The organism is Streptomyces sp. NPDC023838, assembly GCF_040639555.1.
In the GTDB taxonomy this organism is placed as follows: domain Bacteria; phylum Actinomycetota; class Actinomycetes; order Streptomycetales; family Streptomycetaceae; genus Streptomyces.
In genome coordinates this window covers 1-50,567 of the sequence record NZ_JBFAAD010000044.1, presented here as the reverse complement: position 1 = coordinate 50,567, position 50,567 = coordinate 1, and the positions used below count along the sequence as shown (strand labels likewise).

The 50,567-nt window shown below is 71.9% G+C and carries 41 protein-coding genes and 1 pseudogene; 32 read left to right on the top strand and 10 right to left on the bottom strand.

The window, feature by feature from the left end:
- From AB0G17_RS33495 to AB0G17_RS33480, 4 genes and pseudogenes are all read left to right on the top strand, one after another.
- Positions 1-156, top strand: a pseudogene (locus tag AB0G17_RS33495) (4-hydroxy-3-methylbut-2-en-1-yl diphosphate synthase); the annotation flags it as partial.
- 610 nt (positions 157-766) lie between these two features.
- A complete protein-coding gene (locus AB0G17_RS33490) occupies positions 767-1,609 on the top strand; it encodes a GNAT family N-acetyltransferase (RefSeq protein WP_361390792.1) in 843 nt (280 codons plus the stop codon).
- Between the two features lie 65 nt (positions 1,610-1,674).
- Entirely contained in the window at positions 1,675-2,241 is a 567-nt protein-coding gene (locus tag AB0G17_RS33485) for a GNAT family N-acetyltransferase (protein ID WP_361390788.1), read from the top strand.
- Positions 2,242-2,313: 72 nt separating this feature from the next.
- A complete protein-coding gene (locus tag AB0G17_RS33480) occupies positions 2,314-4,014 on the top strand; it encodes a proline--tRNA ligase (protein WP_361390786.1) in 1,701 nt (566 codons plus the stop codon).
- 829 nt (positions 4,015-4,843) lie between these two features.
- Here the strand turns inward: AB0G17_RS33480 and AB0G17_RS33475 are convergent.
- From AB0G17_RS33475 to AB0G17_RS33465, 3 genes are read right to left on the bottom strand one after another with little or no spacing between them, the layout of a single operon-like run.
- The gene (locus AB0G17_RS33475) at positions 4,844-5,746 is read right to left on the bottom strand and encodes an aminoglycoside phosphotransferase family protein (protein ID WP_361390784.1); all 903 of its coding nucleotides are present in this window, start codon (positions 5,744-5,746) and stop codon (positions 4,844-4,846) included.
- 23 nt (positions 5,747-5,769) lie between these two features.
- The gene (locus AB0G17_RS33470) at positions 5,770-6,198 is read right to left on the bottom strand and encodes a ferritin-like domain-containing protein (RefSeq protein WP_361390782.1); all 429 of its coding nucleotides are present in this window, start codon (positions 6,196-6,198) and stop codon (positions 5,770-5,772) included.
- Positions 6,198-6,710 (bottom strand): hypothetical protein, encoded by a 513-nt coding sequence (locus AB0G17_RS33465; RefSeq protein ID WP_361390780.1) that lies wholly within the window; start codon positions 6,708-6,710, stop codon positions 6,198-6,200. Before AB0G17_RS33465 ends, AB0G17_RS33470 begins: the two co-directional genes overlap by 1 nt.
- A gap of 209 nt (positions 6,711-6,919) precedes the next feature.
- Between AB0G17_RS33465 and rimP the strand changes: the two genes are divergently transcribed.
- From rimP to AB0G17_RS33400, 13 genes are all read left to right on the top strand, one after another.
- Positions 6,920-7,417 carry a ribosome maturation factor RimP gene (rimP, locus tag AB0G17_RS33460; RefSeq protein WP_361390778.1) on the top strand — a complete coding sequence of 166 codons (498 nt, stop codon included), beginning with the start codon at positions 6,920-6,922 and terminating at the stop codon, positions 7,415-7,417.
- A 2-nt stretch (positions 7,418-7,419) separates the two neighbouring features.
- A complete protein-coding gene (nusA, locus tag AB0G17_RS33455) occupies positions 7,420-8,412 on the top strand; it encodes a transcription termination factor NusA (RefSeq protein ID WP_361390776.1) in 993 nt (330 codons plus the stop codon).
- A 131-nt stretch (positions 8,413-8,543) separates the two neighbouring features.
- A complete protein-coding gene (locus AB0G17_RS33450) occupies positions 8,544-8,822 on the top strand; it encodes a YlxR family protein (protein ID WP_344079018.1) in 279 nt (92 codons plus the stop codon).
- Positions 8,823-8,970: 148 nt separating this feature from the next.
- On the top strand, positions 8,971-12,078 hold the full coding sequence (gene infB, locus AB0G17_RS33445) for a translation initiation factor IF-2 (protein WP_361390774.1): 3,108 nt from the start codon (positions 8,971-8,973) through the stop codon (positions 12,076-12,078).
- 138 nt (positions 12,079-12,216) lie between these two features.
- Positions 12,217-12,510 (top strand): DUF503 domain-containing protein, encoded by a 294-nt coding sequence (locus AB0G17_RS33440; protein ID WP_067164897.1) that lies wholly within the window; start codon positions 12,217-12,219, stop codon positions 12,508-12,510.
- Between the two features lie 38 nt (positions 12,511-12,548).
- Positions 12,549-13,007 (top strand): 30S ribosome-binding factor RbfA, encoded by a 459-nt coding sequence (gene rbfA, locus AB0G17_RS33435; protein WP_361390772.1) that lies wholly within the window; start codon positions 12,549-12,551, stop codon positions 13,005-13,007.
- Entirely contained in the window at positions 13,004-13,909 is a 906-nt protein-coding gene (gene truB / locus AB0G17_RS33430) for a tRNA pseudouridine(55) synthase TruB (RefSeq protein ID WP_361390770.1), read from the top strand. Before rbfA ends, truB begins: the two co-directional genes overlap by 4 nt.
- Before the next feature lie 184 nt (positions 13,910-14,093).
- Complete coding sequence (locus AB0G17_RS33425; protein ID WP_361390768.1) at positions 14,094-17,858, top strand: trypsin-like peptidase domain-containing protein; 3,765 nt, start codon at positions 14,094-14,096, stop codon at positions 17,856-17,858.
- A 63-nt stretch (positions 17,859-17,921) separates the two neighbouring features.
- Positions 17,922-18,896, top strand: coding sequence for a bifunctional riboflavin kinase/FAD synthetase (locus tag AB0G17_RS33420; RefSeq protein WP_361390766.1), 975 nt, complete (start codon positions 17,922-17,924; stop codon positions 18,894-18,896).
- Positions 18,897-19,024: 128 nt separating this feature from the next.
- Positions 19,025-19,420, top strand: a complete 396-nt coding sequence (locus tag AB0G17_RS33415; protein ID WP_361390764.1) for an SAV_915 family protein — start codon at positions 19,025-19,027, stop codon at positions 19,418-19,420.
- The gene (locus AB0G17_RS33410) at positions 19,417-19,707 is read left to right on the top strand and encodes a DUF6317 family protein (protein ID WP_361390762.1); all 291 of its coding nucleotides are present in this window, start codon (positions 19,417-19,419) and stop codon (positions 19,705-19,707) included. The genes AB0G17_RS33415 and AB0G17_RS33410 overlap by 4 nt, the downstream gene beginning before the upstream one ends.
- 10 nt (positions 19,708-19,717) lie before the next feature.
- On the top strand, positions 19,718-21,025 hold the full coding sequence (locus AB0G17_RS33405) for a WXG100 family type VII secretion target (protein ID WP_361390760.1): 1,308 nt from the start codon (positions 19,718-19,720) through the stop codon (positions 21,023-21,025).
- Between the two features lie 4 nt (positions 21,026-21,029).
- Positions 21,030-21,500, top strand: coding sequence for a hypothetical protein (locus AB0G17_RS33400; protein WP_361390758.1), 471 nt, complete (start codon positions 21,030-21,032; stop codon positions 21,498-21,500).
- Between the two features lie 135 nt (positions 21,501-21,635).
- Here AB0G17_RS33400 and AB0G17_RS33395 read toward each other — a convergent pair whose 3' ends face one another.
- The 3 genes from AB0G17_RS33395 to eccE form a co-directional block, all read right to left on the bottom strand.
- Positions 21,636-24,797, bottom strand: coding sequence for an SCO5717 family growth-regulating ATPase (locus AB0G17_RS33395; protein ID WP_361390756.1), 3,162 nt, complete (start codon positions 24,795-24,797; stop codon positions 21,636-21,638).
- A gap of 376 nt (positions 24,798-25,173) precedes the next feature.
- Positions 25,174-25,866 carry a hypothetical protein gene (locus tag AB0G17_RS33390; RefSeq protein WP_361390790.1) on the bottom strand — a complete coding sequence of 231 codons (693 nt, stop codon included), beginning with the start codon at positions 25,864-25,866 and terminating at the stop codon, positions 25,174-25,176.
- Positions 25,867-25,934: 68 nt separating this feature from the next.
- Positions 25,935-27,215, bottom strand: coding sequence for a type VII secretion protein EccE (gene eccE, locus AB0G17_RS33385; RefSeq protein WP_361390754.1), 1,281 nt, complete (start codon positions 27,213-27,215; stop codon positions 25,935-25,937).
- A 207-nt stretch (positions 27,216-27,422) separates the two neighbouring features.
- Between eccE and eccB the strand changes: the two genes are divergently transcribed.
- The 7 genes from eccB to AB0G17_RS33350 all read left to right on the top strand — a co-directional run bounded on the left by eccB (position 27,423) and on the right by AB0G17_RS33350 (position 34,445).
- Positions 27,423-28,976, top strand: coding sequence for a type VII secretion protein EccB (gene eccB, locus AB0G17_RS33380; protein ID WP_361390753.1), 1,554 nt, complete (start codon positions 27,423-27,425; stop codon positions 28,974-28,976).
- A 22-nt stretch (positions 28,977-28,998) separates the two neighbouring features.
- Positions 28,999-30,348: a type VII secretion-associated serine protease mycosin gene (gene mycP, locus AB0G17_RS33375; protein WP_361390751.1), complete on the top strand. Its 1,350-nt coding sequence runs from the start codon at positions 28,999-29,001 to the stop codon at positions 30,346-30,348.
- Positions 30,349-30,500: 152 nt separating this feature from the next.
- Positions 30,501-31,013: a hypothetical protein gene (locus AB0G17_RS33370; RefSeq protein ID WP_361390749.1), complete on the top strand. Its 513-nt coding sequence runs from the start codon at positions 30,501-30,503 to the stop codon at positions 31,011-31,013.
- Between the two features lie 13 nt (positions 31,014-31,026).
- On the top strand, positions 31,027-32,397 hold the full coding sequence (locus AB0G17_RS33365) for a hypothetical protein (RefSeq protein ID WP_361390747.1): 1,371 nt from the start codon (positions 31,027-31,029) through the stop codon (positions 32,395-32,397).
- A gap of 39 nt (positions 32,398-32,436) precedes the next feature.
- Positions 32,437-33,657, top strand: a complete 1,221-nt coding sequence (locus tag AB0G17_RS33360; protein ID WP_361390745.1) for a S8 family serine peptidase — start codon at positions 32,437-32,439, stop codon at positions 33,655-33,657.
- Between the two features lie 33 nt (positions 33,658-33,690).
- Positions 33,691-34,056 carry a WXG100 family type VII secretion target gene (locus tag AB0G17_RS33355; RefSeq protein ID WP_358834520.1) on the top strand — a complete coding sequence of 122 codons (366 nt, stop codon included), beginning with the start codon at positions 33,691-33,693 and terminating at the stop codon, positions 34,054-34,056.
- An 80-nt stretch (positions 34,057-34,136) separates the two neighbouring features.
- Positions 34,137-34,445, top strand: a complete 309-nt coding sequence (locus AB0G17_RS33350) for a WXG100 family type VII secretion target (RefSeq protein WP_361390743.1) — start codon at positions 34,137-34,139, stop codon at positions 34,443-34,445.
- A 95-nt stretch (positions 34,446-34,540) separates the two neighbouring features.
- Here the strand turns inward: AB0G17_RS33350 and AB0G17_RS33345 are convergent, their stop codons facing one another.
- Both AB0G17_RS33345 and eccCa read right to left on the bottom strand, forming a co-directional pair.
- Complete coding sequence (locus AB0G17_RS33345; RefSeq protein ID WP_283141194.1) at positions 34,541-34,774, bottom strand: DUF397 domain-containing protein; 234 nt, start codon at positions 34,772-34,774, stop codon at positions 34,541-34,543.
- A 92-nt stretch (positions 34,775-34,866) separates the two neighbouring features.
- Complete coding sequence (eccCa, locus tag AB0G17_RS33340; RefSeq protein WP_361390741.1) at positions 34,867-38,814, bottom strand: type VII secretion protein EccCa; 3,948 nt, start codon at positions 38,812-38,814, stop codon at positions 34,867-34,869.
- Positions 38,815-38,986: 172 nt separating this feature from the next.
- Here eccCa and eccD point away from each other — a divergent pair, with 172 nt between their 5' ends.
- From eccD to AB0G17_RS33310, 6 genes are all read left to right on the top strand, one after another.
- On the top strand, positions 38,987-40,456 hold the full coding sequence (gene eccD / locus AB0G17_RS33335) for a type VII secretion integral membrane protein EccD (RefSeq protein WP_361390739.1): 1,470 nt from the start codon (positions 38,987-38,989) through the stop codon (positions 40,454-40,456).
- A gap of 213 nt (positions 40,457-40,669) precedes the next feature.
- The gene (gene rpsO / locus AB0G17_RS33330; protein ID WP_344078972.1) at positions 40,670-40,960 is read left to right on the top strand and encodes a 30S ribosomal protein S15; all 291 of its coding nucleotides are present in this window, start codon (positions 40,670-40,672) and stop codon (positions 40,958-40,960) included.
- Between the two features lie 282 nt (positions 40,961-41,242).
- Positions 41,243-43,459 carry a polyribonucleotide nucleotidyltransferase gene (locus tag AB0G17_RS33325; RefSeq protein WP_361390737.1) on the top strand — a complete coding sequence of 739 codons (2,217 nt, stop codon included), beginning with the start codon at positions 41,243-41,245 and terminating at the stop codon, positions 43,457-43,459.
- Positions 43,456-44,835 (top strand): pitrilysin family protein, encoded by a 1,380-nt coding sequence (locus AB0G17_RS33320; protein WP_361390735.1) that lies wholly within the window; start codon positions 43,456-43,458, stop codon positions 44,833-44,835. The genes AB0G17_RS33325 and AB0G17_RS33320 overlap by 4 nt, the downstream gene beginning before the upstream one ends.
- A 64-nt stretch (positions 44,836-44,899) precedes the next feature.
- Complete coding sequence (gene dapB / locus AB0G17_RS33315) at positions 44,900-45,652, top strand: 4-hydroxy-tetrahydrodipicolinate reductase (RefSeq protein WP_361390733.1); 753 nt, start codon at positions 44,900-44,902, stop codon at positions 45,650-45,652.
- A gap of 15 nt (positions 45,653-45,667) precedes the next feature.
- Positions 45,668-46,111 carry a hypothetical protein gene (locus tag AB0G17_RS33310; protein ID WP_361390731.1) on the top strand — a complete coding sequence of 148 codons (444 nt, stop codon included), beginning with the start codon at positions 45,668-45,670 and terminating at the stop codon, positions 46,109-46,111.
- Positions 46,112-46,139: 28 nt separating this feature from the next.
- Here the strand turns inward: AB0G17_RS33310 and AB0G17_RS33305 are convergent, their stop codons facing one another.
- Both AB0G17_RS33305 and AB0G17_RS33300 read right to left on the bottom strand, forming a co-directional pair.
- Positions 46,140-46,691 (bottom strand): hypothetical protein, encoded by a 552-nt coding sequence (locus AB0G17_RS33305; protein ID WP_361390729.1) that lies wholly within the window; start codon positions 46,689-46,691, stop codon positions 46,140-46,142.
- Positions 46,692-46,846: 155 nt separating this feature from the next.
- Positions 46,847-47,086: a hypothetical protein gene (locus AB0G17_RS33300; RefSeq protein ID WP_361390727.1), complete on the bottom strand. Its 240-nt coding sequence runs from the start codon at positions 47,084-47,086 to the stop codon at positions 46,847-46,849.
- Between the two features lie 430 nt (positions 47,087-47,516).
- Between AB0G17_RS33300 and dapA the strand changes: the two genes are divergently transcribed.
- Both dapA and AB0G17_RS33290 read left to right on the top strand, forming a co-directional pair.
- Positions 47,517-48,416 (top strand): 4-hydroxy-tetrahydrodipicolinate synthase, encoded by a 900-nt coding sequence (gene dapA / locus AB0G17_RS33295; protein ID WP_361390725.1) that lies wholly within the window; start codon positions 47,517-47,519, stop codon positions 48,414-48,416.
- Positions 48,417-48,550: 134 nt separating this feature from the next.
- Positions 48,551-50,236 (top strand): ribonuclease J, encoded by a 1,686-nt coding sequence (locus tag AB0G17_RS33290; RefSeq protein ID WP_361390723.1) that lies wholly within the window; start codon positions 48,551-48,553, stop codon positions 50,234-50,236.
- Positions 50,237-50,567 lie beyond the last annotated feature (331 nt).

Genomic DNA, 50,567 nt, shown 5'->3' with positions numbered 1-50,567 from the left:
GGCAAGGGGCAGATCTTCGTGAAGGGTGAGGTCATCAAGACCGTCCCGGAGTCGAAGATCGTCGAGACGCTGATCGAGGAAGCGATGAAGATCGCTGAGCAGATGGAGAAGGACGGCGTGATGTCCGGCGAGCCGCGGGTGTCTGTGGCGGGGTGAGCCCCCCACCCCGCCCCTTCCCTAAACCCTCCGGGGGTGGGGGGTGGGCTGAGGCGGCCCCCCCGGGGGGCTACGCCCCCGAACCCCGCTCGCGGGACCTGTGGCCCCTGCGCCCCGCTTCGGGGCTCCGCCCCGGACCCCGCTCCTCAAACGCCGGAGGGGCTGGTTTTGGCCGGGCCCCGTTGTGCCTCAAGGGGCGCGGGGCTGTGACATGTGCGGCTCCGCCGCGTGGGCGCGACCAGCCCCCTTGGCCCGCAGAGGGACACCGGGCCGAGAAGGGGCGCGGGGCTGTGACATGTGCGGCTCCGCCGCGTGGGCGCGACCAGCCGCCACCGGCCCGCGCCCGAGCGCGGACTCCAAGGCGCCGCCCCAGCCGCCCGCAGGGCTTTCGGGAAGGGGCGGGGTGGGGGCCTCCAGGCGGCCGGCCCCCACCGGCCCGCAGACGAACCCCAGGCCAAAAAGGGGGCGCGGGGAACTGCGCGACCGGCCACAGGCGGCCCGCAGGCGAGACACCGCACCCCCCCCCGGCGAAGCCGGGCAGGGCGGCGGCCGGGCGCCCCCGCCGGGTACAGTGCGGAGATCAGCAGACCGTATGGTGAGGCCCCACGTGTTGACGCAGACCACCACCCGGGTCCTCGAACCCGGTGACCTCGGCGCGGCGCTCGCCGTCCTGGAGAGCGAGCCGGTCGCCAACGCCTTCGTGGCCTCGCGCGTGCAGGTCGCCGGGCTCGACCCGTGGCGCCTCGGCGGCGAGATGTGGGGCTGGTACGCCGACGGCAAGCTGCGCTCGCTCTGCTACTCCGGCGCCAACCTCGTCCCGATCTGCGCCACCCCCGAAGCCGTCCGCGCCTTCGCGGACCGCGCCCGCCGCACCGGCCGCCGCTGCTCCTCCATCGTCGGCCCGGCCGAGCCGACCGCCCTGCTCTGGAGGCTCCTGGAGCCGCACTGGGGGCCCGCCCGAGACGTCCGCCCGCAGCAGCCGCTGATGGTCACCGAGCGGATGCCCGACGACGTGGTCCCCGACCCGTACGTCCGCCGGATCCGCAAGGACGAGATGGACGTGATCATGCCCGCGTGCGTGGCCATGTTCACCGAGGAGGTCGGCGTCTCCCCGATGGCGGGCGACGGCGGGCTGCTCTACCAGGCACGCGTCGCCGAACTCGTCGGCTCCGGGCGCTCGTTCGCCCGCGTCGAGGACGGCAAGGTCGTCTTCAAGGCCGAGATCGGCGCGGCCACCACGCGCGCGTGCCAGATCCAGGGCGTCTGGGTCGCTCCCGAGCACCGGGGCCGGGGCCTCTCCGTCGGCGGCATGGCCGCCGTCCTGCGCTACGCGCTCGCCGACGTGGCCCCGGTCGTCAGCCTCTACGTGAACGACTTCAACACGGCGGCACGCGCCTGCTACCGCCGGGTCGGCTTCCGTGAGACGGGGGCGTTCATGAGCGTCCTCTTCTGACTCCGCCGACTCTGCGGACTCTCGCGGCTCTTCCGAGCATTCCGTCTGACAGTAGGGTGCGGACCATGGCACCTTCCTTTGGAGCCGGTCCCCGGGTCCCCGAGGTCACGGTCGGACCGCTCGACCTCGCCGCTCGCGTGGACGAGGCCCTCGCCGTGCAGGCGGTCGCCTTCGGGCTCAGCCCCGAGGAGGTCGGCGTGCGCCGCCACATCGTGCTGCGCCACCTCGCCAGCCCCGGCGCGCGCGCCCTGGGCGCCACCACCCCCGACGGACGACTCGTCGGCTTCGTGTACGGGATGCCCAACGACCGTACGCACTGGTGGTCCACGGTCGTCGAGCCGTATCTGCGCCACAACGGCACCGACGCCTGGCTCGACGACTCCTTCGTGATCACCGAGCTCCATGTCCACCCCTCCCACCAGGGCCGGGGCACCGGCCGGGAGCTCATCACCCGGATCACCGACAGCGCGGCCGAGCCGAGGTCGATCCTCTCCGCGATCGACACGGAGAGCCCGGCGCGGGCGCTGTACCGGGCGCTGGGATATCTGGACCTCGCGGGCCAGGTCCACTTCCCCAGTGCGGCGCGGCCCTACGCCGTCATGGGCGCGCACCTGCCTCTGCGGCGGCCGTAAACCGATTTCCACGCGCGCGTGGCGCGCGGATAACCTCCTGAGACCACCCGTGTACGTACAGGAGAGATCCCCATGGCAGCCGCCCAGGTCCAGCGCATGTCCCGTCTGATGGTCAAGACACTGCGCGACGACCCGGCGGACGCGGAGACGCTCAGCCACAAGCTGCTGGTCCGGGCCGGATACGTACGGCGCAACGCGGCTGGTATCTGGACCTGGCTGCCGCTCGGCAAGAAGGTCCTGGACAACATCTCCAACATCGTCCGCGAGGAGATGGACGCCATCGGCGCCCAAGAGGTGCTGCTGCCCGCGCTGCTGCCCAAGGAGGCGTACGAGGCGAGCGGGCGTTGGGAGGAGTACGGCGACCTGCTGTTCCGGCTCAAGGACCGCAAGGGCGCGGACTATCTGCTCGGGCCCACCCACGAGGAGATCTTCACCCAGACCGTCAAGGACCAGTGCACGTCCTACAAGGACCTGCCGGTGATGCTCTACCAGATCCAGACCAAGTACCGGGACGAGGCGCGGCCCCGGTCGGGCGTGCTGCGCGGGCGCGAGTTCCAGATGAAGGACTCGTACTCGTTCGACACGACGGACGAGGGCCTGGCCGAGTCGTACGCGCTGCACCGCGAGGCGTACCGGAAGATCTTCGCCCGGCTCGGGCTCGACTACCGGATCGTCTCGGCGGTCTCGGGGGCGATGGGCGGCTCGGCGTCGGAGGAGTTCCTGGCCCCGGCCGCCGCCGGCGAGGACACCTTCGTGGACTGCCCGGCGTGCGAGTACGCGGCGAACACGGAGGCGGTGACCTTCGTCGCGGCGGCCGTGGACGCGTCCGGGGTCGGGCCGGTGGAGGAGCTGGACACGCCGGACACCCCCACGATCGAGAGCCTGGCGGCCCATCTGGGCGTCCCGGCCTCCGCCACCCTCAAGAACCTCCTGGTCAAGGTGGACGGCGAGATCGTGGCGGTCGGCGTACCCGGCGACCGCGAGGTGGACCTGGGCAAGCTGGGCGAGCACCTGGCGCCCGCGGTGGTGGAGCTGGTGACGGCGGAGGACTTCGCGGACCGGCCCGATCTCGTACGCGGCTACGTCGGCCCGCAGGGCCTGGACAAGGTCCGCTACATCGCCGACCCCCGGGTGGCGCCGGGCACGGCGTGGGTGACGGGGGCGAACCGGGCGGACACGCACGCCCGTAACGTCGTGTGCGGGCGGGACTTCTCGGTCGACGACTACCTCGACGTGGTCGTCGTCGAGGAGGGCGACCCGTGCCCCGCGTGCGGCGCGGGCCTCCGTCTCGACCGGGCGATCGAGATCGGGCACATCTTCCAGCTGGGGCGGAAGTACGCGGACACGTTCCAGCTCGATGTGCTGGGGCAGCAGGGCAAGCCGGTGCGGGTGACCATGGGGTCGTACGGGATCGGGATCTCGCGGGCCGTGGCGGCGCTGGCCGAGCAGACGGCCGACGCGCACGGGCTGTGCTGGCCCGCCGAGGTCGCGCCGGCGGACGTGCACGTCGTGGCGGCGGGCAAGGCGCTCCAGACGGAGGTGGCGCTGGACGCGGCGTCGCAGCTGGCCGCTGCGGGGTTGCGGGTGCTGGTGGACGACCGGGCGGGGGTGTCGCCCGGGGTCAAGTTCACGGACGCGGAGCTGCTGGGGGTGCCTCGGATCCTCGTGGCGGGGCGGCGGGCCGGGGAGGGTGTGCTGGAGCTCAAGGACCGGCGGACGGGGGAGCGGGAGGAGCTTTCTGTGGCGGAGGCGGTGGCGCGGCTGCGGGGGTAGCCGTGGGGTGGGCCGAGGCGACCTCCCCGGGGGGTACGCCCCCGGCCCCCCGTTTGCGGGCCTACGCCCCGGGACCCGCTTTCGGGGCTGCCCCCCCGGCCCCCGGTTTTCGGGACTTCGCCCCGGCCCCCGGTTTTCGGGGCTACACCCCGGCCCCCGGTTTTCGGGGCTACACCCCGGCCCCGGTTTTCGGGGCTACACCCCGGCCCCCGGTTTTCGGGGCTACACCCCGGCCCCGGTTTTCGGGGCTACCCCCCGGCCCCCGGTTTTCGGGGCTTCGCCCCAGGACCCTGTCTGTCTGCGGGCCGGCGGGGGCTGGTCGCGCAGTTCCCCGCGCCCCTCAAGTGCCGCTGCGCGGCATCCCCGGAATCGCCCCGACGGCCGGTCTTTTGGGGGTGCGGGGAACTGCGCTCCCAGCTCAAGCGGACCGCACCCGACGGACGGCCCGGTTTCTGAGGGGCGCGGGGAACTGCGCGACCAGCCCGAGTGGACCCGCACTCGACCACCGGCCGGATCTCTTAGGGGCGCGGGGAACTGCGCGCTCAGCCCAACCGGACCCGCACCCGACGGACGGCCCTGACATGTGCGGCTCCGCCGCGTGGGCGCGACAAGCCCCCACCGGCACGCAGGCGAACCCCGGGCCAAAGAGGGGCGCGGGGCTGTGACATGTGCGGCTCCGTCGCGTGGGCGCGGCCAGCCCCCGCCGGCCCGCAGGCGAACCCCGGGCCCAAAAGGGGCGCGGGGCTGTGACATGTGCGGCTCCGTCGCGTGGGCACGACAAGCCCCCGCCGGCCCGCAGGCGAACCCCGGGCCAAAGAGGGGCGCGTCGCTACAGCCAGCCCGCGAACTCCAGCAGGAGTTCCGACTCCTGGGCGCGGCCCGCGGCCCGCGCGCGCAGGCCGGACTCCACCGCTCGGAACAGGGTCCAGCCATGAAGCCGCGCCGGGTCGACATCCAGCGCGTCCGCCAGTTTGTTCACCCTGCGCCGCGCCACGGACGCGCCGCTGGGGGTCGCGATCAGGTCCTCGACGCGGTCGCGGACCAAGCGGGCCAAGTCGTAGGCGCGTTCGCCCACCAGCGGCTCCGGACCCACCGTCAGCCACGGCGAACGCTCGGCCGAAAGCACCTTGCTCTGGCGGAAGTTGCCGTGGAGGAGGAGCTCTTCCGGTGACGACGTGGTCAGGGTGGTGCGGGCGCTCAGCGCCGCCTCCGCCAGCGGGGCCAGCTCCTCCGGCAACTCGCCACGCATCACCGCCGCCTGACGGTCCGTCCGGTCCGCCACCGTCTCGAAGCCGTGGGCGGCCGGCGGCTCCACCCACAGGCGGCGCAGCGTTCCCGCCGCCTCCAGGAGCGCCTTCGCCTCGGGGAGCGAACGCAACGACACCTCGGGGTGCAGGCGTTCCAGCAGGAGGGAGGGGGAGTCCGGGACGTCCGCGTCCAGGAGTTGCGCCGCACCCCAGCCCTTCCAGTGCCGCAGCGCCGCCCGCTCCAGCTCCGGCCGCGCCTCGGCGGGGGCCAGCTTCAGGGCCGCCGGGGTGCCGTCCTGCCGCCGTACGAGGAGGACCAGGCTGCTGCGGCCCCCCGGTGCCTGCACCCGGTCCACCGTGAGCCCGCGCTCCGCGACCGCCGCGTCCACCAGTGCGGGCAACTGCCCCAGCCAGCGCGCCGCGACGTCGTCCCCGTACGTCTCGCCGAGCGCGCGTACCAGCCGCTCAGGCGGTTCGAAAGCCATGCGTGCGTCGTCCCCTTGGTCAGCTAGCCGGTCGGGCCCGGACGTTCGGCGAGCCCCGGAAAGGCTACGCTCCCGCCCCGCCACCTCCCCGCCCGCACCGCCGCCTCCCGCAGCGCGGCCGCCGCCTCGCGGCGCAACGGGCCCTCGGCCGCCCGTACGAGATCGGAGTAGACGCCCGCCACCCGGTCCTCCAGCTCGGCCGCCAGCCGCACCGCGGCCGCCGCGTCCGGCACCGGGAACGGCAGCGCGTACGCGGCCGCCGACGCGACCGGCGCGGCGCCCAGGTCCCGCACGGTCCGGGCGAGCGCGTCGCGGCGGGCGCGGTGGGCGGCGTACGCCTCCCGCGCCTCGGCTCCGCGCGGCTCGGCGACCCGGCCGCCGAGCACCCCGTACCCGTACACCGCCGCGTGTTCCGCCGCGAGCGCGGCCTGGGCCGCTTCCAGAGCCGACATCAGCCGAGGCCCTCCCGTCGCGTCAGGAGATACGCGTGGACCGCGCCCGCCGCAGCGACCGAGGCCAGCAGCCGGGCGAGCTCCGGGGGCGCCTCGGTGAGCGCCGCCGCGTGGGTGTCCGAGACCTGGCGGGCTGTCGTGGCCAGTTGGCGCAGCGCCTCGGCGGGGTCGTCGGGGACGGGTGCCGGAGGTGGCGAGGCGAGGTGCGCGGGGGCCGCCGCCAGCGCCGACGCGTGCTGCGCCGCCTCCTCGCGCAGGGGCGCGAGCCGCTCCCGTACCGCCGGATGGCGTACCGCCACCGCCTCGTACCGGTCGCGCAGCGCGGCGCTCGCCGCCGAGGTGCGCAGGCGCAGGGCGGCCTCCGCCCGTGCCGCGCGGGCCCGCTCCGTCTCGCTCCGGCCGGTCTGCGGCGACGGGCCGTCCGAGCAGGCGGCCAGGAGCCCGGCCGCGGCGGCCGCACCGGTCGCCGCGAGGGCGGCTCTGCGCGAGGTGGGCGTCCTGGTCGCGGGCACGTCTGTCTCCCCTGTGGGCTCCGGGCCCGGGGGCCGCCAAGTGATCACCGCAGGCGAGCGTACCCGCGCCCCGCCCAGGGTGGACGGCAACACCCCCCGGGACCGGATACCCTTTGACCTGACGGCGCAGACGTATGCCGTAAGTACGGCGCAGACGTATGCCGTAAGCGACGACCCACAACAGCACACGCGGCCGAGGAGTCACCCGGATGAGCACGACCCAGAGCGAGAGGCTGCGCGGACTGCTGGAACCGCTCGTCAGCGCCAAGGAACTCGATCTCGAGGAGATCGAGGTGTCCCGGGCCGGCCGTCGCCGCATGCTGCGGATCGTCGTCGACTCCGACGAGGGCGTGGAGCTGGACACCTGTGCCGAGTTGAGCCGCGCCGTCTCCGACGCGCTCGACGAGAGCGACGTCATGGGTGACGAGGAGTACGTCCTCGAGGTCACCTCCCCCGGTGCCGAGCGCCCGCTCTCCGAGCTGCGCCACTACGTGCGTGCCACCGGGCGGCTCGCCCGACTGACGCTGCGCGAGGACGGGGAGCTGGTCGCGCGGATCCTCGCGGCCGACGAGGAGGGTGTCGACCTCGAAGTGCCGGGCGTGAAGGGCCGCAAGGCCACCGCCCGCCGGGTCGCGTTCGCCGACATCGTCAAGGCGCGCGTCGAAATCGAGTTCAACCGCAAGGACAAGAAGGAAGAGGAGGCGTAGCCATGGACATCGACATGAGTGCCCTGCGGGGTTTGGTACGGGAGAAGGAGATCTCCTTCGACCTGCTGGTCGAGGCCATCGAGTCGGCCCTCCTCATCGCCTACCACCGCACCGAGGGAAGCTTCCGCCGCGCGCGCGTGCAGCTCGACCGCGAGAACGGTCATGTGACCGTGTGGGCGAAGGAAGACCCGGCCGACCTGGAAGAGGGCCAGGAGGCCAAGGAGTTCGACGACACCCCGACCGGCTTCGGCCGGATCGCCGCCACCACCGCCAAGCAGGTCATCCTGCAGCGGCTGCGCGACGCCGAGGACGACATCACCTTCGGTGAGTTCGCCGGGCGCGAGGGTGACGTGATCACCGGTGTCGTCCAGCAGGGCAAGGACCCCAAGAACGTCCTGGTCGACATCGGCAAGATGGAGGCCATGCTGCCGGTGCAGGAGCAGGTCCCGGGCGAGGAGTACACGCACGGACTGCGCCTTCGTACGTACGTCGTACGGGTGGCGAAGGGTGTGCGCGGTCCGTCCGTGACCCTCTCGCGCACCCACCCCAATCTGGTGAAGAAGCTCTTCGCCCTGGAGGTGCCGGAGATCGCGGACGGCTCGGTGGAGATCACCGCCATCGCCCGCGAGGCCGGCCACCGCACGAAGATCGCCGTCCGTTCGACGCGCTCGGGGATCAATCCGAAGGGCGCCTGCATCGGCCCGATGGGCAGCCGGGTGCGCAATGTCATGGCCGAGCTGCACGGCGAGAAGATCGACATCGTCGACTGGTCGGACGACCCGGCCGAGATGGTGGCGAACGCGCTCTCCCCGGCCCGGGTCTCCCGGGTCGAGGTCGTCGACATGGCGGCCCGCTCCGCGCGGGTGACCGTGCCCGACTACCAGCTGTCGCTGGCCATCGGCAAGGAGGGCCAGAACGCCCGCCTCGCCGCGCGGCTCACCGGCTGGCGCATCGACATCAGGCCGGACACGGAGCAGCCCTCCGAGCAGGACTGAGCAGACGGCCACGGGGCCCGGGAATAGGACCGGGCCCCGCTGCTGTTGCCGTCATGGCGATCTTTTAGGACAACAGCCGTTCGATTTTTGCCCCAAAGGGGTGAGGTCGGTACGGGGAGGTAGACTTAAACGTGTCTGGCCGGACGCATGCCCGCGCATGCCCTGAGCGAACCTGTGTGGGGTGCCGGGAGCGAGCGGCCAAGACCGATTTGCTGCGCATCGTGGAGGTCGAGGGCGCTTGCGTCCCCGATCCTCGCGGTACGCTGCCCGGCCGGGGTGCGTACGTTCACCCCGCCTCGGTCTGTCTCGACCTGGCGGTCCGTCGCCGGGCGCTCTCCAGGGCCTTCAAGGTCAAGGAGCAGCTGGACAGCGAGGCCGTGCGTCAGCACGTCGAGCAGGCAGCACCGTAAGAAGAAGTACGGCACGGAACACCGTGCGGTCAGGTACCTCGCGAGTTGGAAGTAGGTCGAGATTGCGATGAGCACTCGATGAGTACGCGATGAGTACGCCCATGAAGTAGCGACGGTCCGGCGGTAACCCGGACCTAAAAGGAGCGAAGTGGCTAAGGTCCGGGTATACGAACTCGCCAAGGAGTTCGGGGTTGAGAGCAAGGTCGTCATGGCCAAGCTCCAAGAACTCGGTGAATTCGTCCGTTCGGCGTCCTCGACGATCGAGGCGCCGGTTGTACGCAAGCTGACCGACGCTTTGCAGGGGCCCGGTGGCAACGCCGGCAAGTCCGCTGCCAAGCCCGGCGCGCCCCGCAAGGCGACGCCTGCCAAGCCCGCCGCGCCCTCCCCGGCGCAGGCGGCACGTCCCGCTGCCCCCAAGCCCGGCGCCCCGGCCCCCAAGCCGGCCGCCGCCGAGGCCCCCAAGAGCAGCACTCCGTCCACGGCGCCGGCCCCCGGCCCGCGCCCGGGCCCCAAGCCCGCGCCGGCCAAGCCCGCCCCGGCGGCTCCGGTCCCCGCGGCCGAGTTCTCGGCTCCGCCGGCTGCCCAGGCCCCCGCGCCGCAGCAGCAGCAGGCCCCGCGTCCCGCGGGTGCCACTCCCGGCCCGCGTCCGGCCGCCCGCCCCGCCGCCTCCGGCGGTCAGGGTGAGCGTCAGGGCGGCGAGCGTCAGGGTGCCCGTCCGGGTGCCCCGCGTCCGCAGGGCCAGGGCGCCGCGCGTCCGGGCGGTGCCCGTCCCGCGGGTCCCCGTCCCGGCAACAACCCCTTCACCTCCGGCGGCTCCACCGGCATGGCGCGCCCGCAGGCGCCCCGTCCCGGCGGCGGCGCGCCGCGTCCCGGTGGCGCCGGTGCTCCCGGTGGTGCCCCGCGTCCGCAGGGCGGCCCCGGTGGCGCTCCGCGTCCGCAGGGCCAGGGTGCTCCCTCCGGCCGGCCCACCCCGGGCGGTATGCCCCGCCCGCAGGGCGGCGCTCCGCGCCCCGGCGGTGCCCCGGGCGGTAACCGTCCGAACCCCGGCATGATGCCGCAGCGTCCCGCTGCGGGCCCGCGTCCCGGCGGCGGCCCCGGTGGCCGTGGTCCCGGTGGCCCCGGTGGCCGTCCGGGCGGCGCCGGCCGTCCTGCGGGCGGCGGCTTCGCCGGCCGTCCGGCCGGTCCCGGCGGCGGCGGTCGTCCCGGTGGCGGCGGTGGCTTCGGCGGCCGTCCCGGCGGTGGCGGTGGCGCTCCCGGTGGTGGCGGCGGCTTCGGCGGCGGTCGTCCCGGCTTCGCCGGTCGTCCCGGCGGCCCCGGTGGCCGTGGCGGCACGCAGGGTGCCTTCGGCCGTCCCGGCGGGCCCGCCCGTCGCGGTCGCAAGTCGAAGCGTCAGAGGCGCCAGGAGTACGAGGCCATGCAGGCCCCGTCGGTCGGCGGCGTGATGCTGCCTCGCGGCAACGGCGAGACCGTTCGCCTGTCGCGCGGTGCGTCGCTCACCGACTTCGCGGAGAAGATCAACGCCAACCCGGCGTCGCTCGTCGCCGTGATGATGAACCTCGGCGAGATGGTCACCGCCACGCAGTCCGTCTCCGACGAGACGCTGCACCTGCTGGCCGGCGAGATGAACTACACGGTTCAGATCGTCAGCCCGGAGGAGGAGGACCGCGAGCTGCTCGAGTCCTTCGACATCGAGTTCGGCGAGGACGAGGGCGGCGAGGAGTACCTCGTGGCGCGTCCGCCGGTCGTCACCGTCATGGGTCACGTCGACCACGGAAAGACCCGACTGCTCGACGCGATCCGCAAGACGAACGTCGTGGCGGGCGAGGCCGGTGGCATCACCCAGCACATCGGTGCCTACCAGGTCGCGACCGAGGTCAACGGCGAGGACCGCAAGATCACCTTCATCGACACCCCGGGTCACGAGGCGTTCACCGCCATGCGTGCCCGTGGTGCCAAGTCGACCGACATCGCGATCCTCGTGGTGGCGGCGAACGACGGTGTGATGCCCCAGACGATCGAGGCGCTCAACCACGCCAAGGCGGCCGACGTGCCGATCGTGGTCGCGGTGAACAAGATCGACGTCGAGGGTGCGGACCCGGTCAAGGTCCGCGGTCAGCTGACCGAGTTCGGTCTGGTGGCCGAGGAGTACGGCGGCGACACCATGTTCGTCGACATCTCCGCCAAGCAGGGTCTGCACATCGACTCCCTGCTGGAGGCCGTCGTCCTCACCGCCGACGCCTCGCTCGACCTGCGGGCCAACCCGGAGCAGGACGCGCAGGGCATCGCGATCGAGGCCCACCTCGACCGCGGTCGCGGCGCCGTCGCCACCGTCCTCGTCCAGCGCGGTACCCTCCGCGTCGGCGACACGATGGTCGCCGGTGACGCCTACGGCCGAGTGCGCGCCATGCTCGACGACAAGGGCGAGAACGTGGAAGAGGCGGGTCCGTCGACTCCGGTCCTCGTCCTCGGTCTCACCAACGTCCCGGGCGCGGGCGACAACTTCCTGGTGGTCGACGAGGACCGTACGGCCCGTCAGATCGCCGAGAAGCGTGCTGCTCGTGAGCGCAACGCGGCCTTCGCCAAGCGCACCCGCCGGGTGTCCCTCGAGGACCTCGACCAGGTGCTCAAGGCCGGTCTGGTCCAGGACCTCAACATCATCATCAAGGGCGACGCGTCCGGTGCGGTCGAGGCTCTCGAGTCCTCGCTGCTCCAGCTCGACGTCGGTGAAGAGGTCGACATCCGCGTCCTGCACCGCGGTGTGGGTGCGGTCACCGAGTCCGACATCGACCTGGCGATGGGCTCCGACGCCATCGTCATCGGCTACAACGTCCGTGCGGCCGGCCGTGCCGCGCAGATGGCGGAGCGCGAGGGCGTCGACGTCCGGTACTACTCGGTGATCTACCAGGCCATCGAGGAGATCGAGGCGGCCCTCAAGGGCATGCTCAAGCCGGAGTACGAGGAGGTCGAGCTCGGCACCGCGGAGATCCGCGAGGTCTTCCGCTCGTCCAAGCTCGGCAACATCGCGGGTGTGCTCATCCGCTCCGGCGAGGTCAAGCGGAACACGAAGGCCCGCCTCCTCCGGGACGGCAAGGTCATCGCGGAGAGCCTCAACATCGAGGGTCTGCGCCGCTTCAAGGACGACGTCACCGAGATCCGCGAAGGCTTCGAGGGTGGTATCAACCTCGGAAACTTCAACGACATCAAGGTCGACGACGTCATCGCGACGTACGAGATGCGCGAGAAGCCGCGCGGCTGATCGTCGTATCGACCCGGGGCCGGTCGGCGGAGCTTATTTCCGTCGATCGGCCCCGGCCGTTGCGTGTACGGTTCTGGTGTCCCCGCCAAGTCATTGACGGGGCCACCTACCCCGGACCGGCGGGATATCCGGACACCTATGTATGTGGGGACGCTGTCCTTCGATCTGCTCCTCGGCGACGTACGGTCGTTGAAGGAGAAACGCTCCGTCGTCCGGCCGATCGTCGCCGAACTCCAGCGCAAGTACGCGGTGAGCGCGGCGGAAGTCGGCGACCAGGACCTCCATCGCAGGGCCGAGATCGGCCTGGCGGTGGTCTCCGGCGACACGGGGCACCTCACAGACGTACTCGACCGGTGCGAGCGCATGGTCGCCGCCCGGCCGGAGGTGGAGCTGCTGTCGGTACGACGCAGGCTCCACAGTGACGAAGACTGAAAACTGAGCTTGAGCAAGGCAAAGAAGGAGAAGGACCAGTGGCCGACAACGCGCGGGCGAAGAAGCTGGCGGACCTCATCCGGGAGGTGGTCGCCCAGAAGCTGCAGCGCGGCATCAAGGACCCGCGCCTCGGTACGCACGTGACCATCACGGACACCAGGGTCACCGGCGACCTGCGGGAGGCCACGGTCTTCTACACGGTCTACGGCGACGACGAGGACCGGGCCAGCGCGGCCGCCGGCCTGGAGAGCGCCAAGGGCATCCTGCGCTCGGCCGTCGGGGCCGCCGCCGGCACCAAGTTCACGCCCACCCTGACGTTCGTGGCGGACGCCCTCCCGGAGAACGCCAAGACGATCGAGGACCTGCTCGACAAGGCGCGGGCCTCGGACGCCGCGGTGCGCGAGGTCTCCTCGGGCGCGAAGTACGCCGGCGACGCCGACCCGTACAAGAAGCCCGGTGACGACGACGAGGACGACGAGGGCACCGCCGCCGAATGAGCAACGTACAGAAGACGCCGGACGGCCTTGTCATCGTCGACAAGCCGTCCGGCTTCACTTCGCACGACGTCGTGGCCAAGATGCGCGGGATCGCCAGGACCCGCCGGGTCGGCCACGCGGGCACGCTCGACCCGATGGCGACGGGCGTGCTCGTTCTGGGCGTCGAGCGCGCCACCAAGCTGCTCGGGCACCTCGCCCTGACCGAGAAGGAGTACCTCGGTACGATCCGCCTCGGCCAGGACACCGTCACCGACGACGCCGAGGGCGAGATCACCTCGTCCACCGACGCCTCGAAGGTGACCCGCGAGGGCATCGACACCGGGGTCGCGGCGCTGACCGGCGCCATCATGCAGGTCCCGTCGAAGGTCTCGGCCATCAAGATCGACGGCAAGCGCTCCTACGCGCGCGTGCGCGGCGGCGAGGACTTCGAGATCCCGGCCCGTCCGGTGACGGTCTCCTCGTTCCGGGTGTACGACGTGCGCGAGGCGGTGGCCGAGGACGGCACCCCGGTCGTCGACCTGGTCGTCTCGGTGGTCTGCTCCTCCGGTACGTACATCCGCGCCCTCGCCCGCGACCTGGGCGCCGGGCTCGGTGTCGGCGGACATCTGACCGCGCTGCGGCGCACCCGCGTCGGCCCCTACGGCCTGGACGCGGCGCGCACGCTCGACCAGCTCCAGGAGGAGCTGACGGTGATGCCGGTCGCCGAGGCCGCGGCCGCCGCGTTCGCCCGCTGGGACGTGGACGAGCGGCGCGGGGGGCTCCTGCTGAACGGGGTGCGCCTGGACATGCCCGAGGTGTACGGCGACGGCAAGCCGGTCGCCGTCTACGGGCCGGGGGAGAAGCTGCTGGCGCTCGTCGAGAGCCAGCGCGGCAAGGCGAAGAGCCTGGCGGTGTTCGGCTAGCCCCGCGACGGGTGCGGCCGGGACTCGTCCCGGGTTCTCAAACGTGTGGCGGGCTCCTTGCGAGCCCGCCACACGTGTTTTCACCCTTGGGGGCAGGCGCTCGTAGTGAAAGCGGGGTGCACTCGGGGGCGCTTTCGTCTCGCGTTCTTCTCGGGTGGATCATCCCAGAACTACCGTTTCGGACATGGGACGCGGGGACGGTGACGGGGGCCGGGAGACACTGGTACGGATCTGCGATCTGGCGGGACGTACCCGGGGGGCCGGCTTCGTCGCCGACGACCGCGGCACCGTGGTGACCAGCCACGAAGCGGTGGACGGGCTGAGCCGGGTGGTGGTGCACGCGCCCGGCGAGCGCACCTGCCTCGCCGAGGCCGACGACGTCACCCCGCTGCCGGAGGCCGGCCTCGCCCTGGTGCGCACCGACGGCCTGGAGGTGCGGCCGCTGCCCGTCGCCGCCCGGGGGTCGGTCGCCGCGGGCACGTACGTGCGGATCGCCGCGCACGGCTGGCGCGAGGCACGGGTGCTCGGCGAGTCGCCCGTCACCTACACCGCCACCGACCGCTTCCACCTCCTCGCCTCCGCCCTGGAGCTGGCGATCGGCACCGAGGGCGCCGACGCGCTGCGGCTCGGCGGGGAGGCCGCGGGCGGGCCGGTCCTGGACGCGGCGACGGGTGCGGTGCTCGGGGTGCTCGGCACCGCGCTGCACGCGGCGCATCGGGCGGCCGGGTTCGCGGTGCCGCTGCGCCCCGACGGCGGCCCGCTGGAAGAGCTGCTGCGGCGCAACGCGGCGACCGTTCCCGGGTACGGCGAGGACCTGAACCTGGCGGGCGCGCTCCAGCTCACCGCGACCTCGGTGGGCTCGGCCGACGGTCCGGGCGTGCGCGAGGACCCGGTCGAACGGCGGCTCACCGTACGGCACTTCACGGACTTCGCGGCCGGGAGCGCCTCGGTGCTCGGCCTGGTCGGGGACCCCGGCACCGGCCGCACCACCGAGCTCGCCGCCCTCGCCGCCCGCCGCGCCCGGGGCGCCGAGCCCGCCCCCACGGTGTGGCTGCGCGGCGCGGACCTGCGCGCGGGCGACGGCTCGGTGGCCGACGCGGTGGCGCGGGCGCTGCGGCAGGCGGGCCGGATCGTGGCGGCCGCGGGCGCCCCCGGCGACATGGAGTGCGCCACCCCCGAGCGGGTGGCACGGCTGGCCTCGGACGCCGGGCGCCCCCTGTTCGTCCTGCTCGACGGGCCCGAGGAGATGCCGCCCGTCCTCGCGCACCGGCTGCCCGAGTGGACGGCCGGTACGGCGGCGTGGCTGCGCGAGGCCGGGGCTCGGCTCGTGGTCGCCTGCCGCCCCGAGCACTGGGAGCAGGCCGGGGCGCTCTTCCCGCCGGACGCGCTGCACCCGGCCGAGGCGGCCCGGCTGCCGCACGCCGTGCGGATCGGCGACCTCTCCCGCAAGGAGGCCGCCCGGGCCCGCGAGCGGTACGGCATCCCGGACGGCGCCCTGGCCGACCGGGCCGGGCGCCATCCGCTCACCCTGCGGCTGCTCGCCGAGGTGCGCGAGGCGCTGCCGGGCGAGGTGCCGGGCCGGCCCGGCCGCGAGGACGTCTTCGCCGCCCATCTGGACCTGATGTGCCTGCGCGTGGCGGTACGGCTCGCGGCCGCCCGGCGCCCCGCGCTGCGCGGCACGGCGGTGCGACGGCTGGCCGCGCGGGTCTCGGGCCGGGTCCACGAGGCGGCCCGGCGCTGTCTGGGCCCCGGTCAGGGCGAGCTGGACCGGGAGAACTTCGAGGAGATCTTCCCCTGGCGCACCGGCTGGGCGTCGGCGGTCCTCACCGAGGGCCTGCTGGTCCCGGCGGGCTCCGGCTACCGCTTCGCGCACGAGGAGCTGGCCGACTGGCTCCAGGCCGCCCACCTCGACCTGGACGGTGCCCTGCACACCCTGGTCCACCGCTGGTGCGAGGACGCACCCGGCGCCGCCGACCGAGCCCCGGCCCGCCTGCCGTCGAGGCCCGGCACGAGCGGGCCGGGCGGGGAGAGCGGAGAGGCGACGGCATACGTGCCGCCACCGCCGGGTTCGCGCGCCGCCGCCCACGCGGGCGAGGGCGAGGAACCCCCCGGGCCGACGCCCGGCGGCGTCCCCGACCAGCGCCGCGCCCCCCGCCGTGAGGACGGCAGGCGGGGGCGGCGGTTCCGGCCGGGGCCGCCGCCGCCCGCGCCCGGGACGACGCCCGCGCCCCCGCAGGACGAGCCACGTACGCTCCCCGTGCCCCGGCACCGCGTCGGCCCCGTGCTGCAGGCCCTGCTGCTCCTCGACCGCGAGCACGGGGCCGACCGGCTCGCCCCGCGCCTGGCGAAGCTGGTGGAGGCGCTCGACCGGCTCGCGACGGGGCCCGGCGCGGGCGAGCCGGACCGGGTGGAGGACGCCTGCTGGTGGGCCGTCCATCTGCTCACGCAGACGCTGTTGAGGGTGCCCGAGCCCCGTTCGTACCTCTGTGTGCTGCGGCTGCTCGCCGACCGGATCAGCGAGCGGTCGGTGCGCGCGGGCGGGCCGGGGGAGCTCGGCTCTCTCGGCGCGTTCGGGCCGTGGTTCTGGCAGCGGCTGCGGATCGGCGACGACCGCCGGATGGAGCTGATGCGGCGGCTGGTGCCCGCCGACGGGGCGCCGGGGGCAGCGCCCCAGTGGGAGCGATACCTGGACGCCGTGGACCGGCGGCTCGCGGCCGAGCCCCGCAGCGTACAGCCGCTGCTGTGCCGGTGGTTCACCGACGAGCGGCCGCTGCCCGCGCCGGAGGGCAGCGCGATGCGCCCGACCGTCGCCGGGGCCGCGCAGGCCCTGCTCTACGCCCGCCGCTCACTGGCCATCGACGACCTCACCGAGGCCCTGGTCACCACCGCGCACGCCCGGGCCGACGAACTCCTGGCCGCGCTCGCCGAGGACGAGCCGTCCGCGCTCTGCCGGGCCGTGGACCGCTGGGCCCACGACGACCGGCCCGAACGCCGGGTGGCGGCCGCCGCGTACGGGCCGCGCGTCGCGCCGTACGTCACCACCGGCGCCGACCGCGACCTGCTGCGCTACGCGGCCCTCGCCCTGCTCGCCCGGTCCGCCGACACCCCCCTGCACGGCGCCGCGCTCGGCCTGCTCATCCGCGACCCCCGCACCCGCGCCCGCTACCTCGACAAGACGCTCGCCCGGTACACGGGCGGCGACCCCCGGCTGCCCGCCGCCGCGCTCGTCGCCGCCCTCACCACCCACCCGGAGCCGGTGCTCGCCGCCTTCCAGACGCGCCTGGACCAGCCGGGCGACGCCGCGGCCGAGGTGCTGGGGGCGCTCGCCGAGATCAACACGCCCGCGCTCGCCCGGCGCGCGGCCACCCTGGTCCGCGGCTATCTGGACCGCCACCCCGACGGCGCGGCGCACGCCGCCGCGTTCGTGGAGCGGCGCCTGGAGTACGGACCGGCCGCCAGAGCCGTGCTCTTCCCGCTGGTCACGTCCATCCTGCGGGGCTGCTCGCCGCAGGTGCGGCGGGCGCTGGCGCCGGTGCTCGCCGCCCCCGGCAGCCGCACCTCGCGCCCCCTGCGGGCCGAGCTCCTGGACGTACTCCTCGAATACGAGCGGTACGAGTCGCGGGACCCGGCGGTCCTGCACGCCCTGCTGCGGGCCGCGGCACTGGGGGCCGGGGAGCGCCCCGAGGCGCGCACCCGTGACCTGGTCCACCGCACCGCGCTGCTCCTGGCGCGAACCCCCGAAGGCGCCTGCTGCTTCGACCGCCGGATCGTCGAGCTGGCCGGGGAAGTACCGGAATTCGCCGTTCAGGTGGCGGGCTGGCTGGTCCAGGCGCCGCACGAGTGGTCGGCCGTGATCGGGCCGAGCGCCCGGCGTACGGTCGAGACGCTTGCGGTGCCCATGCCGATGCGAGCCGAACACGCCGGGCATGGCAGTCTTAGACCTGTGTGAGAGGCCGACTCTCACGTACACGGGTTCGGATTTCGGGCGAGTTTCGGGCGAGGAGCGGTCACAGTGCAGCGCTGGCGTGGCTTGGAGGACATTCCCCAGGACTGGGGACGCAGCGTCGTCACCATCGGCTCCTACGACGGGGTGCACCGCGGGCATCAGGTGATCATCGGGCGGGCCGTGGCGCGCGCCCGTGAGCTGGGCATCCCCTCCGTCGTGGTGACCTTCGACCCGCACCCCAGCGAGGTCGTGCGCCCCGGCAGCCACCCGCCGCTGCTCGCCCCGCACCACCGGCGCGCCGAGCTGATGGCGGACCTCGGCGTGGACGCGCTGCTCATCCTCCCGTTCACCAGCGAGTTCTCGAAGCTGTCGCCGGCCGAGTTCGTGGTCAAGGCGCTCGTCGACAAGCTCCACGCGCGCGTGGTCGTCGAGGGCCCCAACTTCCGCTTCGGCCACAAGGCGGCCGGCAACGTGGAGTTCCTGGCCGAGCTGGGCGAGACGTACGACTACGAGGTGGACGTCATCGACCACTTCGTCACCGGCGACGCGGCCGGCGGCCAGCCGTTCTCCTCCACCCTGACCCGACGCCTGGTCGCCGAGGGCGATGTGGAGGGTGCCGCCGAGATCCTGGGCCGTCCGCACCGCGTCGAGGGCGTGGTGGTGCGCGGCGCGCAGCGCGGCCGCGAGCTGGGCTACCCCACCGCGAACGTGGAGACCCTGCCGCACACCGCGATCCCCGCCGACGGCGTGTACGCGGGCTGGCTCACCGCGAACGGCGAGCGGATGCCCGCCGCGATCTCGGTCGGCACCAACCCGCAGTTCGACGGCACCGAGCGCACGGTCGAGGCGTACGCGATCGACCGCGTCGGGCTCGATCTGTACGGGCTGCACGTGGCCGTCGACTTCCTCGCGTACGTACGCGGGCAGGAGAAGTTCGAGTCGATCGAGGCGCTGCTCGAAGCGATCGCGCGCGATGTGAAGCGCTCGACCGAGCTGATCGAGGCGGATGAGGCACGCGAGGCACGCGAGGCACGCGCCTAGGACCAGTCAAACGATGGTCAATCAGTGACCAGAAACCGCCCAAGAGCTGGCATCCATTGACTATGGGTGAAGGCTTTGGGCGGTTTTCGTCGTATTGACGGATCGGAGCGGCGCCTAAGTTGAGACACGTGGCTGAACCGAACGTGTCCCGGATCCTCGGCATCGTAGGCGTCGACGCGGCCAGGACCGCGCAACCCGGCGTCCCGCCGTACCACACACCGGTGTTCGTCCCGGCCCACCCGCGCTATCCAGCCGGAGGCGCCGCGCCGCGCGTCGACTTCGAGCTGCTGCGGCCGCCCTCGGGACCGCCGGTCCCGGTGGCCTTCAGTAGCCTGCCGAAGCTGGTCGACGCGCTCGGCCCGATGCAGCCCTGGATCGCCGTCTCCCTCGGCCCGTTCGCGGAGGCGATGCGCGAGGCCCGGCTGCCCAAGGTGCGCCTCGACCCGGAGGTGGCGCCGGGCGGCCGCAGATGGCAGTCGGAGGATCTGGAGCGTACCTACGGAGAGAACGGGGCAGAGGCATGAGCGCCGATGTGAAGGTCCTTCTGGCCGACCTCAACGCGATGGCGTCGACCTTCCACAAGGAAGCCGGTATCTACCGGGACATGCACGCCAACGTGAAGCCCGCGGTGGCCGGTTCCGGCGACGCCGGGTGCGACGCGGCCATCAAGGCGATGGCCGACCTGATAGCGGGCCTGCACGACAAGCTGTCGGACCGGCTGGAGGACCACAGCGACAAAGTGAAGTACGCGCACGACTCGATGCAGCGCAACGACATCGACGTACACGGTCTCTTCGAAGACCTGATGTGAAGGGCACGCGGTGAGCGACAGCTGGGTGGGCGGGGACATCGGCGGCATCCGCACGATGGGCGACGCCTACAAGAACGCCAAGCACGACCTCGAATCGATCGTGAAGCCGCTGGGCACGGTCGTCGAGCAACTCGCCAAGGACGCGGCCTGGGAGGGCGAGGCGGCCGAGTCGTTCCGCGCCAAGTGGAGCGAGGACGCGCTGACGGCGGGCGGGTTCGCGGAGCTGGTCCACGCGACCGGCGAGATCCTCACGACGCTGGCCGACCACCTCTCCGCGGCCGAGAGCGCGCTGCAGAACGCCGAGGACGTCGCCGTGAAGGCCGGCGTCCCCATGGGCCCCAAGGGCGTCCCCGGCCAGCTGATGACCAACAACCCGCCGCATCCCGACGAGCAGAAGGCGATCAAGGCGCTCACGGACTACGGGACCGTGCGCGACGAGATCCTGCACACCGCCCAGCAGGCCCGCCTCGACGCGGCCGAGGCGCTCAACAAGCTGTACGAGGAGGACACCTCCGAGGTGTCGAAGGGTGACAAGGTCACCATCGCCGACTATCTGCGCGGCCTGTACGCGTACGACTCCGAGCGCACCCGGGTGAAGGGGAAAGACGCCGCCACCAAGCTGGACGATGCCAAGAAGGAGGCGGACGAGGCGAAGAAGGACCTGCGGGCCGAGCGCAAGGACTGGCAGAAGCAGGGCAAGACCCTGCCCAAGGACTCCCCGGCACGCCTCGCCTACAAGGACGCGCTGACCAAGCTGGACAGCCTGGAGACCGACATCGCCCGAGCCGAGCACGGCAGTTCGGCGCTGCCGTACGACCACGCGCTCAATGTGAAGGTCGGGGACGCGGCGGAAGCGCTGCGGCTGGGCAAGAGCCTGGAGAAGCTGCCGGAGTTCCTCAAGGAGATCCCGGTGGTCGACGTGGCGGCGGCGAGCGTCTGCGGCCTCCTGGAGGCGAAGGACGACCACGACAAGGGGTGGTCGTGGACGCACTCGGTGGTGGTGGACGGGGGTGCGGCGCTGGGGGGCCTCGCGGCGGGCACCGCCGCGGTCGCCCTGGTGGCGAGTTCGGAGATCACCGTGCCGGTGGCCGTGGTCGCCGGAGTCGGCGGCATGGTGATCATCGGGACGACGGACCTGCTCGACGAGGCGTTCCACGAGCACTGGAGCGAGGACATCCACGACCACGGCGTGATCGGCGGCATCCTGCACGGCTCCGCCAACGTCGCGTCCGACACGTGGGGGGACGTCAAGCGACTCGGCAGCGATGCCAAGGACGGAGCGAAGAAGGTGTGGCATGGCTTCACGGGTCTCTTCTGAGGGTGTGACTCCCGCGAAACTGCCCGTGGTCGGCACCACGTGGTACCGCCGGGGTCCGCGCTACTGGCTGCGGCGCGCCGGATTCGGCTTCGCCGGCCTGCTGACGGCGGTCCTCGTGTGCGCTGCCGCCTGCGCACTCTTCGACGGCCTGGTCTCCGGGCTGCCCGACGGCTGGCGCAAGGCCGGTTACGTCGTCGAAGGGGCTGCGGGCGTTGCCGGTCTGGCCTGGGGCTGGGTACGCGGGCGCCGCCAGATTCGCGAGCGGCTCGCCAACCCGCCGACGCCCGAGCAGAGTTGGGCGCGCCAGCGAGAGGCCCGGCGAGGCGCGGCGAGTGGTGTCAGCAGCCGTGGCCTCATGTTGCTCATGCTGCCGTTGTTGCCTGCGGTGATGGCGTGGTGGCTGGGCACGATGTGTGCGGCCACGTTCGTGTGGGAACTGCCGTCGGAGGTGGGCGCTCGGAGGGCGCTCCAGTAGGGGTGCGGGCTGTGACCTTGTGCGGCTCCGCCGGGTGGGCGCGACCAGCCACGCACGGTCCGCGGCCGAAGGATTTTCAGGCCGAAGGGCCCGTACCGTCGCTCGGACGGTACGGGCCCTTCGGTGTTGCCGCTCCTACTGCTGAGGCGGCTGCGGCTGCTGCCAACCCTGAGGCGGCTGCTGCCCCCCGTATGGCTGAGGCTGCTGCGGCGCATACGGCTGGGGCTGGGCCTGACCGGGGAACGGCTGCCCGGGGACGGGCTGCCCCGGCATCGGCTGGCCAGGCACGGCCTGCCCGGCCGGCGGCGCGTACTGGCCCGGCATCGGCGGAGCCATGTGCGGCGGCGGGTTGACCCCGTCTCCGGTCCACAGCCCCTGCTGCTGCTGGGCCCGTACGAAGTCCTCGGCCACCAGCGCCGACAGATGGAAGTACGCCTCGCGCGTCTTGGGCCGCATCATGTCGAGGTCGACCTCGGCGCCCGCCGCCAGGTGCTCGTCGAACGGGACCACGACAACGCCCCGGCAGCGGGTCTGGAAGTGCTGGACGATGTCGTCCACCTTGATCATCTTGCCGGTCTCGCGGACCCCCGAGATGACGGTGAGGGAGCGCTGGACGAGGTCGGCGTACCCGTGCGCGGAGAGCCAGTCCAGGGTCGTGGACGCGCTCGACGCACCGTCCACGGACGGGGTGGAGATGATGATCAGCTGGTCCGCGAGGTCGAGGACGCCGCGCATCGCGGAGTACAGCAGACCCGTACCCGAGTCGGTCAGGATGATCGGGTACTGCTTGCCCAGGACGTCTATCGCCCGCCGGTAGTCCTCGTCGTTGAACGTCGTGGACACGGCCGGGTCAACGTCGTTGGCGATGATCTCCAGGCCGGACGGCGCCTGGGAGGTGAACCGGCGGATGTCCATGTACGAGTTGAGGTACGGGATCGCCTGGACCAGGTCGCGGATGGTGGCCCCGGTCTCGCGGCGCACCCGGCGGCCGAGCGTACCGGCGTCCGGGTTGGCGTCGATCGCCAGGATCTTGTCCTGCCGCTCGGTCGCCAGCGTCGCGCCCAGCGCGGTGGTGGTGGTCGTCTTGCCGACACCGCCCTTGAGGGAGATGACCGCGATCCGGTAGCACGACAGCACGGGAGTCCGGATGAGGTTGAGCTTCTGCTGCCGCTCGGCCTCCTCCTTCTTGCTGCCGAACTTGAAGCGCGAGGCGCCGCCGGGGTTACGGCTGCTCTTCGCCTTCTGCTTGTTGTTGCGCAGCAGCCGGTCGGAGGAGAGCTCGACGGCCGCGGTGTACCCGAGCGGCGCGCCCGGCACGGAACGCTCGCGCTGGTCGTGCGCCACGGGGGAGGGCCACCCGGCCCCGCTCCGAGGATCCACGGGCCCGGCGGGCGCCTGCGCCTGCGGCAACGGTTGCGGCTGCGGCTGCGGTTGCGCCGGGGGCTGGGCCTGCTGGTGCGGTGCCTGCTGGTGGGGTACGGGGAGGGGGGCGCCGGGGGCCGCACCGGCCGGGCCGGGCTGGGGGAAGCCGTAGCCGCCCTGAGGGGGCTGGGGGGCTTGGGGTGCCTGGGGCGCGGGCGGGGTCGGGGCGGCCTGGGGCTGGGCCTGGGCGGCGGCCTGGGCCTGGGTGGGCTGCGGGAACCCGTAACCGCCTTGCGGGGCGGGGGAGTTGGGGCTGGGGGTCGGCGTGCCGGGGTGCGGGAAGCCGTATCCCGCTTGCGGGGCAGGGGTGTTGGGGTCGGCGGCCGTCGGGGTCGGGGCCGGGGCGGTCGGCGTGGCCGGTGCTCCCTGCGTGCCGGGGTGCGGGAACCCGTAAGCGCCCTGCGGGGCAGGGGCGTTGGGGTCAGTGGCCGTCGGGGCCGGGGCGTTCGGCGTGCCCGGCTGCGGGAAGCCGTACCCCGCCTGCGGGGCCGGGGCCGGGGCCGGAGTCGGGGCGTTGGGCTGGGGCAGCGGGAAGCCGCCCTGCTGGGCCGTCGGCGGTACGGGCTGCGGCGCCGGAACGTTCGGCGTGCCCGGGGCCGGCTGCTGGTCGCCCTGCGGCAGTGGCCACGCGGCCTGCCCGGTCTGCGGCATCGGCTGCTGCTGCGGCGCCGGTACGGGCCACTGCGGCGCCGGCGCCGGCGCGGCGGGCTGGTACGCGGGCGGCAACGGCGGCAGCCCCGGCTGCTGGGCCTGCGGGGCCTGCTGGGCCGGTGCGGCCCAGGGCTGGTCGGTCGGGGTGACCGGCGCCTCCTGCGGTACGGCGTCCTCGGGAGCCGCGTCCGCGACGGGATGGCCGGGAACGGCGTCGGCCGGCTCGGCGACCGGCGGCGCGGGCACGGGTTCGGCGGGCACGGCGTCGGCCGGCTCGGCCGTCACCGGCGCGGCGGTCACGTAGTCGCCGGAGTCGGTGGAGGAGTCGGTGGAGTCGACGGAGTCCGCGGGCTCGGCGGGCGACTGGTCGGTGGGAGCCGGGGTGGCCGTGCTGGGCCAGGCCGGGGCGGCGTCGGACGGCTCGGTGGGCTCGGCACCGGCCGCCTCGGCGGCGGGTGCGACCGGCTCGGGCTCAGCCGAAGCCGCGTCGGCCTCCGGTACGGCGCCCTCGGAGCCACCAGGACCGGAGATCCCGGCTTCGGGCTCGGCCTGGGCCGTACCGTCGGCGTCCTCGGCAGAAGTCACCGCGGCCTCGTCCTTGCCGGACGCGTCAACAGACGCGTCGTCGGCGACCGGCGCGGGAGCGACGGAGTCATCGGCGACGCCATCGGCGCCGGACGACGTCTCCGCACCCGCAGCCGCACTCGAATCCGTGGCCACATCCGTATCGGCAGGCTGATCGGCGGCCGCCTCGGCGGCCGACTTCGCGGCCTCGGCCTCGGCCTTCGCCGCGTCCGCCGCCGCCAGCCGCTCCGCGAGCTCCCGCTTCAGCGAGCCCGGCGAGAACCGCATCGTCGCGCCGCTCTCGATGTCCCCGCCCCCGAACGGCTGCGGCTCGGCGGCCGCCTCCGGAGCGGGAGTGGGAGCAGGGGCCTGGGGTGCTGCCTGGACCGCCTCCGGGGCGGGGCCCGGCGGCGGAGGCGTGGCCGTCCAGCTCGGCTGGTAGCCGCCGCTGGAGGGCAGGCCGGGAACCGCGACGGGCGGCCCGGCGGGCGGCGGGGGAGGCGGCGTCGCCGCGTCCGCGCTCGGCGCCGCGTTCTGCGTGTACCAGGCCGGCGGGGTGTAGTCGATGGTGAACTCACCCGTGGGCTCGGGATCGGCGTCGGACCGATTCTCGTCGCGCGCGTTCCCGCCGGTGCGGAACTGGTCCTGATCGCTGTTCACCGGATTCCTTTCGTTCGCAGGCCGTCCCAGCCTAATCGCCGACAACACCGCACCGGCAGGCCCGGCCACCCCTCACCGACTGTCCCCTCCATCACGTCGTGCCCGCACGCTGCCGTCAAGTGACAGGGGGGGCGTCGCCGTGCGGCCGCAGTGCGGCCGGAGTGTGAACGAGCCGTTCACGTACCCGAGTGTGAACGAGCCGTTCGCGTACTCGAGTGTGAACGAGCCGTTCGCGTACCCGAGCGTGAACGAACCGTTCACATACTCGGTTGAGACCAGTCGTACCTGCTCAATTCCTTGTGGTCCTGTGGTCCTGTGGTCCTGTGGTTCTGCCGTCCTGTGATCCCTGTGACGGAACGCGCGCGGCGCGGACCGTTCAGTCCATCCGCCGGGCGGAGCCGAGCAGTCCGGTCTCCGCGTCCGTGGCCTGGGTCATCACGAACTGGCGGTCGCGGGCACCGCACCACAGGGTCACCCCGTCCGCCAGCGTGGACAGCGCTTCCGTCTCCGCCTGCGGGAGGTGCATGATCCGCCCGATCTGCGCGGCCTCGTCCGGCGAGACCCGCTGCACACCGACCAGATCCGACTTCTCCAGCAACCGGGGCGCCACGGGGCTCAGATACGGCAGCAGCGTCAGCACCGACTGCCACGGCCCCGAGACCACGCGCCCGCGCGGTGGCCGCATCCCGCAGTCGCGGACGACCACGACCGGCGATCCGGCGGACGCGCCCTGCGGCGGCACCCGGCCCACGTCGTGCAGCGCGATGCACTGCTGGCCGCCGCCCGCCGCCTGGGCGAGCGCCGTCCACGCGGGGGCCCGGCCCGTCTCGACGGTCACGCGCGCGCCCGTCGCGGCCGCCCGCAGCGCGAGCACCTGCGCGGTCCAGAGCCCGCCGATCAGCGTCACGTCGTACGCCGTCGGGCGGTTGATGCCGAGGACCGACGGGCGGCCCGCCGCGTCCACGCCTATGACCATGCCGTCGTCGCCGACCGGCAGTGCCAGCGCCTCCACCTGGTCGGCGGAGAGCGCGTGCCGGTCGCGGCGCGGGCCGAGGAGCCCGAAGCCCATCCGGGCGCGCCCTCTTCGTACCTCGGGAGAGGGGGGCGGGGTGACAGGAGAGACAGAGGACGTGGTCATCAGCGCGCACCCCCGAGCGGCAGTGTGGCGAGCATGCCCGGCAGCTGTTCGCGGTCCAGGCGCACCAGGCCGGTCTTCACTCCGCGCGCGGTGCGCTCCAGCTCCCGCCGGGCGGCGACGAGTTCCTCGTCGCTGCGGCCGGTGATCCGGACGTGCCCGGTGAGCGTGACCTCCTGGCGGTCGCCGGCGGCGAGCGTCAGGCTGAACGTGGTGGCGAGCGCGGGAAGCGAGGTGAGCAGGGCGACCAGCTGCGGCATCGAGGCCCCGGCGCCGCCCAGTTGGGGCCAGCGGCCCACCCAGTACGTCGTGTGGCGGCGATCGTCGCAGCGCCAGGTCCGGGCGGTCTCCTGGGTGCGCCGCCCCGGCGTGCCCGCGCGGCCCGCCTGGGCGATCGCCATCGGGTTGGCGCAGGTCGAGGTGGCGATGGCGCCCGTCAGCTCCTGCTCGGTGAGGACCGTCGTACGGAACCCCGCTCCGGTGAGCCGGCTCGCCAGCTGGTCCGCCGCGCGCACCAGGCACTTCTGGGCGCCGGTCAGACCGCCACCGCGCGCCGCCACCGCCTCCGGGCACAGCTCGGGGTCGAGCTTGAGCGCGATCCAGGTGATGCGCACCGCGGGCGAGCCGGTCTGGGCCTGCAGCGGTGCGTAGTTCCGGGCGGCCACCGACTGCTGCGGCAGGTGCGGGGCGGGCGCGGGCTGGGTGTGCTGGACGATCTGCGCGGACTCCAGACGGATGCCGTCGACGTCCAGCGCGTCCCGTACGAGGGCGACCGGCAGCGGGCGGGCGCCGCGCTCCGGACGCAGCGCCGTGGCGTCCATCTCGACCTGGAGGACGGCGGTGAGGAAGGTGCCGTCACCGACCATGCCGACGGGGCGGCGGTCGCGGTCGCCGAACGTGTACGTCCGCAGCGCCGGGTCGCACTCCACCGCGGGGGCGAAGCCCGGTTCGGTGCCCGCCGGGACCGGCAGGCTCGCCGCCCTGCGCGTACGCGCGCGCAGCGCCAGCACCGTGCTCAGCCACTCGGGCAGCGAGCGGCGGTGACGGCGGACGACCGCGAGCAGCACAAGGAGCGCGGCGACCACACCGGCGGGCACCAGCATCAGCGTGTCGATCACCCACGCGACGAGCAGCACGGCGGCGGCGAGCTCCACCAGGACGAGTTGTTGCAGTCGGAACGACCCGAAGTGTCCGGGCCGGGCCTTCAGACGGGGTGCGGAGGCTCCCTGGGCGGGGGCCGACGGACCGGCGGCGGCAGGCCGCACACGCGTCGCGGACGCCATCACTCCACCACCCCCCAATCGTGCTCAAGCAGCCAAAACATCCGGATTCCCCCAGCTCGGCAAGGGGTCTTGACGGCGGCTTCACCCTACCCGCCCCACAGGCACCCTCGGTCAACAGGCATAGTAGGGGGCCGGTCTGACAATCGAGGCCCGGGGACCGCAGGACCAGGTCCGTTCAGGGGGCCGCGCGGGGAGAGACAGAGGCGCATGGCATCACGGCGGGACGAGCTCAACGCGTACACCTTCGCGAAGAAGCGCACGGTGGCGGCGTTTCTGCAACCGTCTCCCACGGGCACGGAGGAGGGTGCTCCGCGCCCGCTGAAGGCCATCGTGCCGAGCGTGATCGTGGCAGCGCTCTGCCTCGCCGGCTTCGGCGCCTGGGGGATGTTCAAGCCCAAGGCGCCGCAGGGCTGGGACACCCCGGGCACCAAGGTGATCGTCGGCAAGCAGTCGACGACCCGTTACGTCGTCCTGTCCACCGGCAAGGGCAAGGACAAGAAGGTCCTGCTCCACCCGGTGCTCAACCTGGCCTCGGCGCGGCTGCTGCTCGATCCGCAGAAGTTCGACGTCATCCAGGTCAGCGACGACATCCTGGACTCGGGCAAGCTCTCGCGCGGCCCGATCCTGGGCATTCCGTACGCCCCGGACCGGCTGCCCGCCGCGAGCGAGGCCGGGAAGGCCAAGCGCTGGGCGGTCTGCGAGCAGCCAGGCGGCGGCAAGGACTCGGTCCAGAAGGCCGCGTTCGTCTTCGCCGACCGCGACTTCAAGCTGACCGACGACAAGCGCCGGCTCATCGGCGGCCAGGTGCTCTACGTCCAGGGCCAGAAGAACAAGTCCCGTTACGTGGTGGACGCCAAGGGAACCAAGTACCTGGTCAAGGGCGCCCCCGGCGATCTGCTCGCCCGTACCCTCTTCGGCGCCGACGAGCAGCCGCAGCCCGTCACCGACGACTGGCTGGCGACCCTCGGCGACGGCAGCCCGATCGACTTCCCGGAGATTCCCGGCACGGTCGGTGCCCCGGCGGGCACCGGCGGCGGTCTCTCGCCGCAGGAGGACAAGGTCGGCATGGTGCTGCGCGCCCAGACCGGCGCGGGCCCGCAGCAGTACGTAGTACTGCAGGGCAAGGTCCAGCCCGTCTCCGACTTCACGGCCTGGCTGGTGCTCAACTCCCCGCAGACCACCAGGCTCGGTATGCGCGGCGACGTCAAGGACGTCGACGCGGCCTCCATCGCGCCCAAGCCCGACTACTTCGGCGCGGCCAACAACTGGCCCGAGAAGAAGGCGAAGCAGGTCAACGCGGGCGGTGGCGCCGCCGCCCCGGGCGCGCGCAGCACGGTGTGCAGCGTGCTGCGCAAGGTCGACGACAAGGGCAACACCACGCTCTCCACCTGGGCGGGCACCGAGTACCCGGCGGCCATCACGGCGGGCGGCACCAGCACGTACGTCACCCCCGGCACGGGCCTGCTCTACACCCAGGTACAGGGCAAGCAGACCAAGCCGGACGGTTCACTCTTCCTGGTGACCGACACCGGGCTGCGGTACGCGGTGCAGGCCAACGGCGACAGCGACGCCGCCCGCTCCGACATCGGCACGGGCGACCAGCAGAAGCCGGACGACGGCCGCCCCGAGCCGAGCCAGGCGCAGCAGCGACTCGGGTACGAGAAGGTCGTCCCGGCGCTGGTGCCCATCAACTGGTCGGAGTTCCTGTCCAAGGGCCCGCGGCTCGACACCAACAGTGCCCGCCAGCCCCAGGGCTCGTAGGGAAGGACTGACCTCAGTGTCGATGCCGAAGCCATACAGGACGCCGAAGTCGTACAGGACGCTGAAGCTGTACAGGACGCCGAAGCCGTACCGGAAGCCGGTGTTGGTGGGCGTGGCCACGGCCGTCGCCTCACTGGCGCTCACGCCGTCCGCGTACGCCTCCCCGGCGCCGGTGCCGCCCGCCCTCGGGATCGACGGCAGCGGCGAGTGCACCTTCCCCATGAAGAAGCAGATCGAGGGCCGCCCCTGGTCGCTCCAGCGGGTGCTCTTCGACGAGTTGTGGCAGGACACCAAGGGCAAGGGCGTACGGGTCGCGGTCATCGACACCGGTGTCGACATCGCCAACCCGCAGCTGAAGCCCGCGGTGGACGCCAAGAGCGGCGCGGACTACCTCAAGCCCGAGAAGGACGGCACGGGCGAGCAGAACGAGAAGCGGGGCAAGACGGGCGGCACCGTCGACGAGGTCGGCCACGGCACCAAGGTCGCGGGCATCATCGCCGCGCGCCCCCGCGCGGGCACCGGCTTCGTCGGCCTGGCGCCCGAGGCCACGATCATCCCGATCCGCCAGAACGACGAGAAGAACAGCGGCAAGACGGACACGATGGCGCAGGCGATCGACCACGCGATCGCCGAGCACGCCGACGTCATCAACATCTCGCAGGACACGACCGAGCCGCAGGGCCCCAACTCGGACCTGGCGAAGGCCGTCCGGCGGGCGCTGGACAAGCAGATCGTGGTGGTCGCTTCGGCGGGCAACGACGGCATGGACGGCAAACTGAAGGACACCTACCCGGCGGCCTTCCCCGGCGTGCTCGCGGTGGCGTCCTCGGACCGCAACAACGAGCGCGCGGTGTTCTCGCAGCCGGGCACGTTCGTCGGGGTCGCGGCGCCCGGCGTCGACGTCGTCTCGACCGTGCCGGGCAACGGCCAGTGCTCGGACAACGGAACGAGCTTCTCCGCTCCGTACGTGGCCGGGGTCGCCGCGCTGCTGCGCGCCAAGTACCCGTACGCGAAGACGAAGTGGACGGCCGCGCAGATCATCGCGCGGATCGAGCAGACGGCGGAGCGGTCCGTCAACGGGCGCGACAACTTCGTCGGGTGGGGCGTGGTCGACCCGGTCCGCGCGGTGACCGACGACTCGCCCCCGGAGGCGGCCGCGCACCCCGACCCCGGCCCGGCCAAGGCCCAGGCCCCGGACGTGGCCGCGCTGGCGCTCTCCGAGACGCCCCAGGAGCGCAACGAGCGGTACGCCACGTACGCGTTGGGTATCGCCGCCCTGCTCGTGGCGGTGGTGGCGGGCACGGCGACGGTGATCCGGGACGCGCGGAAGCGGGGTCTGCGGAGGGCGAACGGGGTTTCGGGACGAACCTGAGACGTCTTTGAGTACGGATACTCATTCGGCTCCCAAACCGGAGTGACTAGAGTGATCACATGCTTCGCGCGCTTCACGAGTGTGACGAAGCGACAGCGGTAGCGCGGCGCCGGTGGCAGAGCGGTGCCGACGGGGATTCACGGGGAGGAACAGTGGCCGAGCCGAACGGTGGCGGCAACGGCGGCAGCGGAGGCAGCGGAGGCAAGCCGGATCTTGGCGTCGACGGGGTCAGCCTCGCCGACTTCAAGGGCCGCATGGAGGAACTGCTGCGCAGCCTGGAGAAGTCCCCGGCCCGCCACACCAAGATCGCCGACCAGCGGGTGCAGCCCGAGGCGTACGGCAAGGGGTTCGCTGCCGCGGACGAGCTGCACAAGGCGTACGACAAGGTCCGTACGAACCTGGAGCGGCTCACCAAGATCTTCGGCGACCAGATCGAGGGCATGGGCATCGCGGTGCACATCGCCGATAAGGGCTACGGCGGGATCGACGTGGACGAGGCCCACCGGTACCAGGCCATCCGCAAGGAGACGGAGAAGTACTACGAGACTCCGGCGGCCGGTACGAAGGGGCCCGGTACGAAGGGGCCCGACCAGGCTCCGGGCACCAAGCAGGCACCCGGACAGGGCGGCCACGGGAACGACGCCGACTCCGGCGGTCTGAAGTAAAGGGGGCATGACGATGGCTACGGACGAATTCGAGGGCATGTCCCTGGAGGCCCTGCACGCGATGCTCGCGTCGGCGAAGCCGACCGAGCTGACCGGCGCGGCCGAGACACTGGCCGCCGCGGCGCCCGACATCGCGGACATCGCGCGGGACCTGCGCTGGTACATGGAACAGGTCAAGTGGCACGGCGCCGGTGGCGACGCGTTCCGCGAGTGGGGCCGCGGGATGGTGGCGCAGACGCTGGTACTGAGTGAGTACGCCGGTGTCGTCGGCGAGGAGATGGCCCGCGCGGGCCAGGCCCTGACCGAGGCGAAGGCGGCGCTCCCGCCCGCGGACGGCATGTGCTACGCCGACCCCGAGAAGGAGAAGGCCCGGCTGAAGGCGCTGGGTCCGAAGACGAACGAGGCGATCAACCAGCTCAACCGGTTGACGTCGTACTACAACGCGTCGCGGGATCGGATTGCGACGCAGCCTGAGCCTAAGTTTGCGCCGTTGCCGGGTGGACCTGGCACGGATTCCCTGAACGAGCGCCGCTACAGCGGGTCCGGTTCGGGCTCCGGTACGGGCGTCACCGGCGGTGCTGGTGGCCACACCACCGCAGCGGTTACGGGTGCGCACGGCTCCGGCACGTCGGGTACGACGAGCTCCCCGTCGCACACGACCGTGGGATCCACCTTCACCCCGCACGAGCCGCCGGCGCATACCGCCATCGATTCCGTGACGATGACTCCGCCTCCGGAGACCACGACACGGCCGACGATTCCCACGGGCCCAACGCCCGTGCAGGGACAAACGCCCGTCCTCACTCCGCCCCCGGTCCTGCCCGGTCCGCTCGGCAAGGCCGGTCAGGAACGCACTCCGGGTATGACCCGCGTGGGCGTGCCCGGTGAGGGGCCCTCCGTCGGCCGCGCAGTCGGCAATCCGCGCGGTCCGGGCATCGCTCGTCCGAGTGGTCTTCCCGGCACCACGCGCGGTATCACCGCCGAGGGCATCACCGGTGGCCGTCCTATGCCCACCACCGGCCGTGGCTCGACGCCCCGGATCCCGATGGGCACGGTCGTCGGCGAGGAGCGCGCCGGTACCGGCATGGGCCGTGGGCCCATGGGCGGCGGCATGGGGCACGGCCCCGGCGGCGCGCCGCGTGGCGCCACCGGCATGGGCGGTCGCAGGCTGGCCTCCGAGCCGGGTGGAACTGTTGGGGCCCCGCGTGCGTCTCTGGGCGGGCGTGGTGAATTCACCCCCGGCGGTACGGGGTTGGTCAACGGCAACAAGCGAGGCACGGACCGGCGTCGTTCCACTTCTTCCGAAGCCCCCGACTACCTGGTCGAGGACGAGGAGACCTGGGCGATGGACCACCGCAAGGTCGTCCCGCCGGTCGTCGACTGACGTACGTAAACCATCGCCGCTCAAGGAGTCCGCAGTCCCATGTTCAGCTCAGTCCGCGCAGTGCGCAGCCGCTCGGCACTTCTCGGTGCCGCGGTGGCTGCCGCGCTGGCCTGCTCCGTCGGCACCGCGCCGACGGCGCTGGCCGACGACATGCGGTCCAAGCAGTGGTACTTGGACGCGATGGACGCGGACGCCGTGGGGAAGGTCAGCACCGGCAAGGGCATCACGGTCGCGGTGATCGATACCGGCGTCCGTTCCGAGCCGGAGCTGACCGGCCGGGTGCTGGGCGGCCGCGATTTCACCGGATCCGGTGATGGCCGCAAGGACACCAACGGACATGGGACGAGCATGGCGGTGCTCATCGTCGGCAGTGGAGCCGACGGTGGGATCAAGGGACTGGCACCCGACGCGAAGGTCCTGCCTGTCAGGTCCGTTGTGGGAGAGCATGACTTCGCCGGGACGGCCATCACGACCAAGGCGATCCGTTACGCGGCTGAGTCGGACGCCCGCATCATCAGTATTTCGTTGGGAAGCGACTCGCCCAGTGAGGGCGAGAAGCAGGAGCTGGCCTCGGCTGTCACCTACGCCCTCGGCAAGGGAAAGCTGATCTTCGCCGCTGCGGGCAACAACGGTGACAAGGGCAACCAAGTCGAGTACCCGGGCGCCACCCCCGGGGTGGTGGCCGTGGGAGCGGTCGGCACGGATGGCAAGGTGGCCAAGTTCTCCAGCACCGGCAGCCACGTAGCTCTCGCCGCACCCGGCGACAAGATTCCCGCCCACTGCAGCGACGGCAACGGCTACTGCGAAACCAGCGGCACCAGCCAAGCCACCGCCCTAACCTCCGCCACAGCCGCCCTCATCTGGTCCGCCCACCCCGGCTGGACCGGCAACCAGGTGCTGCGCGTGATGATGGAGACCGCCGGGCACAACGGCAAGGTGCCGAGCCAGTACATCGGGTACGGCACCGTCCGCCCCGCCCAGGTCCTCCTCAAGGGCAACGGCAACCCGGGGCCCGCCGATGTGAACCCGCTGCTCGCCGCGCGAGGCGCCGGTACTGCCACACCCACGACTTCCCCCTCTCCCGCAGACACAGCAGACAAGGGGGCAGGCGCAGGCAGCCAGGAGACGCCGAAGGCCGAGAAGGCCGACGGGGAGTCGAAGGACTCCGCGCCCTGGACCGTCATCGCCATCATCGCCGCGGCAGCCGTCCTCATCGGCGGCGCCGTCGCGGCGGTACGTGTACGCAACAAGCGAGCGTAATCACTCGCTCGGACACTCACGAGAGGGAAGAGAATGAGCTCCAATCCCGGTGGTCAGAGCATTGGCTACGAGGCCGTCACCAAGGCCAAGAACGCCATTGAGGAAACCGCCCACGACATGAGCCAGCAGATCCGCGTGCTGGCCGACGCGATCGCCACGGTCGGCGCGGGCTGGACCGGTTCCGGTGCCGACCAGTTCAAGATCGCCCAGGACACGCTGAACACGCGTCACGACGACATCCGCCGCAAGCTGGACGTCCTCTACAACGCCGTGGTCGGTACGAAGAACCTCAACCAGCAGAACGACGAAGAGGTCGACGCCGCGTTCCGGGCGATCAACGCCCAGGGCGGTGCCACCAGCGGTGGCGTGCCCAACACCTCCGGCATCAACGGCCTCTAGGCAGCACCGCCGGGCAGCCCGCGGGCGCCCCGGCGTACGCACGCACCTCCACCACACTTCAGACTTCACGAGGAGCAGACATGGGAGACTTGGGTCCCGACCTCAAGATTCGGTATGAGAGCGTCCAGGGGATCGCGGACAGCATCCGCGCCATCTCCAAGCGCATCATGGACGACCTCGCGCGCATGGAATCGGCCGTCAACGTCGTCGCCAACACCTGGGACGGCGAGGCGCACGGTCAGTACCTGAAGGTCCAGAAGGACTACCGGCGCGACGCGCACGACATCCAGCAGACGCTGGAGAAGATCGCCAAGACGATCGAGCACGGCAAGGCCAGCTACCACCAGACCGACGTCAAGGCGTCGCGGCTGTTCACCGAGGCCTACTGAGCCCGCTGACCGCAGCGGACGGGCGCGGTAAAGGGGGTCACGCCCATCGGGCGTGACCCCCTTTCGTATGCCCCGGACCCGCCGCGCGCCAGCGCTCAGCGCAGGTCGAACTCGCCGTCCCGCGCCCCCAGGACGAACGCCGTCCACTCCGCCTCCGTGTAGCGCAGCACGGTGTCCGGGTCGAGCGACGACCGCATCGCGACGGCACCGCCGGGCAGATGGGCGATCTCCACCCGCTCCTCCGCCTCCTCGGTGCCCGGCGCGCTCAACCACTCCACGCCCGAGATGTCCAGGGCGTACAGCTCTTCCTTCTCACGTTCGCTGCCCATGTAGCACGTTCCCTTCGAAGTTCAGTGCCGGTCAGCCTAGTTGGAGCGGGCGGCTCGCACCGCCCGTTCCCACCACTGTCATCCCCCGGCCGTCACTGCTCCGGGAGCCAGCCCAGCTGCACCAGCGGGGTGCCGCGCTTGCGCGAGACGAAGTAGCCGCGGCCCTGCGGCATCGGGCGGGGGCGGACGTTGCCCAGCACGTCGCCCTCGTTCGGGTCGCCGGACAGGACCACGCCCTGCGCGCCGAGCTCCTTGATGCGCTGCATGAACGACTCGTACATCGAGCGGGAGGCGCCCGCCGAGCTGCGGGCGATGATGAAGCGGACGCCGACGTCCCGGGAGAACGGCAGGTTCTCCACCATCACCGAGAGCGGGTTGCCCGCGTTCGTCGAGACCAGCTCGTAGTCGTCGATGATGATGAAGACCTGCGGGCCCGTCCACCAGGAGCGGTCGCGCAGCTGCTGCGGGGTCACGTCCGGCGGCGGCTGGCGGCGCACCATCAGGTCCGCCAGGGCGTTCATGTGCATCTCCAGCGCGCTGGACAGCGGCGCGTACTCGAGCAGATGCGTGTCCGGGACCACGTCCAGGAGCGAGCGGCGGTAGTCACCGACGACGATCTTCGCCTCGTCCGGCGAGTACCGCTCGGAGATCTTCTGGGCGAGGTGGCGCAGCAGCGCCGTCTTGCCCGACTCGCTCTCGCCGAAGACCAGGAAGAAGGGGTCGGTCTCGAAGTCGACGAACACCGGCTCCAGGTTGGTCTCGTCGATGCCGATCGCCACACCGTGCTGCGGGTACTCGAAGCCCTTGGGCAGTTGGTCGGCCGGGAGCCGGCGGGGGAGCAGACGGACGGTCGGGGCCGCCGGGCCCTGCCAGGCCTCCTTCACCGTACGGACGAACGTCTCGGTGGCCTGGGAGAGCGTCTCGGGGTCGCACGAGCCGTCCATGCGCGGCAGAGCCGACATGAAGTGCAGCTTCTCCGCGACCTGGCCGCGGCCCGGCATGCCCACCGGCACGTTGGCGGCGACCTTGCGGTCGAACTCGGAGTCCATCGAGTCACCGAGCCGCAGCTCGAGCCGGCCCAGGATCTGGTCCTTGAGCGCGGCGCGCACCTCCATGTAGCGGGAGGCGGTGAGGATGACGTGGATGCCGTAACCAAGTCCCCGGCTGGCGATGTCCTGGACGACGCCGTCGAGCATCTCGTAGTCGCCGCGGAACGCGCTCCAGCCGTCGATGACCAGGAACACGTCGCCCCAGGCCTCGCCCGGCAGGTCACCGGCGGCGCGACGGCGCCGGTAGGTGGAGATGGAGTCGATGCCGTTGGCGCGGAAGAACTCCTCGCGCCGGTTCAGCACGCCCGCGACCTCCGCGACCGTACGCCGCACCCGCTCGGGGTCAAGGCGTGAGGCGATGCCGCCCACGTGCGGCAGGTCGGCGACGGCCGACAGGCCGCCACCGCCGAAGTCGAGCCCGTAGAACTGCACTTCGTTGGGGGTGTGGGTGAGCGCGAACGACGAGATCAGGGTGCGCATCAGCGTCGACTTGCCGGACTGCGGGCCGCCGACGACCAGCATGTGGCCGGCCGCGCCCGAGAAGTCGCGGTAGAGCACCTCGCGGCGCTGCTCGAAGGGCTTGTCGATGAGGCCGAGCGGCACGATCAGACCGCCCGGGCGCGTGTACTCCGTCGCGTTGAGACCGCGCTCGGCGGTCGCCGCGATGCCCGGCAGCAGCTGGTCGAGCGAGGGCGCGTCGTCCAGCGGCGGCAGCCACACCTGGTGGGCGGGCACGCCCTGCCCCTCCAGGCGCCGCACGATCACGTCGAGCACCGTGTCGGACAGCGCGTCGTCCTCGCCCGCGCCCCTGACGGCGGCCGGGTCGGGCGCCGCGTAGACGACCGGCACCGGGGCGGCCGTGAACAGCGCGGTCCGCCGCTCGATGGGCAGCGGGCCCACGGTCAGGTCGGGGCCGCCGGAGCGGTAGGTGCCCGACACGTACGCCGCCTTGAAGCGGACCATCTCGTCCGTGCCGAACTTGAGGTAGCCCGAACCGGGCACCGACGGCAGGTGGTAGGCGTCGGGCACGCCGAGCGCGGTGCGCGACTCGGCCGCCGAGAAGGTGCGCAGACCCACGCGGTACGAGAGGTACGTGTCCAGGCCGCGCAGCTTGCCCTCCTCCAGGCGCTGCGAGGCCAGCAGCAGGTGCACGCCCAGGGAGCGGCCGATGCGGCCGATCTGGATGAACATGTCGATGAAGTCGGGCTTGGCGGTGAGGAGTTCGGAGAACTCGTCGATCACCAGGACCAGCGAGGCCAGCGGCTCCAGCGGGGCGCCCGCCGCGCGCGCCTTCTCGTAGTCGTGCATGTTGGCGTAGTTGCCCGCCGAGCGCAGCAGCTCCTGGCGGCGCTGGAGCTCGCCGCGGATCGCGTCGCCCATGCGGTCGACCAGGGTGAGGTCGTCCGCCAGGTTGGTGATGACCGCCGCCACGTGCGGCATCTGCGACATGCCGGTGAAGGTCGCGCCGCCCTTGAAGTCCGCGAGGACGAAGTTCAGCGTCTCCGAGGTGTGGGTGACCGCGAGGCCGAGCACCAGGGTGCGCAGCAGCTCCGACTTGCCGGAGCCGGTGGCGCCCACGCACAGGCCGTGCGGGCCCATGCCCTCCTGCGCCGCCTCCTTGAGGTCCAGCATCACCGGCTGGCCGTCCTCGCCGACACCGATCGGCACCCGCAGCCGCTCGGCCGTCGAACGCGGCCGCCAGGTGCGGGCCACGTCGATGGAGCCCGCGTCCCCGAGGTTCAGCAGATCCGTGAAGTCCAGGTTGGCGAGGAGCGGCTCGTCGTCGTCACCGGTGCCCATCTGGAGCGGCGCGAGCTGGCGGGCCAGCGCCTCGGCGGCCGGCAGCGACATCTGGTCGGGCACGCCCTCGTACGCGAGCCCGAAGCCCGACTCCAGGCGGAGCCTGCCCGGCCGTACGACCACCGAGAGACCGCCGCGCGGCTCGTCGAGCTCGCCCGGCACCACCTCGATGATGGTGACGCCCTGCAGGCCCTCGGCGGCCGCGAACGCCGAGTCCGGCGGCACCATCCCGCCGTCCAGGACCACCACCAGGTGCGGCTGGTCCAGGACCGGCTGGTTGTCCCGGCTGAACCGGGGCCGCCCGTCCAGCCTGCTGTGCAGCAGCAGCTCCAGCTCGCCCAGGTCGTCACCGAACAGCCGCTTCGTACCGGCCCCGTCGACCTGGCCGGGCACCTGGGTGTGCGGCAGCCACTTCGTCCAGTCCCAGCGCGCCACCGCGCCAGGCGCCGCCACCACCGCGACCATCAGGTCGTCGGGGGAGTGCAGCGTCACCAGCTGCGCCACCAGCGCGCGCGCCGCCGACTGGGAGGCGTCCGGGTCGCCGGAGACCGTCACGTGGTAGAAGGCGCGCATCGAGACCGCCATCGGCAGCCCGTCCAGCGAGCCGTGCACCGCGAGGAACTGCTGCATGGCGCCCGCGCACAGCGGCTCCAGCTCGTCCACCGGCGCCGTCTCGGGCGCTATGAGCGGGGTGGCGAGCTGCTGGGCGCCCAGGCCGATCCGGGCCTGACCGAAGTCGTCGTCGCCGACCCGGCGCTCCCAGACCCGCGAGCCCTCCGCGACCACCGACCACAACTGCTCGGGCGCCGGGTGCAGATACAGCTGCGCGTCGCGCTGGCGGCGCGCGGTCTTGCGCACCGCACGCCGTGTCTGCGCGAGGTACTTGAGGTAGTCGCGCCGGACATCTGCCATTTGCCCCTGCGCACCCTTGCGGAACTTCACCAGCTGCGCGATCACCATGGCCAGCGTCGACACCAGCATCAGCGCGCCCATGATCTTCATGAACGGCGCGGAGTTGGGCATGAAGAAGAAGACCACCGAGGAGCCCATGCCGAGCATCGGCAGGAGCTGCATCAGCATCGACTCCTGCTGTCCGCGCGGCAGCTCCGGCGGCGCCTCCAGCCGCAGTTCGTCCGAGGACACTTCGGGCGGCAAGGACCGCGGCGGGCGTTTGACGACGATCTGGCTCACCGGAGCATCAATCCCTCGATACGGACGGTCACTTGCGTTCCGGCGCCCCCGTGACCGCTCATTTCGGGGACTTCCTGCGCGCGACGGTGATCCTACTTGCAGCCTGTGACACCGGAGCCCGGTAGGGTGGCGCGCGCAGTGTGCGCAACCGCGAATCAGGGGGTCCGAGGACGTGAGTACGACCGCAGCGACAGGCTTCTGCCGGGTCACGGTGGTGGCGCCCGACAGTCGCATCGATGTGGCCCTCCCGGAGGACATCGCCGTCGCCGACGTCTATCCGGAGATTCTCCGGCTCACCGGGCAGACCCAGCCGGCGGGCGCGCCCACCGGCTACCACCTGGTGCGCCGCGACGGCACCGTCCTCGACGGCGCCCGCACCCTGGCCGCCCAGCAGGTTCTCGACGGGGAGCTGCTGAGCCTGCGCCCGTTCGCCGAGTCGCTGCCGCCGGCCGTCTTCGACGACGTCTCGGACGCCGTCGCCTCCGCCGTCACCCGCGACCGCCATCTGTGGAGCGACGACCTGCTGCGCGGCGCGGGCCTGGTCGGCGGCGTCCTGCTGCTCGTCCTGATGGGCTTCGTCCTCTGGTACGCGGACCCGGTCGACCACGACATGCACGGCCTGCCCGGCATCATCGCGGGCTCCGCCGGACTGCTGCTCACCGCCTTCGCGGGGGTGCGGGCCCGGGTCTACTCCGACCGCCCCAGCGCCGTGGCCCTGGGCCTGGGCGCGCTGCCGCTGCTGCTCATCGCGGGCTCCGGCATCATCGGCCCGGACGCCGGCGACGGCCCCGGCAAGCTCCAGTTCCTGCTCGGCTGCGTCACCGTCCTGGTCGCCTCGGTGTCCCTGGTCGTCCTGACCCCGAGCGGCGACGCCCCGTTCGTGGCGGCCACCTTCCTCGCCGCCACCGGCACCCTCGCCACCTTCGTCGCGATCCTCACCGAGTCCAGCGCCACCCGCACGGCCGCGGTCTGCGCCCCGGTCGCCATCGGCCTGGTCGCCTTCCTGCCCGGCCTCTCGGCCCGCTTCGCCCGGCTCCCCATCGGCTACGCGTCCCCGCGCAGCGCCACCGCCGACGACTTCGGCGCCGAGCCCAGCACCCCCGAGGCCCGCCCCGTCGACGCCGAGCGCATCGCCGCCCAGGCCCGGCGCGGCCACGAGATGCTGCTCGGCCTGGTCGGCGGCTGCGCCGCGACCGTGGTCGGCTCCGCCGCCGTCCTCGGCTTCTCGCACGACATCTACGGCCAGCTGCTCGCGCTCGCGGCCGGGCTCGCCATGCTGCTGCGCGCACGCCTGTTCCGCTACACCTCGCAGGTCGCCTGCGTCCTGGTGGCCGGGATAGCCGCGATCGCCCTGCTGGTCCTCGGCCTCTCCCTGAACCCGCCCGGTGACCTGCTGTACGACTTCGTCCGCTACGGCGACCGCGGCTCCCTCGACATCCGTACGATCTGGCTCTCCGCGGCCGTCGCGGCCGGCGCTGCCCTGATCACCGCCATCGGCCTGATCATCCCGAAGAAGGGCCTCTCGCCCTTCTGGGGCCGCACCCTCGACCTCGCCGAGGGCGCCGTGCTGCTCTCGCTGGTCCCGCTCTGCCTGGCCGTCCTGGACGTCTTCGACCGGGCCCGCTCGCTGACCAGCGGCTGACCGGGACCCCGGGACACGCCCGGGGCGCCCGGAACCCCCGATCGGACGAGTCCCGCCGTACTGGTACGCTGTGTGACGGCCGTTTGTGTACGCGTCTTCGGATTCTTCTGGAGGCTGCGCCCAGCGGATCCCCGCCTCCCGAGTAACGGAAGCTCCCCTGAGACAAAGACCAGGGGCACTCGGTGGCACATTTCGACTTACGAGGAGTACCGAGTGTCTCTCGACGCCGCTACGAAGAAGCAGATCATGTCCGAGTTCGGCCAGAAGGAGGGCGACACCGGCTCCCCCGAGGTCCAGGTCGCCATGCTCTCCCGCCGCATCTCGGACCTGACCGAGCACCTCAAGACCCACAAGCACGACCACCACTCCCGTCGTGGTCTGCTGATCCTGGTGGGCCAGCGCCGCCGCCTGCTGCAGTACCTGGCCAAGAAGGACATCCAGCGCTTCCGTACGCTGGTCGACCGCCTGGGCATCCGCCGCGGTGCGGCCGGCGGCGCCAAGTAAGTCGCCGTGAAGGGAGCGGTTCCCCACCTATGAGGGGGCCGCTCCCTTTGCCGTACGTGCGGGACGTACCGGACGCTCAGTAGTCTGGTCGTACAACGCAACACACGATGAGCGAGAAGCCTCCTCCCGCCGCCGGTCCTCGGTAGTGGCCTCCGGGGAGACAACGCCCCCGGATGCTTCGATCGAAGACCGGCCCGCAGCCCAGGAGGGCTTCTCCGCCACACCGTCCCCCCGCCACACGGGCCCGGGGACGAAAGACGATGAGTATCGGAGAAAATGCTAGTGGAGAACGAGACCCACTACGCCGAGGCCGTTATTGACAACGGATCCTTCGGCACCCGCACCATCCGCTTCGAGACGGGCCGCCTGGCCAAGCAGGCCGCCGGCTCCGCCGTCGCGTACCTGGACGACGACACGATGGTCCTGTCGGCCACCACCGCGTCCAAGAAGCCCAAGGACCAGCTCGACTTCTTCCCCCTGACGGTGGACGTCGAGGAGCGGATGTACGCGGCCGGCAAGATCCCCGGCTCCTTCTTCCGCCGGGAGGGCCGCCCCTCCGAGGACGCGATCCTCACCTGCCGGCTGATCGACCGCCCGCTGCGCCCGTCCTTCAAGAAGGGCCTGCGCAACGAGATCCAGGTCGTCGCCACGATCATGGCGCTCAACCCGGACCACCTCTACGACGTGGTCGCCATCAACGCCGCCTCCTGCTCCACGCAGCTGGCCGGCCTGCCCTTCTCCGGCCCGATCGGCGGCGTCCGCGTCGCGCTGATCCGCGGCCAGTGGGTGGCCTTCCCGACGCACACCGAGCTCGAGGACGCCGTCTTCGACATGGTCGTCGCGGGCCGCGCCCTTGAGGACGGCGACGTCGCGATCATGATGGTCGAGGCCGAGGCCACCGAGAAGACCATCCAGCTGGTCAAGGGCGGCGCCGAGGCGCCGACCGAGGAGGTCGTCGCCGCCGGTCTGGACGCCGCGAAGCCCTTCATCAAGGTGCTCTGCAAGGCCCAGGCCGAGCTCGCCGCCAAGGCCGCGAAGCCGACCGGCGAGTTCCCGGTCTTCCTCGACTACCAGGACGACGTCCTGGAGGCGCTCACCACCGCGGTCAAGGGCGAGCTCGCCCAGGCGCTGACCATCGCGGGCAAGCTGGACCGCGAGGCCGAGCTGGACCGCGTCAAGGAGCTGGCCGCCGAGAAGCTCCTGCCGGCCTTCGAGGGCCGCGAGAAGGAGATCTCCGCCGCGTACCGCGCGCTGACCAAGAAGCTGGTCCGCGAGCGCGTCATCAAGGACAAGGTCCGCATCGACGGCCGCGGGATCACGGACATCCGTACCCTGGCCGCCGAGGTCGAGGCCATCCCGCGCGTGCACGGCTCGGCGCTGTTCGAGCGTGGCGAGACCCAGATCCTGGGCGTCACCACGCTGAACATGCTCCGTATGGAGCAGCAGCTGGACACCCTTTCCCCGGTGACCCGCAAGCGCTACATGCACAACTACAACTTCCCGCCGTACTCGGTCGGCGAGACCGGCCGCGTGGGCTCGCCCAAGCGCCGCGAGATCGGCCACGGCGCGCTCGCCGAGCGCGCCATCGTGCCGGTGCTGCCGACGCGCGAGGAGTTCCCCTACGCGATCCGTCAGGTGTCCGAGGCCCTCGGCTCCAACGGCTCGACGTCCATGGGCTCGGTCTGCGCCTCCACCATGTCGCTGCTGAACGCCGGTGTGCCGCTCAAGGCCCCCGTCGCCGGTATCGCCATGGGTCTGATCTCGCAGGAGATCGACGGCAAGACGCACTACGTCGCCCTCACCGACATCCTCGGTGCGGAGGACGCCTTCGGCGACATGGACTTCAAGGTCGCCGGTACGAAGGAGTTCGTCACCGCCCTCCAGCTCGACACCAAGCTGGACGGCATCCCGGCCTCCGTCCTGGCCGCGGCCCTCAAGCAGGCCCGCGACGCCCGCCTCCACATCCTCGACGTGATGATGGAAGCGATCGACACGCCGGACGAGATGTCCCCGAACGCCCCGCGGATCATCACCGTCAAGATCCCGGTGGACAAGATCGGTGAGGTCATCGGCCCCAAGGGCAAGATGATCAACCAGATCCAGGAGGACACCGGCGCCGAGATCACGATCGAGGACGACGGCACCATCTACATCGGTGCCCAGGTCGGCTCGCAGGCCGAGGCCGCCCGCGCCACGATCAACGCGATCGCCAACCCGACCATGCCGGAGGTCGGCGAGCGCTACCTGGGTACGGTCGTCAAGACCACCACCTTCGGTGCCTTCGTCTCCCTCATGCCCGGCAAGGACGGTCTGCTGCACATCTCGCAGATCCGCAAGCTCGCCGGTGGCAAGCGCGTGGAGAACGTCGAGGACGTGCTCGCGGTCGGCTCCAAGGTCCAGGTCGAGATCGCGGAGATCGACTCCCGCGGCAAGCTCTCGCTGATCCCGGTTGTCGAGGGTGAAGACGGCGACGAGACGAAGGACGACACCGACAAGTGACGTCCCGTAGCTCCAAGACGACGGCCCGCACCTCCTCGGAGGCGCGGGCCGTCGCCCGTACCCAAACGCTTCTCCAGGGCACGGGCGGCATCGGTACCGTCCGCCGCACGACCCTGCCCGGCGGCCTGCGCGTCGTCACCGAGACCCTGCCCTCCGTACGGTCGGCGACCTTCGGCATCTGGGTCCAGGTCGGCTCCCGCGACGAGACGCCCACGCTCAACGGCGCCACGCACTATCTGGAGCACCTCCTCTTCAAGGGCACGCGCAAGCGCAGCGCCCTCGACATCTCCGCCGCGATCGACGCGGTCGGCGGCGAGATGAACGCCTTCACGGCGAAGGAGTACACCTGCTACTACGCGCGCGTGCTCGACACCGACCTGCCGCTGGCGATCGACATCGTCTGCGACATGCTGACCGGCTCCCTCATCCTCGAAGAGGACGTGGACGCCGAGCGCGGTGTCATCCTCGAAGAGATCGCGATGACCGAGGACGACCCGGGCGACTGTGTGCACGACCTGTTCGCGCACACCATGCTCGGCGACACCCCGCTGGGCCGCCCGGTCCTCGGCACGGTCGACACGATCAACGCGCTGACCCGGGCGCAGGTCGCCCGCTTCTACAAGAAGCACTACGACCCGCGCCACCTGGTCGTGGCGGCCGCCGGAAACGTCGACCACGCCACCGTCGTACGCCAGGTCCGCAAGGCCTTCGAGAAGGCCGGCGCGCTCAGCCGTACGGACGCGGTCCCGCTCGCCCCGCGCGAGGGCGCCCGCACCCTGAAGACGGCCGGCCGCGTCGAGCTCCTGGGCCGGCGCACCGAGCAGGCGCACGTCGTCCTCGGCATGCCGGGCCTGGCCCGCACCGACGAGCGCCGCTGGGCGCTCGGCGTGCTGAACACGGCCCTGGGCGGCGGCATGTCGTCCCGCCTCTTCCAGGAGGTACGGGAGAAGCGCGGCCTCGCCTACAGCGTGTACTCGTACACCTCAGGCTTCGCCGACTGCGGCCTGTTCGGCGTGTACGCGGGCTGCCGGCCCAGCCAGGTCCACGACGTCCTGAAGATCTGCCGGGACGAGCTGGACCGGGTCGCCTCGGACGGACTGTCGGACGAGGAGATCGGCCGCGCGGTCGGCCAGCTCTCCGGCTCGACCGTCCTGGGCCTTGAGGACACGGGCGCGCTGATGAACCGCATCGGCAAGAGCGAGCTGTGCTGGGGCACCCAGATGTCGGTCGACGACATGCTGGCCCGGATAGCCGCGGTCACCCCGGACGAGGTCCGCGAGGTGGCCCGTGATGTGCTGGGTCAGCGTCCCTCGCTGTCCGTCATAGGCCCGCTGAAGGACAAGCAGGCCGACCGCCTCCACGAAGCGGTCTCCTGATCCGTACGTGTACGCAAGGACGTTGTACGCAGAGACGTTGTACGCAAGGACGTAAGGAAGCAACATGAGCAAGCTGCGCGTGGCGGTACTCGGCGCCAAGGGCCGCATCGGTTCCGAAGCGGTACGGGCCGTGGAAGCGGCCGAGGACATGGAGCTGGTGGCCGCGCTCGGCCGGGGCGACAAGCTGGAGGCGCTCGCCGACGCGGACGCCCAGGTCGTGGTCGAACTGACCACCCCCGCCTCGGTGATGGGCAACCTCGACTTCTGTGTGCGCCATGGGATGCACGCGGTCGTCGGCACCACCGGCTGGACCGAGGACCGCCTCGCGCAGCTCACCACCTGGCTGGACGGCTCGCCGTCCACGGGTGTGCTCATCGCGCCGAACTTCTCCATCGGGGCCGTCCTGACGATGAAGTTCGCGCAGCTCGCCGCCCCCTACTTCGAGTCCGTCGAGGTCGTCGAGCTGCACCACCCCAACAAGGTGGACGCGCCCTCGGGTACCGCGACGCGCACCGCGCAGCTGATCGCGGCGGCCCGCGCCGAGGCGGGCGTGGGTCCCGCGCCGGACGCCACGGCGACGGCGCTGGACGGGGCGCGCGGTGCGGACGTCGACGGCGTCCCGGTCCACGCGGTCCGGCTGCGCGGCCTGCTGGCGCACCAGGAGGTCCTCCTGGGCGCCGAGGGCGAGACGCTGACGATCCGTCATGACTCGCTCCACCACAGCAGCTTCATGCCGGGCATCCTGCTCGGCGCGCGCCGCGTGGTGACCACTCCCGGCCTGACCTTCGGCCTGGAACACTTCCTCGACCTGAACTGAGCTGGACTGCCGGTCATGCGCGCAAAGATCACTTACTTCATCACGGCTGCCGTCCTGGTCTTCTACTTCGTCCTGGCCGGCAGCCGGGGCGTGATGCTCATCCAGGACGGCACGCTGATCACCGTCACGATGGGGATCGCCGTCCTGGTGCTGCCGCTGATCGGCATCTGGTTCCTCTGGGCCAACACCCGCTTCGTGACCCGGGCCAACGCCCTTGCCGCCGAACTGGAGGCCGAGGGCGGCCTCCCGGTCGACGAACTGGTCCGCACCCCGGCCGGCCGCATCGACCGCGACTCGGCCGACGCGGTCTTCGCCCGCCGCAAGGCGGAGACGGAGGACGCGCCGAACGACTGGCGCTGCTGGTTCCGCCTGGCAGTGGCCTACCAGGACGCCCGCGACACCCCCCGGGCGCGCCAGGCGATGCAGCGGGCGATCACGTTGCGACAGGCGGCGGAGTAGTCAGTACGCCCCGGGGCGCGGCCCCGGGTCAGACGCGCCCGTACTCCGCGCCCCAGGCCTCCACCGTGTCCGCCGCCCGGTCGAACGCCTCGACCCGCGAGAGGAAGTCCGCGTTGTGGTCGGTGAGCAGCACGGGAAGGGTCGCGCCACCGGAGCGGGAGGCGAGCAGCGCCTGCCCCTGCACGGTCCGGGGCAGCCCCAGCCACCGCACCGGCTGCTGAACCGTCCGTACGTTCTCGATCTGCTGCCACGCCACCGTCGAGGTGCTCAGGAAGCGGACACGCCGCAACCCGGCCCGGCTGACCCAGATACCCATCCGCAGCAGCCGCAGCGCCGACGCGATCACCAGGAGCGCGAAGGCCAGCACCGCGAGCGCCTCGGCCGGGCTTCCCGTGAAGGCGATGATCACCGACGCGAGCAGCACGAACGAGGCGAGGAGCAGCAGCAGCGCGGCCGCTCCGACCCGCCAGGGGCCCGGGCGGTAGGGACGCCGCCAGCGGTCGTGGTCGTCGAAGGGCAGCGCGACGTCGTCGGCGGTCGCATCGAATGCGCGGTCGGCCGTCAGGAAGGGCAGGGGCACGACTGATCCTCACTCACAAGCACGCTCGATTGGCTGTGCCCGGTGAGGCTACCCAGGAGGCATTCGGACGACCACCTCAGGGGGGCCAGGGGGGTGCCTCCCACGCCATTCGGCCCACGTCATTCGGCCCACGTCATTCGGCCGAAGCGCGAGAGTCAGCGGCCGTCCGCGGCCTGGGGCTGCTGGGAGTGGCCCGGCGACTGGCTCGACTCCATCGCGGGCATGCCGAACAGGAGCGAGCCCGCGAGCCCGGCCACCACGATGAGCCCGACCAGCGTACGGCCCACTATGCGCCCGGCGCCGGGTCGCTCGCGTGGCGGCGGGGCGACATTGCTGCGGAACCGGTCGGCCTCGGCGACGAACGTGAACGGGACGGACTCCCGCCGACGGAACATGAGGGGCTTCTCCTTGCCTCTGGGGTTGTGGGTGCCTGAAGGGCAGACCCTGGTGTTGTGCTCGAACTGTGGTGCGTCTACTGGTACAGACGCACGGAGTTGAGGATTGGTGCCCGAATTCCCCGAATTGGCCGAACAATTCCCTGACGGATCGTCAGACAGCGTGCTCGCGGCTTGATCAACTCCCCGATGCGGACCGGCACGACAGCCCCTTCGCACTCCCCCCATAACTGGCCCGAATCCGCCCGCACGGGCACAGATGTGCGGATAGGCCCCGCAAAGTGTCCGTATTGCGGCGTTTCGTGAAGTTCATCTAGGCTGATCAAACGGACCCGGCACTGCTTGAACCCCCGAGCAGGCAGTGCCGGGCTCCCTCTGCCAGGTCCCCCGAGGGGACACCCGGCGCTGAGCAGCGAGTAGCGTGTTACCCATGGCTCCGATCTCCACTCCGCAGACCCCCTTCGGGCGGGTCCTCACCGCCATGGTCACGCCCTTCACGGCGGACGGCGCACTCGACCTCGACGGCGCCCAGCGGCTCGCCGTCCACCTGGTCGACGCAGGTAACGACGGACTGATCGTCAACGGCACCACCGGCGAGTCCCCGACCACCAGTGACGCGGAGAAAGACCAGCTCGTACGGGCCGTACTGGAAGCGGTCGGAGACCGGGCGCACGTCGTCGCCGGCATCGGCACCAATGACACGCGTCACACCCTGGAGCTGGCCCGCACGGCCGAGCGCTCCGGCGTACACGGCCTGCTCGCCGTGACGCCGTACTACAACAAGCCCCCTCAGGAGGGCCTGTACCGGCACTTCTCGGCCATCGCCGACGCCACCGAGCTCCCGGTGATGCTCTACGACATCCCGGGCCGCAGTGGTGTCCCGATCGACACCGAAACCCTGGTGCGCCTCGCCGAGCACCCGCGTATCGTCGCCAACAAGGACGCCAAGGGCGACCTCGGCCGTGCCAGCTGGGCCATCGCCCGCTCCGGCCTCGCCTGGTACTCCGGCGACGACATGCTCAACCTCCCGCTGCTCTCGGTCGGCGCGGTCGGCTTCGTCTCGGTCGTCGGCCACGTGGTCACCCCCGAGCTGCGCGCGCTCCTGGACGCGTACCTCTCGGGCAACGTCCAGAAGGCCACCGAGATCCACCAGCGGCTGCTCCCGGTGTATACGGGCATGTTCCGTACCCAGGGAGTGATCACCAGCAAGGCCGCGCTCGCCCTCCAGGGCCTGCCCGGCGGACCGCTGCGACTGCCGATGATTGACCTGACGGCGGAGGAAACCGCCCAGCTCAAGATCGATCTTGCGGCCGGCGGGGTACAGCTGTAGCCCCTGCGGGGTAGAGCTGTCACCACAGACTTCACAACTGAATACGAAGAACGAAACAGACAACAGCAAGTGCACGAATGTCATGCGCGCCACGTGCCTGGGAGGTACGTGGCGTGCGTGGTGAGGAGAGTCTTTTGAGTCATCCGCATCCCGAACTCGGCACCCCGCCGCAGCTTCCCAAGAACGGCCTGCGCGTCACCCCGCTCGGCGGTCTCGGCGAAATCGGCCGGAACATGACGGTCTTCGAGTACGGCGGCCGCCTGCTCATCGTCGACTGCGGCGTCCTCTTCCCCGAGGAGGAGCAGCCGGGCGTCGACCTGATCCTGCCGGACTTCAGCAGCATCAGGGACCGCCTCGACGACATCGAGGGCATCGTGCTCACGCACGGCCACGAGGACCACATCGGCGGTGTCCCGTACCTGCTCCGCGAGAAGCCGGACATCCCGCTGATCGGCTCCAAGCTGACCCTCGCGCTGATCGAGGCGAAGCTCCAGGAGCACCGGATCCGCCCGTACACGCTGGAGGTCGCTGAGGGCGACCGCGAGCGCCTGGGCCCCTTCGACTGCGAGTTCATCGCGGTCAACCACTCCATCCCCGACGCCCTCGCGGTAGCCATCCGCACCCCCGCGGGCCTGGCCGTCGCCACCGGCGACTTCAAGATGGACCAGCTCCCGCTGGACGGGCGCCTCACCGACCTGCACGCGTTCGCCCGGCTGAGCGAGGAGGGCATCGACCTCCTCCTCTCCGACTCGACGAACGCCGAGGTCCCCGGCTTCGTGCCGCCGGAGCGGGACATCTCCAACGTCCTGCGCACGGTGTTCGCGAACGCCGACAAGCGGATCATCGTGGCCAGCTTCGCCAGCCATGTGCACCGCATCCAGCAGATCCTGGACGCCGCCCACGAGTACGGCCGCAGGGTCGCCTTCGTCGGCCGCTCGATGGTCCGCAACATGGGCATCGCGCGCGACCTCGGCTACCTCCGGGTCCCCGCGGGCCTGGTCGTGGACGTCAAGACGCTCGACGACCTGCCGGACGACGAGGTCGTGCTGGTCTGCACCGGTTCGCAGGGCGAGCCCATGGCGGCGCTGTCCCGGATGGCCAACCGCGACCACCAGATCCGGATCGTCCAGGGCGACACCGTGATCCTGGCGTCGTCCCTGATCCCCGGCAACGAGAACGCGGTCTACCGCGTCATCAACGGCCTGACCCGCTGGGGCGCCAACGTCGTCCACAAGGGCAACGCCAAGGTGCACGTCTCGGGCCACGCCTCGGCCGGCGAGCTGCTGTACTTCTACAACATCTGCAAGCCGAAGAACCTGATGCCGGTCCACGGCGAATGGCGCCACCTGCGGGCGAACGCGGAGCTCGGAGCCCTCACCGGCGTCCCGAAGAACCACATCGTCATCGCCGAGGACGGCGTGGTCGTCGACCTGGTCGACGGTGCCGCCAAGATCGTCGGCAAGGTCCAGGCGGGTTACGTGTACGTGGACGGCCTCTCGGTCGGCGACGTCACCGAGTCCTCGCTCAAGGACCGCCGCATCCTCGGGGACGAAGGCATCATCTCGGTCTTCGTGGTCGTCGACTCGTCGAGCGGCAAGATCGTCAGCGGTCCGACGATCCAGGCGCGCGGTTCCGGCATCGAGGACTCGGCCTTCAACCCCGTGGTCTCGAAGGTCGAAGAGGCGCTGAACAAGTCCGCCCAGGACGGCGTCGTCGAGCCGCACCAGCTCCAGCAGCTGATCCGCCGCTCGGTCGGCAAGTGGGTCTCGGACACGTACCGTCGGCGCCCGATGATCCTCCCTGTGGTCGTCGAGGTCTGACGACCCATCGGGTACTGACGGCGTACGCCCGGAGCGGGGCCCCTCGATTTGCATCGGGGAGCCCCGCTCCAGTACGTTTACATCTCCTCCAGACGGGAACCCGGCACCTTCGCGTGCCTCCCGCGTCATCGACGCGGGGACAGGGAAGCCGAACGGCAGGGAAATTCCGACTCAGAATCTCTGATAAAGTCGGAGCCGCCGGAAAGGGAAACGCGAAAGCGGAAACCTGGAAAGCGCCGAGGAAATCGGATCGAGAAACGGTCTGATAGAGTCGGAAACGAAGGAAGCGCCCGGAGGGCCCGGAAACGGGAACAAAGGAAGCGTCCGTACC

Bases quoted from the DNA above. Each gene is read 5' to 3' on its own strand.
- mycP (WP_361390751.1), top strand. From the start codon at position 28,999: ATGCCGAAGCCATACAGGACGCCGAAGTCGTACAGGACGCTGAAGCTG.
- AB0G17_RS33360 (WP_361390745.1), top strand. From the start codon at position 32,437: ATGTTCAGCTCAGTCCGCGCAGTGCGCAGCCGCTCGGCACTTCTCGGT.
- dapA (WP_361390725.1), top strand. From the start codon at position 47,517: ATGGCTCCGATCTCCACTCCGCAGACCCCCTTCGGGCGGGTCCTCACC.
- AB0G17_RS33390 (WP_361390790.1), bottom strand. From the start codon at position 25,866: ATGGGCTTCGGGCTCCTCGGCCCGCGCCGCGACCGGCACGCGCTCTCC.
- AB0G17_RS33475 (WP_361390784.1), bottom strand. From the start codon at position 5,746: ATGGCTTTCGAACCGCCTGAGCGGCTGGTACGCGCGCTCGGCGAGACG.
- dapB (WP_361390733.1), top strand. From the start codon at position 44,900: ATGAGCAAGCTGCGCGTGGCGGTACTCGGCGCCAAGGGCCGCATCGGT.
- AB0G17_RS33355 (WP_358834520.1), top strand. From the start codon at position 33,691: ATGAGCTCCAATCCCGGTGGTCAGAGCATTGGCTACGAGGCCGTCACC.
- AB0G17_RS33480 (WP_361390786.1), top strand. From the start codon at position 2,314: ATGGCAGCCGCCCAGGTCCAGCGCATGTCCCGTCTGATGGTCAAGACA.
- nusA (WP_361390776.1), top strand. From the start codon at position 7,420: ATGGACATCGACATGAGTGCCCTGCGGGGTTTGGTACGGGAGAAGGAG.
- AB0G17_RS33345 (WP_283141194.1), bottom strand. From the start codon at position 34,774: ATGGGCAGCGAACGTGAGAAGGAAGAGCTGTACGCCCTGGACATCTCG.
- AB0G17_RS33470 (WP_361390782.1), bottom strand. From the start codon at position 6,198: ATGTCGGCTCTGGAAGCGGCCCAGGCCGCGCTCGCGGCGGAACACGCG.
- rimP (WP_361390778.1), top strand. From the start codon at position 6,920: ATGAGCACGACCCAGAGCGAGAGGCTGCGCGGACTGCTGGAACCGCTC.
- eccE (WP_361390754.1), bottom strand. From the start codon at position 27,215: ATGGCGTCCGCGACGCGTGTGCGGCCTGCCGCCGCCGGTCCGTCGGCC.
- truB (WP_361390770.1), top strand. From the start codon at position 13,004: ATGAGCAACGTACAGAAGACGCCGGACGGCCTTGTCATCGTCGACAAG.
- AB0G17_RS33425 (WP_361390768.1), top strand. From the start codon at position 14,094: ATGGGACGCGGGGACGGTGACGGGGGCCGGGAGACACTGGTACGGATC.
- AB0G17_RS33300 (WP_361390727.1), bottom strand. From the start codon at position 47,086: ATGTTCCGTCGGCGGGAGTCCGTCCCGTTCACGTTCGTCGCCGAGGCC.
- eccB (WP_361390753.1), top strand. From the start codon at position 27,423: ATGGCATCACGGCGGGACGAGCTCAACGCGTACACCTTCGCGAAGAAG.
- AB0G17_RS33365 (WP_361390747.1), top strand. From the start codon at position 31,027: ATGGCTACGGACGAATTCGAGGGCATGTCCCTGGAGGCCCTGCACGCG.
- AB0G17_RS33440 (WP_067164897.1), top strand. From the start codon at position 12,217: ATGTATGTGGGGACGCTGTCCTTCGATCTGCTCCTCGGCGACGTACGG.
- AB0G17_RS33485 (WP_361390788.1), top strand. From the start codon at position 1,675: ATGGCACCTTCCTTTGGAGCCGGTCCCCGGGTCCCCGAGGTCACGGTC.
- AB0G17_RS33310 (WP_361390731.1), top strand. From the start codon at position 45,668: ATGCGCGCAAAGATCACTTACTTCATCACGGCTGCCGTCCTGGTCTTC.
- AB0G17_RS33410 (WP_361390762.1), top strand. From the start codon at position 19,417: ATGAGCGCCGATGTGAAGGTCCTTCTGGCCGACCTCAACGCGATGGCG.
- AB0G17_RS33350 (WP_361390743.1), top strand. From the start codon at position 34,137: ATGGGAGACTTGGGTCCCGACCTCAAGATTCGGTATGAGAGCGTCCAG.